At 47.5% G+C, this 57,671-nt stretch carries 27 protein-coding genes (2 of these 27 cut by a window edge); 3 read left to right on the forward strand and 24 right to left on the reverse strand.

Annotation, left to right across the window (positions count from 1 at the left end; translation table 11 throughout):
- From NSQ37_RS15995 to NSQ37_RS16060, 14 genes are all read right to left on the reverse strand, one after another.
- A protein-coding gene (locus NSQ37_RS15995) for a non-ribosomal peptide synthetase (RefSeq protein WP_122504040.1) crosses the window boundary here: on the reverse strand, nt 1-3,340 show its 5' portion. 4,517 nt of this gene lie to the left of the window's left edge; 3,340 of the gene's 7,857 nt are visible here — the first part of the coding sequence; its start codon is at nt 3,338-3,340; its stop codon lies beyond the left edge, outside the window.
- Between the two features lie 88 nt (nt 3,341-3,428).
- Nucleotides 3,429-19,517 (reverse strand): non-ribosomal peptide synthase/polyketide synthase, encoded by a 16,089-nt coding sequence (locus tag NSQ37_RS16000; protein ID WP_341124124.1) that lies wholly within the window; start codon nt 19,515-19,517, stop codon nt 3,429-3,431.
- 44 nt (nt 19,518-19,561) lie between these two features.
- A complete protein-coding gene (gene bamA / locus NSQ37_RS16005) occupies nt 19,562-31,510 on the reverse strand; it encodes a bacillomycin D hybrid PKS/NRPS BamA (protein WP_341124126.1) in 11,949 nt (3,982 codons plus the stop codon).
- Nucleotides 31,511-31,529: 19 nt separating this feature from the next.
- Nucleotides 31,530-32,732, reverse strand: a complete 1,203-nt coding sequence (gene bamD / locus NSQ37_RS16010; RefSeq protein ID WP_253612942.1) for a bacillomycin D biosynthesis malonyl-CoA transacylase BamD — start codon at nt 32,730-32,732, stop codon at nt 31,530-31,532.
- A 559-nt stretch (nt 32,733-33,291) separates the two neighbouring features.
- Nucleotides 33,292-34,077, reverse strand: coding sequence for a 3-hydroxybutyrate dehydrogenase (locus tag NSQ37_RS16015; protein WP_122504043.1), 786 nt, complete (start codon nt 34,075-34,077; stop codon nt 33,292-33,294).
- Between the two features lie 12 nt (nt 34,078-34,089).
- The gene (locus tag NSQ37_RS16020) at nt 34,090-34,752 is read right to left on the reverse strand and encodes a CoA transferase subunit B (RefSeq protein ID WP_012117682.1); all 663 of its coding nucleotides are present in this window, start codon (nt 34,750-34,752) and stop codon (nt 34,090-34,092) included.
- A gap of 17 nt (nt 34,753-34,769) precedes the next feature.
- Nucleotides 34,770-35,471, reverse strand: coding sequence for a CoA transferase subunit A (locus NSQ37_RS16025; protein WP_007410135.1), 702 nt, complete (start codon nt 35,469-35,471; stop codon nt 34,770-34,772).
- Between the two features lie 24 nt (nt 35,472-35,495).
- Nucleotides 35,496-36,932, reverse strand: a complete 1,437-nt coding sequence (locus NSQ37_RS16030; protein WP_020954028.1) for a GntP family permease — start codon at nt 36,930-36,932, stop codon at nt 35,496-35,498.
- Nucleotides 36,933-37,236: 304 nt separating this feature from the next.
- A complete protein-coding gene (locus tag NSQ37_RS16035) occupies nt 37,237-38,433 on the reverse strand; it encodes a cytochrome P450 (protein ID WP_253612940.1) in 1,197 nt (398 codons plus the stop codon).
- 1 nt (nt 38,434) lies between these two features.
- Complete coding sequence (bioB, locus tag NSQ37_RS16040) at nt 38,435-39,454, reverse strand: biotin synthase BioB (RefSeq protein WP_007410132.1); 1,020 nt, start codon at nt 39,452-39,454, stop codon at nt 38,435-38,437.
- 2 nt (nt 39,455-39,456) lie between these two features.
- Nucleotides 39,457-40,158 carry a dethiobiotin synthase gene (bioD, locus tag NSQ37_RS16045; RefSeq protein ID WP_059367361.1) on the reverse strand — a complete coding sequence of 234 codons (702 nt, stop codon included), beginning with the start codon at nt 40,156-40,158 and terminating at the stop codon, nt 39,457-39,459.
- Complete coding sequence (gene bioF, locus NSQ37_RS16050) at nt 40,155-41,315, reverse strand: 8-amino-7-oxononanoate synthase (RefSeq protein WP_085342050.1); 1,161 nt, start codon at nt 41,313-41,315, stop codon at nt 40,155-40,157. The genes bioD and bioF overlap by 4 nt, the downstream gene beginning before the upstream one ends.
- The gene (bioA, locus tag NSQ37_RS16055) at nt 41,305-42,651 is read right to left on the reverse strand and encodes an adenosylmethionine--8-amino-7-oxononanoate transaminase (RefSeq protein WP_085342051.1); all 1,347 of its coding nucleotides are present in this window, start codon (nt 42,649-42,651) and stop codon (nt 41,305-41,307) included. Before bioA ends, bioF begins: the two co-directional genes overlap by 11 nt.
- A complete protein-coding gene (locus NSQ37_RS16060; protein WP_132105922.1) occupies nt 42,651-43,418 on the reverse strand; it encodes a 6-carboxyhexanoate--CoA ligase in 768 nt (255 codons plus the stop codon). Before NSQ37_RS16060 ends, bioA begins: the two co-directional genes overlap by 1 nt.
- Before the next feature lie 276 nt (nt 43,419-43,694).
- On the opposite strand from NSQ37_RS16060, the gene NSQ37_RS16065 reads away from it, so the two are divergent.
- The 3 genes from NSQ37_RS16065 to NSQ37_RS16075 all read left to right on the forward strand — a co-directional run bounded on the left by NSQ37_RS16065 (nt 43,695) and on the right by NSQ37_RS16075 (nt 45,667).
- Entirely contained in the window at nt 43,695-44,102 is a 408-nt protein-coding gene (locus NSQ37_RS16065; protein ID WP_014418060.1) for a GtrA family protein, read from the forward strand.
- A 6-nt stretch (nt 44,103-44,108) separates the two neighbouring features.
- Nucleotides 44,109-45,002 (forward strand): UTP--glucose-1-phosphate uridylyltransferase GalU, encoded by an 894-nt coding sequence (gene galU / locus NSQ37_RS16070; protein WP_326365129.1) that lies wholly within the window; start codon nt 44,109-44,111, stop codon nt 45,000-45,002.
- Nucleotides 45,003-45,076: 74 nt separating this feature from the next.
- Complete coding sequence (locus NSQ37_RS16075) at nt 45,077-45,667, forward strand: DedA family protein (protein ID WP_007410125.1); 591 nt, start codon at nt 45,077-45,079, stop codon at nt 45,665-45,667.
- A 56-nt stretch (nt 45,668-45,723) separates the two neighbouring features.
- On the opposite strand, the gene NSQ37_RS16080 is transcribed toward NSQ37_RS16075, so the two are convergent.
- The 10 genes from NSQ37_RS16080 to NSQ37_RS16125 all read right to left on the reverse strand — a co-directional run.
- On the reverse strand, nt 45,724-47,253 hold the full coding sequence (locus NSQ37_RS16080) for an acyl-CoA carboxylase subunit beta (RefSeq protein ID WP_072589146.1): 1,530 nt from the start codon (nt 47,251-47,253) through the stop codon (nt 45,724-45,726).
- A gap of 17 nt (nt 47,254-47,270) precedes the next feature.
- A complete protein-coding gene (locus NSQ37_RS16085; protein ID WP_085342056.1) occupies nt 47,271-48,050 on the reverse strand; it encodes an enoyl-CoA hydratase in 780 nt (259 codons plus the stop codon).
- Between the two features lie 13 nt (nt 48,051-48,063).
- Nucleotides 48,064-48,963, reverse strand: coding sequence for a hydroxymethylglutaryl-CoA lyase (locus NSQ37_RS16090; protein WP_007410122.1), 900 nt, complete (start codon nt 48,961-48,963; stop codon nt 48,064-48,066).
- Nucleotides 48,964-48,978: 15 nt separating this feature from the next.
- A complete protein-coding gene (locus NSQ37_RS16095; protein ID WP_007410121.1) occupies nt 48,979-49,191 on the reverse strand; it encodes an acetyl-CoA carboxylase biotin carboxyl carrier protein subunit in 213 nt (70 codons plus the stop codon).
- Nucleotides 49,188-50,537 (reverse strand): acetyl-CoA carboxylase biotin carboxylase subunit, encoded by a 1,350-nt coding sequence (locus tag NSQ37_RS16100; RefSeq protein WP_085342057.1) that lies wholly within the window; start codon nt 50,535-50,537, stop codon nt 49,188-49,190. Before NSQ37_RS16100 ends, NSQ37_RS16095 begins: the two co-directional genes overlap by 4 nt.
- Before the next feature lie 21 nt (nt 50,538-50,558).
- Complete coding sequence (locus NSQ37_RS16105; RefSeq protein WP_059367350.1) at nt 50,559-52,199, reverse strand: AMP-binding protein; 1,641 nt, start codon at nt 52,197-52,199, stop codon at nt 50,559-50,561.
- A gap of 45 nt (nt 52,200-52,244) precedes the next feature.
- Nucleotides 52,245-53,387: an acyl-CoA dehydrogenase family protein gene (locus NSQ37_RS16110; protein WP_003153894.1), complete on the reverse strand. Its 1,143-nt coding sequence runs from the start codon at nt 53,385-53,387 to the stop codon at nt 52,245-52,247.
- A 140-nt stretch (nt 53,388-53,527) separates the two neighbouring features.
- Entirely contained in the window at nt 53,528-55,066 is a 1,539-nt protein-coding gene (locus tag NSQ37_RS16115; protein WP_326365260.1) for a glycoside hydrolase family 10 protein, read from the reverse strand.
- A gap of 121 nt (nt 55,067-55,187) precedes the next feature.
- Complete coding sequence (locus tag NSQ37_RS16120) at nt 55,188-55,568, reverse strand: DUF1360 domain-containing protein (RefSeq protein WP_007410116.1); 381 nt, start codon at nt 55,566-55,568, stop codon at nt 55,188-55,190.
- A 73-nt stretch (nt 55,569-55,641) separates the two neighbouring features.
- On the reverse strand, nt 55,642-57,671 hold the 3' portion of the coding sequence (locus NSQ37_RS16125; protein WP_085342060.1) for a non-ribosomal peptide synthetase. Its footprint extends 1,774 nt past the window's final position; only the last 2,030 of its 3,804 coding nucleotides appear in the window; the start codon falls outside the window, past its right edge; its stop codon occupies nt 55,642-55,644.

Below are 57,671 nucleotides of genomic sequence, written 5' to 3' on the forward strand. Positions count from 1 at the left end.
CATGAATTTCTTCATGCCCCGTCCAGCGATGAACAGCCATTCCGAGTCCGGTCAGCAATAAATCATTAATGTCAGTCGTATAGGCACGGTTCGATTTTTTTAATAAACGCTCGGTTTCTTCCTCTGTCCATTGGACGATGATCGTTTCCTGGTCTTCGGCCAGACCGGTCTCCTGCTCATTATCCTTTGGCAATTTGTGTTGCGAGATATGTTTCTGCTCAAGCCAATATTGATTTTTCGCTTCAAATTCCGGGCTTTCTGCATAACGTTTCAATCGTTCAGCCCATAACAGATAGGAATCCGTCTTCTTAGGGAGCGTGATCGCTTCTCCGTTTTGGAGCTGCTCATAAGTTGACGTTATATCCTCAAGTAAAATCCTCCACGATACGCCATCTACAACCAGATGATGAATCGCAATCAGCAAATGATCGCCATCCTGACATTGAAACAATCCCAGTTTCATGAGCGGACCATCGGCTAAATGGATGGATTGCTGAATGTCATTGGCTATCATTTCTATCGTTTCGGCAAGGTTGTTTTCTTCGAGTAAAGAGAATACGTCGAGGCTGAATAATTCTCCTTCACTGATCCCGCAGGTTCTGGCTTCGTATTCATGATCTCCCTGAACATAGACCATGCGCAAAGCATCGTGATGCTCGGCAATCTTCTTCATGACTTTCTGAAGCTTCGATTCGTCCAACCCCTCTTTAAAATAAAGCATGACAGATTGATTATAATGGTGCGGATCAGGGTATTGCCGGGCGAAAAACCAATGCTGAATCGGCGTCAATAAAGTACGGCCTTTGATTTCCCCTTGTTCTGCGATTCGGGTAACGGGCTTAATAAAAGGAGCAAGCCCGGAGATCGTCGGGTGTTTGAACAAGTGTTTGATGTCAAGCTTATACCCGGCTTGATATAAGCTTGAGGTTACCTGAATCGACTTAATCGAATCTCCTCCCAGCTCAAAGAAATGGTCATCGATTCCGACCTGTTCTGCGCCTAATACCGATTCCCACACCCCGGCCAGTATTTTTTCCAGTTCTGTCCGCGGAGCTGTATAAGGATTGCCGGTGAGATTTCCCGTTGGAGCAGGCAGCGCCTGACGATCTATTTTTCCGTTGGAAGTAAGCGGCATCGCTGCCAGCTGTACAAAATAAGCAGGGATCATATAGGACGGAAGCTGCCGGGACAGGTGCTCCCGAATTTCGCCTGCGGTTAAAGAATGCTGTGCGGTATAATAGGCGCACAAGGATGTTTCCCCGTTGGTTTCTTGTGCCGTAACGAGAGCTTCTTGAATCGGCGGTATTTGGAAAAATGCGGATTCGACTTCCCCGATTTCAATGCGGTAACCGCGGATTTTCACCTGGTGGTCGATCCGGCCTAAATATTCGATATTTCCGTCCGGCAGCCGCCTTGCTAAGTCTCCCGTCCGGTACATTTTCACCTCTGGTACAAAGGGGTGCTGCAAAAATCTTTCCGCCGTTAATTCCGCTCTGTTCAAGTATCCTCTGGCGATGCCGTCCCCGCTGATATATATTTCTCCCGGGACGCCGGCCGGCACCGGCTTCATGCTCTTATCCAGCACGAAAATGTTCATGTTGTCCGCGGCGGTTCCGATCGGCACTGATTCCCGTCTGTCGTTTTGCGGATCAAAGGAATAAATCATACAGCCGACGACTGTCTCTGTAGGCCCGTATTCGTTAAAAATTTCGATTTTTCCGCCGAATTTCCCGCTGATGCTACGGGCGAGCCGCGTGCTTAAATTGTCACCGCCGACAATGAATTTCCGAATGGTGCACTCAGCAGGGATATCTATCTCTTTCAATAACTGCAAGTGCGCCGGGGTCAGCTTGATAATATCCGCCCTTGAATCCTGAATAATGGAATCAAGCAAGGCAGTACTATTTTCTCCTCCGTAGACAATAATGGCATTTCCTGTAATGAGCGGAGTAAAAACAGATGTTATCGTCAGATCAAAAGCGATGGACGAATATAGGGGAAAGTTGGTTTTTTCCCCTTTGACATAGACTCGGCGGGCCCACCAAATATAATTGGTTAAGCCCTGATGCTCAATTGCCACTCCTTTAGGCTTGCCTGTGGAGCCTGACGTATAAATGACATAGGCCAAATCCTTCGTACTGCTGATCGGTTCCAGGTAAGAGCCGTCTTCGTGGTAAGAGCTTTCCTGATCGAGGAAAACCATTGTGCCCGCAAGTTCCAACTGTTTTTGAAGATGGCTCTGCGTCAGGACGATATCAGCTTGGGAGTCTTCTACTATATACTGTATGCGATGCTTCGGATAATCCGGATCAATTGGCACATAGGCCCCTCCCGCTTTTAAAACGGCCAGTATTCCCACGACCAGTTCGATCTCATGTTCGCAGATAATCGCAGTGAGCCGATCCGTCTTTACCCCCTTTTTCCTTAACGTTCGGGCTAATTGATTGGCACGTTCATTGAGCTGACGATATGTGAATTGCTTTTCTCCGTAAATAACGGCTGCTTGATCCGGTGTTCGTTTCATCTGTTCTTCGAATAACTGATAAACCGTCTTATCCCGCGGATATTCAGTTTTCGCAGTTTGATTGTCAACGAGAAGTGAATGTGTCTCCGATTCTGGCAAAATATTCACTTGACCGAGGGGGAGCTCAGGCTGAAATAATATGACAGAAAATAGCCGGTTTAAATGTCCGAGCACCTGCATCATATACTGACGATCATAGACTTGTTCATTAAAACATAACTTTATGTCAATCAAGTCTTCACCCATAGCAAACTGGAATAAAGCATCTGCAGCAGCCGTTTCTATGAAACCATCAGGATGAATTTGCTCTAGCGAAACGACTGTATCGATGATCGGCAAATGATTTGCATTGTAGTTCAGCCTCAGCTGTCCGGCCATTTTATCAAAGGGAACGTCCTGATATAAGATCGCTTCGTCCAGCGTATGTTTCAATTCATGGAAAATTGATTTAAACGTACTGCCGGAATTGATATGCTGTTTGATTAACATGAGCTGGTCTGAACGAAGATCTTCATCAGTTTCGTCTTCAAAGCTTGGAACCCCTGTAATCACGCCTTCTTCCCCCGTGTATTTGTATAAAAGGGATTCAATTCCGATCAGGAGAACCAGATAGACGGCCATTGGCGTTTGGTTCGTCATGGTCAGGATGCGCCGTGATACATCCGCACTCAATGAACTGTGAATACAGTCAGATCCACTTGTTATATCACGCTTTACTGTTGAGTCGGACATTTGAAACGAAGGGAATGCACTAGGACGGTCTTCCGTGTGAAACATTCGGCCCCAGAACAACTCCTGTTGTTTGAATTCTGACACTCATATCCCTCCAGTTGGTTTCATTCCTGTTTTCAGGCGACTGGCGGCAGCCGCGGCATTCATGCCGGGACAGCCACTGCCCCTGTGATTAGAAATCCAATTCGATTGTGCTTGCGAGATGTTTACTTTTGTTTACTTTTTCGCTTAATTGAATGTCTTTTAAAGGAATGGATGGGTTTCTCATAATCGCCGAAAGGATCATGACGTAATCCTTGGCCAATACAGCAATGGTTTTCTTTTTAAACAGTTTCGTACAGTAATCAAAACTGCCCTGAATCTCATCTTGGTCTATTAAGAAGTTCAGCTGTAAATCAAACTTGGCTGCCGTCTCTGTTTGTTCATAAGGCCTGACTGCGAGAGAGTCCACTTCAATATCTGTTTGTTCGGTATTTTGCAGGACAAACATCGTATCAAACAATGGATTGCGGCTTAAGTCCCGTTTCACACCTAGTTTTTCAACTAATTCTTCAAAAGGATACTCTTGATGTTCAAAAGCCTTCAGCATGGTTTCTTTCGTTTCCGTTATATAATCCAAAAATGTCTTTTCCGCCATCGGAGCGGTGCGGATGGCTAATGTATTGACAAACATTCCGATAATGGGTTCCAAATCCGCATGCGGTCTCCCTGCAATAGGTGTACCGACAACGATATCATCCTGACCGCTGTATTTTGCCAGCAGTATGGAATAGGCCGAGAATAGAATCATGTAAGCGGTCGTTCCGGTCAATTCTTCCAGCTGCTTTATCCCTTGGGTGACAGTCTTATCGAGCGTAAAATTGTGCCTTTTCCCATCAAAGCTTCTAACCGGCGGTCTCGCAAAATCTTTCGGCAGCTCGAATGACGGGAGCTCTTCATGAAATACACCAAGACAATACTCTTCCTGGCTCTTGATTCGTTCTCTTTGTTCTTTTTGATGTTTCCATTCCGTAAAGTCTTTGTACTGAATACGGAGCGGAGCTAACTCTTTGCCGTCATACAATTGAATCAGTTCTTCGACAAAAATATTCATGGAGGCGCCGTCCGTGATAATGTGGTGCATGTCAAACATGAAAATATGCAGGTCTTGTTCTAACTCGATGAGTCCGGCCCTGAGTAATGGAGCTTGGCTGAGATCGAACGGCCGCACGAAGGTCCGGAAACATTCCTCAACCTCGTCGGCTGTTGCTTTGTATCTTTCCATCGAAAACTCCACTTGCGATTTGATCACCTGCACCGGTTCTCCGCGGACCATTTCAAAACCGGTACGCAGCGATTCATGGCGCTGGATCAGTCTTTGGAAAGCGGTTTGCAAGCGATTCGTGTCGAGTTTTCCTTCTAATGTAAGAATTCCCGGCATATTGTAGCTCAGTTCTCCGCCTTCTATTTGTGTTGACAGGTAAACCATCTTCTGCACGGACGATACGGGATAGACATCTTTTGCTTTGGCTTTCGGAATATAGTCCGGTCCGTTGGTTTCAGCTTCTGCAATAGCTTGTGCCATTTCTTCAACTGTCGGACATTGAAAGACTTCTCTTAATGAAATGTTTTTGCTGAATTGCTTATGAATTTTGGCGATGAGCGTCATCCCCCGCAACGAGTGGCCGCCCAAATCGAAAAAGTTATCTTTTACACCTATTTCTTTTACCTTCAAAACGTCTTGCCAGATGCATATCAGCTGCTCTTCCATATTCGTCCGCGGAGCAACGTAGTCAGTCCCCGTTTGCAAACCTGCTTTAGGCATCGGTAATGATCTTCGATTTACTTTTCCATTGCCGGTTAGCGGCAGTTTCTCCAGCTGGATGAAGTATGAAGGGATCATATATCCCGGTATTTGGCCAGCAAGTTTTTCTTTAAGCTGACTGATCGAGAGTGATTGCTCTGCTGTAAAATAGGCATACAAATCGCTTTGGCCATCGGTATTTTCTTTTGCTAGGACAACTGCTTCCTGTACGTGCTTGAGAAGAGCGGCTTCCACCTCACCGAGTTCAACCCGATAACCGCGGATTTTGACTTGATGGTCCCTCCTTCCCGCATATTCAATGTTTCCCTCGGGAAGGTAACGAGCCAGATCGCCTGTTTTATACATCCGTTGATTCGAGTCATATGGGTGCGGAACAAAAGTTTCGAGCGTCAAAGACTCCCTGTTATGATAGCCTCTGGCCAGGCTCACTCCTGAAATACAAAGTTCACCGACGATTCCGACAGGCTGAAGCGTTCCGGCTTCATTCAAAATGAAAATCTCCGTATTTGAAATCGGTTTTCCGATCGGCTGAAGCTCCTGATCTGTATCAGGATCGACGGTATACATGGTCACAACATGCGTCTCCGACGGACCGTAATGATTATGCAATGTGACTTGGTGTCGTGCCAGCATGTCACGCAGCATCCTTGTTGCGATGAGCTGTTCTCCCGCAGCGATGATGTGATCCACGCACTCGGCAAACGGTTCGAAATAGTGTTTCTCTGAGGCAAGGAGCTTAAGGAACGCTGTCGGGAGAAATGCTGTTTGTATCCCGTGCGTTCTGACAAAATCATTGAGCTGCCGTATGTCACGTTTTGCCTCATTGCCGATGATAAAGAGTGTTCCTCCGCTTGAAAGCGCGGAGAACATTTCTTGATAGCAGACATCAAAGCTCATTGCGGCAAATTGCAGCACTCTGTCAAAGCGAAGCTGCGTATGATCCTGCTCATAAGCGAGCAGATTCGTCATCGTCTTGTGCTCCAGCTGAACGCCTTTCGGCTGCCCTGTTGTGCCTGACGTGTAAATAACATACATTAAATCATTTTCCGAGCAGGAAAGATTAAGATTGTCTGTTCTGCCTTGATATAGTAACGGATCATCAAGCAGAAGCACTTCTCCTTCAAAGAGCGGCGGAATAGCGTGACCTGCACAAGTCAAAAGCACATCGGCACCGCTGTCTTTTAGCATAAAAGCCCGCCGTTTTTCGGGAAGCTCCGGATCGATAGGGAGAAATGCTGCGCCGGCCTTTAATATGGCTAAAATGCCGATGATCATATGTGCTGAGCGATCCGTGAGAACGGCAACAACCTGATCAGTGCAGGCACCCTTATCTTGAAGAACGCGCGCCAGCTGATTGGAACGTTCATTCAGCTGACGATAAGTCAGCGTCTGATTTCCAAACATGACGGCTTCATGATCCGGGTTACGCTCAGCCTGCTGCTCAAAAAGCTGATGAATCGTTGTCGGAATTCGTTTTTCCGCAACTGCAGTATCGTTAAAGAGTTGCTGAATGTCTCTTTCCTCTTCCTTGGTCATCATATTTAAACGAGCCAGCTCGGCCTCAGGCTGTTTAATAATCGAATCAACCAGCTGTTCAAAATGCCCCATCATCCGTTCGATCGTTTCCGGTTTAAACAGAGCCGTCAAGTATTCCAGCGTGAACTGAATACCCGCCCCTTCTTCCACAGCAGTTAAAGTTAGATCAAATTTCGCCATCGTATGTCCGTTTGGATATGGTTTGAAAGTGACGTCATTTATCTCTAACTGTTCCTGCTCCGTGTTTTGAAGCACAAACATGGTGTCAAACAATGGATTGCGGCTCAAGTCTCTGGCGATATTCAGTTGATCGATCAGCGCTTCGAACGGATAATCCTGATGTTCATAAGCTTTTAATGCATTCTCCTTCACTTCGGACAGATACTGAGAGAACGTCTTCCCTTTTTCAGGGTAATTTCTCATCGCCAATGTATTGACAAACATTCCGATAATCGGTTCCAAATCGGCGTGCGGTCTTCCCGCTATAGGACTGCCGACAATAATGTCTTCCTGGCCGCTGTATTTTGAAAGCAATAATGTATAAGACGCAAGGAGCACCATATATAAAGTCGATTCAGTTTGGGATGCCAGCTGCTTTAATCCGTCGCTTTTTTGCTTATCAAGCGTAAAATGCATTGTGGCTCCCGCAAAATCCCGTGCCGACGGCCGGATATAATCGGCCGGCAGATGAAGGACAGGAACGTCGCCGCTGTACAGCTCTAACCAATAGGCTTCTTGTTTTTGAATCTGCTGTAATCTCGCTTCGCCGGTCTGCCATACCGCGTAGTCCTTGTACTGGATGCGCAGGGGCGGTAATGTCTCTCCTTCATAAATCCGGATAAATTCTTTGATCAATACGCTCATGGATGTTCCGTCAGAAATAATGTGGTGCATATCAAACATCAGAATTCCGCGGTCAGGTTGAAGTTCAAACATCCCTACGCGAAGCAGCGGCGGCTCATCCAGGTGAAAAGGACGAATAAATTGGCGGATATAAAGGTCCGCATCATCTTCTTCCCCTTGGTACCACTCTGCTTCAAACGCCGCGTGATCCAAGACATACTGAACAGGTTCTCCGTCAGCCATTTTAAAACCGGTGCGCAAAGATTCATGGCGCAAAATCAGCGTGCGGAAGGCTTGCTGCAGCTTGTCACGATCAAGCTTTCCTTCCACAGTCATCAGTCCCAGCATGTTGTAACTGAGTTCTCCGCCTTCCAAGTGATTCAGGATGTACAACCGTTTTTGTGCTGAGGATACCGGATAATAAGGTCTTTTTTCAATTGCAGGAATCGCGGCATACCCGGTCAGCTCCGTCTTCGTGATCGTCCGTGCGAGCTGTTCAATGGTTGGGAAACGGAAGACGTCCCGCAAAGGAATTTGGACATGCATTTGCTTTTGTATTTTTGCAATCAGCGCCGTTGCCCGCAGGGAGTGTCCGCCGATCTCAAAAAAGTGATCTCTGATCCCCACCTGCTCTAGTCCAAGGACATCCTCCCAAATTGCTGTCAGCTGGATTTCTGCCGAAGTTTGCGGCGGGACGTACTCTATGCCGCTGTCACGCTTTTTGACCGGAGCCGGCAATAACTGGCGATTCAACTTCCCGTTTGGCGTCAGCGGCATCTTATCCAGCTGCACAAAATGAGCGGGGATCATATATCCGGGTAAATGCCGGGCCATTCTTTCGCGAAGTTCACTGATCTGTATTGTCTTATCTGCTGCAAAGTATCCGCACAAGTAATATTCATCATCTGCATCTTTAAGGGCAGCTGCGGCGGCTTCTTGAATATCAGGAACGTTCAGCATCACCGATTCGATTTCACCGAGTTCAATCCGAAAACCTTGAATTTTCACCTGATGATCAATCCGGCCGATATATTCAATATTTCCATCCGGCAGAAGGCGGGCCAGATCACCGGTTCTGTACATTCGGTCCTCCGGTACAAACGGATCGGCAACAAATTTTTCGTCCGTCAGTTCCGGCAGGTTCAAGTAACCCCGCCCGACACCGTCCCCTGCAATATACAGCTCGCCTTGGACGCCCTTCGGCTGCAGCCGTTTTTTTGAATCAAGAATGTACATTCGGTTTCTGCCTAACGGCTTGCCTATAGGGACATAGTTTTGGCTGCGTGCCCAAGCATCGGAAGAACATTCAATGTTGAACAGAGACGCGTCTACGCAAGTCTCCGTAGGCCCATATACATTAGTAATCCCAGGCGCAGCGCCATGCTCGCCGAATAATTGCTTGAGCTTATTTACCGTCGTTTTAGAAAGAGCCTCTCCTCCGATTAAAAGATGCTGAAGCGTGACTCCCTGCAAATCACCTGCAGCTATCAAAAGCTTTAAGTGGGCAGGTGTTCCGTCAGTGATGTCAATCGAATGCTGCCGATAGTAACGGCATAAGGCAGCACCGTCTGACACTATCTCTTTCGGAACAATAAACAAGGTATGGCCTGACAGCAAGGAAGCATACATTTGCTGAACAGAAGCATCGAAATAATATGGAGCGAGCATGGCTATATTCAGCTCCGCATCATAGGCAGAGTATACTTGGCGGCTCAGCCCTTCTATCAGGTGGATGACCTGGCGATGTTCAATTAACGTGCCTTTAGGCTTGCCTGTCGTGCCGGAAGTATAAATGGCATAGGCCAGTTGACTGGACTGATAAGAGAGTGCAAGACTGCTGTCTTTTTCGTGATAGAAATGTTCCTCCATGAGATCGATACATGTTCCTAAGAAGCCGATGTCATCCTGCAGCTTCCCGCAGTAAAGCAATACGCTGATGCTTGAATCATTTAAAATATAACGGATGCGTTCAGACGGAGAATCAGGATCTATCGGCAAATATGCACCGCCCGCTTTTAAAACTCCCAAGATGCCTACAACCATCTCAAGCGAGCGTTCAGTCATAATGCCGACAAGCTGATCCGCCTGCACTCCTTTTGCCTGCAAGGTTCGAGCAAGCTGATTGGCACGCCGGTTCAGTTCTTCGTAGGTGAATTGTTTACCCTCGAATACAACCGCTGTATTGTCCGGAGTACGATGCGCCTGTTCCTCGAACAACTCATGAATCGTTTTTTCACGCGGGTAATGCATGTCATTAGACTGAAAGCGGCTGAGCAGATATTCTTTTTCTTGCTGAGAGAGAAGCTCCAAATCTTCTATTTTGACAGACGGCTGCCGCAATACTTGCTGCATGAGTTTTTCAAAATGACCTCGGAGCCGCTCCACTTCTGATTTTTCATATTCGTTTTCATTAAAACCGAAATGAACGGCCAGCTGTTTGCCAGGTATGACAACCACATTCAAATCATAGTGGGAGTGTTCCTGCATATGAAAATTCGTAATGTTCAGCTCCGTACCATGATGTCCCGTCTCTTCGACTTGCTGCCCTATCGGATAATTTTCAAAGATCATGATATGATCAATTAAGTTTTGCTTTTGTTCCGTTTGGGCCTGAATTTCGTATAAAGGATAGGTATCGTACGATTGGGAAGCCAGCGCGTTTTGTTGAACCATTTGCATCGTATCAGCAAAAGTGCTGTCCTCATCGCAGCGGATGCGAACCGGAATCGTATTGATGAACAGGCCGATCATCTGTTCCACATCAGGAATTTCCGCCGGCCTTCCCGACACGACACTGCCGAAGACAACGTCTGCGGACCCGCTGTATTTCTGTAACAAAATTCCCCATAACGTTTGGATCAACGTATTTAACGTAACCTGATGCTGATTTGCGATCTGCTGTAATTGTTTTGTCTGTTCGTGATCAAATCGGCAGATCACATTGGCATAAGCGTATTCTTTTTGTTCATGCTGCGCTATTTTATGAAGAAGCGTGGTTTCACCTTTATATCCTTCAAGATACCCGCTCCAGTACCGCTTTGCCGCTCCCTGATCTTGGCGGTCAAGCCACTCGATATAGTCGCTGTAAGGAGCTGCCGATGGCGGTTCTGGTTCCCTGCCTTCCTGTAAGGCGCTATAATGATCAAACACTTCCTTCGTGATAAGAGACAGGCACCAGCCATCCATCACAATATGATGGAAGCTCCAAATCAAATGATATTTGCGGTCTTCCATACGGAAAATCGCTATGCGCATCAACGGATCCCGAGCCAAGTCAAATCCTTTTGCCTTGTCTTCTCTTTGATAGGCTGCGATTGCATCCTCTCTCAGGTGCTCCTCTCTATCACGCAAATCTGCAAAATGAATTTGCGGTGTTTGCGTTTTATAGACAATTTGTAAAGGAGTATCGTTCCAGCCGCTGTAAAAACGGGTTCTGAGCACGGCGTATGTTTCAAATAATCGTTCAAGGCTTGCTTTAAACCAATCAATCTTTAACTCTCCCTGCAAATCGAACGATGCTTGTTCAAAATAAGAACTTGAGGCCTCGTCCAGCAGGCTGTGGAAGAGCATTCCTTTCTGCATCGGAGTGAGCGGATACACGTTTTCAACCTCACCTGCATGCGGCAGTTGAATGAGGAGCTGATCCAATTCGTCAATGGACATGCCTTTTAACAAAATATCGCTTGGCGTCAGTTCCGATTGTTCTTTATGAACGCAATGCGTAATGATGGTCCGCAGGCGGCTTTGAATCGTTTCCGATAACCGCATGATCGTTTCTTTTGCGTACTGTTTGCTGCTGTAGCTGATCGTAAGCTTCAGCCGGCCCTCGGTGATCATTCCGTTTATATTCAATACATACGGTCTTTCTTGATTTCCGCTTGAGTCTGAACCGCAAGAATAAGAAGATAACTGAACCCCATGCTGCTGTAAATCTTGGTCAAACTGTCCCAGGTAGTTAAAGCTGATCTCGGGATTTAGTTTCGATGGCATTCCGCCGCTTAAGTACCTCGCTATTCCATATCCGATCCCTTTATGCGGAATTTGACGCAATCCTTCTTTGGTCGTCTTGATATAATCAGAGATTTCTTTGCCCGGCTGCGCGTGCAGCACAACCGGATACAGACTTGTAAACCACCCGACCGTGCGGGAGATATCTATATCTTGTATAATCTGTTCTCGGCCGTGTCCCTCTAAATGAATCGGAATTTGTTCCAGTCCTGACCAATGCGATATGGAAAGACCCAGAGAAGTTAAAAGCAAATCGTTTATTTCCGTGTGATAAGCGCGATTCGCTTGTTTTAATAAGAGCTCCGTTTCCTCTTTCGTCCATTCCACAGCTGCTGTTTCGCTGTCTTTTGCAGTTGTATGGGTTTCATGAAAATCTTTAGGCAGCGGTTTGACTTCGGTTTGTTCGATTTTTGTCCAATATTCCTGTTCTTGTTTTATGGTTTCACTTTGCGCATATTCTGACAGTCTCTTAGCCCATAATTGGAAAGAGTCTGTTTTTTGCGGGAACTGGATCGTTTGTCCGCGTTCTGCCTGCTCATATCCGCTTGCAAAATCTTCGAGTAAAATACGCCAGGATACTCCGTCAATCAGCAAATGATGGATGGCAATGAGCAAATGATCTCCATTTGCGCATTGAAACAACCCGGCTTTCATTAACGGCCCATCACTTAAACGCATACTGCTTTGTATCTCATCAGCCTTGGCTTCAATTGTACGCCCCGGATCGGAATCTTCTTTCAGATTCAGGACTTCTAAGCGGTACAGTCCGCTTTGGGCGATTTCTTCATTCTGTGCCTCACAGCCATTTTCCGTAGTCCGGAACGTCATGCGGAGCGCATCGTGATGTTCAGCAAGCTTTTGCAGGGTTTGACGAAGCTGCGTTTCCTGAAAACCTTCCGGCGCATGCAGCATGACGGCTTGATTGTAATAATGCTGATCTGTTGTTGTTTGTTCGAAAAACCAATGCTGAATAGGAGTCAGGCTGACTTTTCCTTTGACCTCACCTTGATCGGCTATACGCAGATTCTGCTTGATATGCGGACTCAATTCTGCAATTGTTGCATATTGAAACAAGTCTTTGATTTCCATTTTGTATCCTTGCTGATTTAATCTGGAGGATACTTGAATGGATTTAATGGAATCTCCGCCAAGGTCAAAGAAATTATCAAGAATACTGACGTTTTCAGCGCCTAATACCGATTCCCAGGCAGAAACTAATATTTCTTCCGCTTTTGTTCGGGGAGCTTTATACTCTGCTCTGTCCTGCAGTTCGAAATCCGGAGCCGGCAGCCCTTTTCTGTTTATTTTTCCGTTAGAAGTTAAAGGCATTTCATCAAGCTCAATAAAAAAAGCCGGAACCATATAACTTGCAAGGGTTTGAGACAATTGTTTCCGGAGCCGGGCTGCCGTTGTTTGCCCGCCGCTTACGTAATATGCACACAATTGTTTAAACCCGTGGACGTCCTCTCTGGCTGTAACGACAGCTTCCTTGATCGCTTCTTCTTGAAGCAGTGCCGCCTCGATCTCGCCTAATTCGATACGATAGCCTCTGATTTTCACTTGTTCATCTATTCTGCCCGCATATTCAATGTTTCCGTCCGCCAGCCACTTCGCCAAATCTCCGGTCTTATACATCTTCGCTCCGGGTTCAAACGGGTCATCGACAAATTTCTCTGCCGTTAATTCGGGACGGTTCAAATATCCTCTTGCCACACCGGCGCCGCTGATATAGATCTCTCCCGGGACACCGATCGGCGCGGGTTTCATATTCTCATCAAGAACGTAAATGCTCGTGTTTGCCGCAGCGGTTCCGATCGGTACCGATTCCCGTCTGTCCTTTGCGGCATCGTAACGGTAAATCATGCAGCCGACAACAGTTTCCGTCGGTCCGTACTCATTGCATATTTCAATCCGGCCTTCGAACTGTTCATGAATGCTGCGGGCTAACCGGGTGCTTAAGTTTTCCCCGCCCACAATCATTCTTCTGACAGCCGTTTGATCGGCAATGTTCATTTCTTTCAAAACCTGCAAATGGGCCGGGGTCAATTTAATGATATCCACCCTCGGGTCCCGCACAATCGATTCAAGCAGAGCTGTTTTATCCTCTCCGTCATAGACGATGATTGCATTTCCTGTGACAAGCGGCGTGAAAATAGAAGTCACCGTCAGATCAAAAGAAATTGACGAATACAATGGGAAGTTGGCTTTCTCGCCTTTTACATAAACCTCTTTCGCCCACCAAATATAATTGGTCAAGCCTCGGTGCTCGATTAGTACGCCTTTTGGCCGGCCTGTGGAACCTGACGTATAAATGACATATGCCAAATGGCTCGCATCATTTATCGGAGCAAGGTCAGAGCCATCTTGGTGATAAGAACTTTCATCATCAAGTAAAACCGTGACGCCTTCATAGGCAAGCTGTTTCCTGACGTCCCGCTGCATTAAAACGATTCCGGCTTGGGAGTCATCCAGCATATACCGGATGCGGTCTTGCGGATATTCCGGATCTATAGGGACATAGGCTCCGCCTGATTTTAAAACGGCAAGGATTCCGACCACCGATTCGATGCTGTTTCTTGTGATGATGGCTACAGGCTGATCCGTCTGCACTCCTTTCGCTCTTAACGTTCGCGCCAGGCGGTTGGCCCGCTTATTGAGCTCTCCGTACGTGAGCTGCCTGTCCTTATCAATGACGGCTGCTTGATCGGGCGTACGCTGCGATTGCTCTTCAAATAATTGATGAACCGGCGTCTGCGGAAACGGCGCGGCCGTGTCGTTAAGCGTCTGCAGAAGGGTTCTTCTTTCGCCTTCCGTTAACAATTCCGCTTGATCCACCCGGATATCCGCATCTGTCACGACTTGATGCAGGATTTGCATGAAATGTTCCCGAACCCGCTCTATGCTTGCCCGATCATACACATTTGCATTGTATTCAAAAGAGATGTTCATCTCGTCGCCCGGTATAACGGTCAAATTAAAATCGTAGTTGGTCTGTTCTTCCATTTGTACGTTGGAAATCGTGATGGATGTTCCGTTTTGGCGGCCTATACTTTCCATATACTGATCAACCGGATAATTTTCGAATATCATTAAATGTGTAATTAAATCTTGCTTTTGCGTTGTACGCGCTTGAATATCGTACAGCGGGTGTGTCTCAAATTGTTGAGACGCTACAGCCCTTTCCTGCGCCTCTTTCATAAGCTCAGCAAACGTTGTCCCGGCTTCACATCGGAACCGGACGGGAATGGTGTTAATGAATAAGCCGATCATGGTTTCCACGTTTGGAATTCCAGCAGGTCTTCCGGATACAACACTTCCAAACACAACGTCCCGGCTGCGATTATATTTCTGCAGCAAAACCGCCCATGCCGTCTGCAGCAGCGTGTTCAGGGTGACATGATGCTTGCCTGCCGTCCGCTTCATTTTCGAAGTGAGATCGGAGCTTATGTCACACGTCACTTTTTCAGGAACGTATCGTCCGTCTTCCGCTGCATGGTGATCCTTAGGAAGGCCGGTTTGCTCCTCATATCCCTCCAAGTACTGATCCCAATAAGCCGTGGCCTCTTTCGCATCTTGCCGGCCGAGCCATTCAATATATTGACTGTACGGAGTAATTGACGATTGTTCAGGCTGCTTTTGCTGAAGCAAAGCAAAGTAATTCTCGAAAATTTCTTTTGTAATCAGCGGCAGACACCAGCCGTCCATCAAAATATGGTGGAAACTCCAGATAAAACGGTATGTTTTTTCATCCGTACGAAGGATGAATAACCGCATTAACGCGCCTTTTTCTAAGTCGAACCCCCGCATCTTATCTTCTCTGGCATACTGCTGAATCATCGCTTCTTTTTGTGATTCCTTCATCTCTCGTAAGTCATTGAATTGAAAACCGATTTTTTTCGTTTTGAATATGATTTGGAGCGGCTGATCTTTCCAGCCTCTGTAAAAATTCGTGCGGAAAATATCATATTTTTGCGATAAGCCGTCCAAGCTTTTTGAAAATGAATCAATTTCCAGATCTCCATGCAGATCAAACATCGTTTGCTGAAAATAAGCACCAGAATTCGGATCAAATAAGCTGTGAAACAGCATGCCCTTCTGCATCGGCGTTAATGGATAAATATTTTCCGCTTCGCCTAATTCACGCGTCTGCTCCAAAAGCTGTTCCAGTTCGTCGATTGAGATGTCTTTTAACAGGATGTCACTTGGTGTGAGAGAAGTCTGCTGCCGGCTTACGCAATGCGCAATGACTTCTTGCAGACTTTCTTTCAACCCCCGGGCAAATTGCGCCATAGTAGATCTTTCGTATTGTTTGCTGCTGTAGCTCAGTGTCAGTGATAATGTCCCTTCGGCAATCATGCCATTCAAATCAAGCACGGCCGTTCTCTCTTGGTTTTCGTTCATTGATAACCCTGTGGAAAAAGGCGAGATGCGCAAAGCCTGATGCTTCAGGTCTTGGTCAAATTGTCCCAAATAGTTAAACGATATCTCCGGATTCAGCTGCAGGCTGTCGGCTTCCGAGTGCCCGGATATATATTTGATGATGCTGTAATTCATTCCTTTGTCAGGGATACGGCGCAGCCCTTCTTTTACGATCTTGATCCGCTGCGACAGGTTTTTTCCGGCTTCCATCCTCAGGACAACAGGGTACTGGCTTGTGAACCATCCTATCGTGCGGGAAATGTCAGCATCCGGAATAATCGGTTCTCTCCCGTGGCCTTCCAAATTCACGACAATGTCTTCCGTGCCTGTCCACTTGTGAACAGCCAGCCCTAACGAAGTCAGCAGCAGATCGTTGATATCCGTGTTGTAGGCGCGGTTCGCTTGTTTTAATAATTGCTCCGTTTCCTCTTTTGTCCATTGAATCGTCACTTCTTCGCTGTCTCTTAATAACGATCCTTCGCTGATAGTGTCCTTAGGCAATGGCTGAGGCTTTATACTTGAAAGCTCAGTCCAATACGCAATCTCCTCTTCCATATCGGTTTCCGCCGCATATTTGGACAATTGATCGGCCCAGGATGGAAACGAGTCTGTTTTTTGCGGGAGCTGGATCGTTTGTCCGCGTTCTGCCTGCTCATAACCGCTTGCAAAATCTTCGAGCAAAATACGCCAGGATACACCGTCAATCAGCAAATGATGAATTGCAATCAGCAAATGATCTCCGTCCGGACATTGGAACAAACCGAGCTTCATCAATGGCCCTTTGTCTAATACCATGCTGCTTTGAATCTCATTCGCTTTATCGGCAATCGCTTGAGCCGGATCGGTTTCCCCTTTATAATTCATCACTTCCAGATGGAATAGTTCACTTTCATCTGTTCCTGTAATTCGCGGAGCGTATCCATCCGGCGTTTTTTCAAAAATCATCCTCAAGGCATCGTGATGCGACGCGATCCGTTCCATCGTCCGGCGAAGCGGGCCCTCTTTAAAGCCTTCCTTCGAATATAACATGACGGCCTGATTGTAATGGTGTGCATGCGGCATTTTTTGCTCAAAAAACCAATGCTGTATCGGGGTCAGCTTGGTTCCGCCATTCACTTCTCCTTGATCAGCCACCCTGCTGACCGGTGCTACAAACTGACTAAGTTCAGCAATCGAGGGGTGTTTAAACAAATGCTTCATATCAACCTTGTATCCGGCTTGATACAATCTGGATGACACCTGAATTGATTTAATCGAATCTCCGCCAAAATCAAAGAAATTATCCAAAATTCCTATACGTTCTGCCCCTAATACTTCTTGCCAGATAGACGCCAGCAGTTCTTCTATTGTGTTCCGCGGGGCTATGTATTCGTTTTCCGCCCGCGTATTTTCGTCAGCAGCAGGCAAAGCTTTCAGATCAATCTTCCCATTGGAAGTGAGCGGAATGCGTTCCAATGGGATAAAGCGGGAGGGAATCATATAATTCGGCAGTTCCCGGGATAATTCTTCTCTGAACTGCGCAGCGGTCAAAGAAGGCTCGCCGACATAATAGGCATACAATTGTTTGGCCCCGTCTGCGTCTTCCCGCGCGACGACTGCGGCTTCACGAACGTTTTCCAGATTGAACATGGCTGCCTCTACCTCGCCGATCTCAATCCGGTAGCCGCGAATTTTCACTTGATGATCAATCCGCCCTAAATATTCGATTCTTCCATCCGGCAGCCATCTGGCGAGATCCCCCGTTTTATACATCTTTTGACCAGGGACATGCAGATGCTCCACAAATTTTTCCTCCGTCAATTCAGGCCGATTGAGGTAGCCGCGGGCCACTCCCGCTCCTCCGACATACAGCTCTCCCGGTACGCCGATCGGCTGGATTTGATGGTGCGCTCCTAAAATATAAGCTTGATGGTTGGCCACCGGGCTGCCGATTGTGATCTGTTCATCAGCGGACTGAACAGGGTGAAATGTAGATACCACGCTGTTTTCTGTCGGTCCGTATTCATTATTGATCCGAATGCGAGGCTGCAGAGAATGCAGCTTCTCAACTGTATCTGTTTCCAGCTGCTCACCGCCTACAACAACATGCTGAACATGGATGAAATCCTCTCTGTTCATCTGTTCGATCATCGTTTTCAGAAGACGGGGGGAAGTTGAAAAATGGGTAATTCTTTCTTGTTTTATGGCATTTTGAATGGCGAAAGTTTCTTTATTCTCTTCATTAGGCAAAAGGTGCAAAGTTGCTCCTGAGATGAGCGGGCCGAAGAAATTTAAAATGAACGCATCAAAAACATACGGGTACAAGACAAGCACGCGATCCGCCGGAGAATGCTTGAAAAACGCCTTCTTCCACTGAAGCGAGTTCACAATGCCGCCGTGTTCAACCATGACCCCTTTCGGCTTTCCTGTTGTACCCGACGTATAAATGACATAGGCTAAATGGCTGTGTCCCGCTACGGGTGATAACAATGAGCAATCGGCATGGTATGATGTTTCATCATTCAAATCAATCACCGGGCCGTCAAAGGCGAGGCTGTTTTTTAAATGATGCTGAACAAGGAGAACGTCTGCATCCGCATCATGAAGCAAATATTGAAGCCGCTCTTTTGGATATTCAGGATCCAGGGGCACATAAGCGCCCCCTGCCTTCCAAACAGCTATAATGGATACGATCATCTCTAATGAACGATCAGCGAGAATGGCGACTAACGTATCGGGTTGAACCCCGCAATTACGCAATGTTCTTGCCAAACGATTCGCCTTCTCATTCAGTTCCCTGTACGTCAAATGGTCGTTTTTAAACTTGACGGCCGTATGCTCAGGCGTTCTTTCCGCCTGCTCTTCAAATAATTGATAGACTGTTCTGCTCCCGGAGAAATCTCTGACGGTGTCGTTAAAATCAAACAATAGCTTCTGTTTTTCCGCTTCCGGTAAGATCTCTGCCGTATGGATCGCGGCTTGAGGCTGAAACAGGATCACAGACAGCAGCTGATCCAAATGGGATACAATTTGATTGATATAGCGCTCATCGTACAGATTGCCGTTATAAAAAAGCTTCAAATGAATCCCGTTGTTCTCCAAATCAAAGTGAAACAGCGTATCGGTTGCAGTATCTTCTTTACATTGCAAGGAATGAATTTCGTTAAGCGAAACGACGGTATGAATCAAAGGCATATGCTCGTCATTGTATTGCACGCTCAGATGCCGGGCCATTTTTCTAAACGGCAGGTTTTGATTTTTCAGAGAATCATTAACGGCTTCTTTCAGCTGCCCGAATACGGTTTTAAATGTGCTCTCGTTTGAAAGCGTATTTTTTAAGAGGACAATGTTGTTAACGGCTGACTGGCCGGTTTTTTGCTTCGATACCGTTGGAATGCCAAGAATCAGGCTCGTTCGATCCGTATATTTATATAACAAACATTCAATACCCGCCAATAAAATCAGATAGGCCGCCATATCGGAATGATTCGCCATTGTCATGATTCTTTGAGATACTTCCGGAGATAAGGAACGGCAGATGCATTTTTCCTGGTAGCCGGTACGGGCCAACGACGCTTTATCCGCTGCTTTAAAGTAAGGGAATGCGCTTAGGCCGTCTTCTTCATCAAACAGGTTTTCCCAGTACGTTTCTTGAGTTTTAAATACCGACATTGGAGCACCTCATTTTATATATTTTAAAGAAATAATGCTTTTCCCTAAAAGTTCAATTGAATAGAATCAAGCGCGTTCTCTTCTTCCTCATTGCTGCCGCTCAATCCGATATGTTCGATTAGAATGCTTGGCTGTTCCAAAATCGCCGATAGGATGTGTAAGTAGTCGTTTGATAAAACCTCGATTCTGCTTTTCTTAAACAGTTTTTTCGAATATTCAAACAGTCCGTAATAGTTGTCGCGGTCCGCCTGAATCGACAAGGTCAAATCGAATTTGGCAACTGAATGATGAAATGGATACGGCTTGATTTGAAGGGAATCGAAAGTCAATTCAGCATGATCAAGATTTTGCAGCACAAACATCGTATCGAATAAAGGATTGCGGCTTGAATCTTTTGGAAGATGCAGATGCTGAATTAATTCTTCCAATGGATAGTCTTGATTTTTATAGGCGTTCAGCATGTTTTCTTTTACATCATTTAAGTAGGCATCAAATGTTTTACGGCCCGCCGGGTGATTGCGAATGACTAACGTATTGACGAACATTCCCACGACCGGCTCTACATCTAAATGAGTCCGCCCGGCAGACGGCGTTCCTACGATAATATCTTCTTGTCCGCTGTATTTGGATAAAAGAATCGTATAGGCTGCCAATAAAATCATATACAGTGTTGCTCCTGTGTCTTCTTCCATTTGGCTTAAACGCTGTTTCAAGTGTTCGGGTATAAGAAATTCAAATGATTCGCCTTCGTAATCGCGTATGGCAGGTCGCTCATAATCCGCAGGCATATCCAGTACAGGAATATCACCGTGAAACTGATCCAGCCAATACGCTTCCTGGTTCTTGATGTTCCGTTTCTGAATGTCCGATTGCTGCCAAACTGCAAAGTCTTTATATTGAATAGAGAGCGGGTCCGGTTCGTTCCCCTCGTAGATTCGGCTTAAATCTTTCATCAGAATATTGACGGACACGCCGTCAGAAATGATATGATGCATATCCACCACAAGCACGTGCCGCGCAGGTTCAATTTCAATCAGTCCGGCCCGCATCAGCGGCGGTTTGGCTAAGTCAAACGCTTTGATGAAATCAAGCACACGGTCTTCCGCTTCTTCTTCGCTAGCTTGAATTCGTTCTATCGTAAAGTCGACGTTCTGATGAATACGCTGTGCCGGCTCGCCTTCATATAAATCAAAGCTGGTACGCAACGCTTCATGACGCGCGATTAATTTTCGGAAAGCGGCGTTTAACCGTTCGGGATCGATCGTCCCTTCCACATTCATGGCACCCGTCATATTGTAAGTCAGCTCGCCGCCTTCTGTGTGACTTAACAAATACATCCGCCTCTGAGCTGAAGAAACCGGATAATATGGCATTTTCTTTGCAGCCGGAATCGGTACATATCGATTTTTGTCCATGTGTAACGCCTTGTCAGCCAATTGTTCAATGGTAGGAAACTTGAATATGTCTTTGAGAGACAGATTCACATCCAGCTCTTTGTGAATTCTGGCGGCTAAGGCAGCCGCTCGAATGGAGTTGCCTCCGAGATCAAAGAAATTATGTTTGATCCCCGCATGGCTTATTCCGAGCACTTCCTTCCATAAATCTGTCAGTTTGGACTCCGTCTCATTACCCGGCGGAACATATTCAGCTGTCTGCTGCAGACTCGATTCTGGTGCAGGCAGTGCCTTACGGTTTATTTTCCCGTTGGACGTTAACGGCATATGCTCCAGATGGACAAAATAGGACGGAACCATGTAGTCCGGAAGCCCCGATGACAATTGTTCCCTAAGCTGCGCAGCCGCTATAGGCTTGTCGCTTACGTAATACGCGCATAATTGTTTTAAGCCGTCTTGTTCTTCTTTCACTGTAACCGCGGCTTTTTGCACCGCTTCCGCGTTATGCATCGCTGCTTCAATTTCACCAAGCTCGATTCGGTGTCCCCTGATTTTGACTTGTTCATCAACGCGCCCAATATATACAAGATTTCCGTCCTTCAATCGCTTAGCCAAATCCCCTGATTTGTACATCTTCGCTCCCGGGACATACGGGTTTTCAACAAATTTCTCTGCCGTTAAATCCGGGCGGTTCCAATACCCTCTGGCAACACCCGGTCCGCTGATATATATTTCGCCGATTACCCCGATCGGAACCAGGTTTCTGCTTGCATCGGCCACATAAATATCCGTGTTGGCAGCCGGAGTGCCGATCGGTACAAATTCCCGCTTGTCCCGTTCTGCGTCGAACTGATAAATCATACATCCGACGACAGCTTCCGTCGGTCCGTATTCATTGAAAATGTCCAGCCGGCCTTTAAACTGCTCGCTGACACTTTTGGCCAGACGGGTGCTTAAATTTTCTCCGCCGACAATCATTTTCCGTATTGCGGTGCCGCCAGCGATATTCATCTCCTTGATGACGTGCAGATGTGCCGGGGTCAATTTAATCATGTCTATTCTTGAGTCCCGCATAATCTCAGAAAGCACAGCGCTTTTGTCTTCGCCGTCAAAGACAATGATGGTATTTCCCGTAACCAGCGGTGTAAATATCGAGGTCACAGTCAGATCGAAAGAGATGGAAGAGTATAATGGAAAGTTGGTTTTCTCACCTCTTACATAAACCTCTTTCGCCCACCAAATATAATCAGCCAGCCCCTGATGCTCAATGAGTACACCTTTTGGATTTCCCGTGGAACCTGACGTATAGATCATGTAGGCCAAATCATGCGCATCGCTGTCCGATTCAAGATTCGAGTGCTCCTCATGGTATGAGTTTTCCTCATCCAAAAGCACAACGTCACCATCATACGGTAATTGATCCAGCAGGCTGCGCTGTGTCAACACAACCTCCGCTCTTGAATCTCTCAGCATATATTGGATCCGATCTTCCGGATATTCAGGATCAATGGGCACGTATGCGCCGCCGGCTTTCAGAACAGCCAAAATTCCGACAATCAGCTCGATCCGATGCGGGCAGATGATGGCAACGAATTGATCCGCTTGTACGCCTTTTGTCCGTAACGTCCGCGCCAATCGGTTCGCCCGTTCATTGAGCTGTCTGTACGTATACCGCTCATTGCCAAAAATAACGGCTTCATGATCGGGACTCTGTTCAGCCTGCATTTCAAACCACCGATATACCGTTTCCTTATGCGGATACGGCGTCTTTGTGCCATTACACTCCGTCAGCAGTTGATGCCGTTCGGTTTCAGACAGCATAGGAACGGAAGACAATGTCATCTCCGGCTGCTCAACAAGGCTGTTTAAAATGGCGGTATAGTGTCTGGTAATCTGTTCAATGGTGTCTTTTGTGAATTGTCCCGGTTTATAATCAAAATGCATCTCTATCTGTTGACCGGCATCTTCGATCGTGAGCATCAAATCATACAAAGAGACTCCTGGATTTCGTTCTTTCACTTTAAATGTACATTCATTGTGCCGGATTTCATGAAATTCAATGTTTTGAAACACAAACATCGTGTTAAACAAAGACTTTCCGGTTGTTTCCCGCTGCACATTTAATTTCTCCACAAGCCGGTCGAATGGATAGTCTTGGTTTTCGAAAGCGTCAAGCGTCTGCCGCTTTACTTCTTCCAGATAATCCGTAAACGTTCCATTGGCGTGCGGCTTCGTCCGGATTCCGATGGTTTGTATGAAAATACCGATGATCTTTTCGATATCCGGATGATTTCTTCCTGATGCAGGCGTGCCAACGACAATGTCTTCTTGTCCCGTATATTTATGAAGCAGCACATTATAGGCGGCCAGAAGCACTGTATAGAGAGTCGTTTCCGCCTTTTGCGCCAAGTCTTGAAGCGAACGGATGACATCCGGCTGTAAGGAGCATGTCACACGCTGTCCCTCAGAAGACCGTTCTGCCGCTTTTGAACCGTCTGTCGGCAGGTCAAGGATGGGAATTTCGTCTTGAAATTGTTCCAGCCAATATGTCTCCTGCCGCTTCATGGCATCGTCATTCAGCCGTTGGTTTTGCCATTCTGCGAAATCTTTATATTCAAATTCAATGTCCGGTAATGGTTTCTGATGATATAAAGCCAGCAATTCATTTGTAAGGATGTTGACGGAATAACCGTCCGAAATGATATGATGCATATCGATGAGCAGTTCGGCCTGCTCGTTTTCAATCTTGATCAGCTCCGCACGAACTAACGGAGCTTGATCAAGGCGGAACGGTTTTACAAACCGGTCTGAATAGGCATCAAATTCGTCCCGGCTCATTGTCCGGACATGAACGTTAAAATCAACTTCGTTCTCAAGTTTCTGAACGATATCGCCATCTATAATGTCGAAATACGTGCGAAACGCTTCGTGCCGCTGCATCACTTGTTGAAGAGATGAGATCAGGGCTTGCTCATCGTACTTCCCTGTTATTGATATGTGGCCGAACATATTTTGCGCCAGCTGATCCGGTTCTAGTTGGTGCAGGAAATATACTCTTTGCTGTGCCGGCGATGTCGGGTAATACGCTTTTTTCTCGGCAGCCTTCATCGGGAGGTGCACGACTTTCGTTTCGTTCTGAATGAAACGTGCTAATTCCTTAACAGTCTGGTGATTGAAAAATTGTCCGATGGAAACCTTTTGATGAAATGTCTTCTGAACTTTGGAAAGCATAAGCGTTGCCTGGAGTGAGTTTCCCCCCAGAGCCAGGAAGCGATCTGATCTGCCAACCCGTTCAAGGCCGAAAAGTTCCTCCCAAATCCGCGCCAGCTGCCGTTCCGTTTCATTTACCGGCGCCTCATAGGCTTCAGTAAAATTTGCCGTATTGCTTCCTATCGAAGAGATCCGCTTCTGGTGTTCGGCGTAAAGTGCTTGTAAATCATGCTGTTCTTCATCGGAAAACATCATCATGGCGTCAAGAGGGATTGAATCTCCCTCAACCATTTTTTGCAGCAATGTTGTAAAACCCGCTCCCCACTTTTTCATGATTTCCGGACTGATGACGTTCGTATTAAAGTCGAAATCAAGAACATATTCTTGATGCGCGTCTGTTATGTTCAGAAATAAATCGTACAGGGTGCATTTTACCGGGTATGCAACGGGCTCCGCTTCAGCCTTTCCGAAATGCAGTTTTCGAAAAGGCCTGTCTAAATTAAAGATAATACGCATATCCGGCACTTGATCGTGCGGAAGCTCTCTGGCCACCAGTGTCATCGGGACGGCTTGGTGCCGCATTGCAAGATTCACGCTTTCTTTCATACTGCCAAGATAACCGGATAAAGTGCTTTCTGAAGAAGACGTGTTCTTCACCGGAATCATATTGACGCAATTTCCAATCAGATCATGCTGTTTCATATGCGATTGACCTGCTGCGGGGACCCCAATCACAAGGCCTGACAGTTTGGTAAGCCGGTGCAGAAAAAGATGAAATGCACCCAGCATCGTCACAAATACGCTATTTTTCATCTGAATGCTTAATGACCTTAAAGCCTCGCTCAATGGCCGTCCAAGCCTGACGGTACACCGGTCTCCCTCATACCCGTTCGGATAACGGACAGAAGCTGTGCTTGGCAGAATTGGCTGCTGTATCGGTTCAGAGAAATGACGCCGCCAATAACGGACCCCTTCTTCATAATGGCCGCTGTCAATCTGTGCCTGCTGCCAGTCTAAGTATTGGCGAAACGAAACATCTGCCTCTTTCGGTGAAATCGGTTTTCCTTGTACTATTGCCGCGTAGTTGCTCTCCAGTTCTTGAACAAAAACGGCGATTGACCATCCATCGGCAATGATATGATGGAACGTGAGCACAATCAGATGTTCATTGTGAGCCGATGTAAGCACATGGATTCTAAACAAAGGCTTTTGTTCATGGAAATGAAACGGCCGCTTGGCATCTTCTGTCAGCCATTTTTGGATTTCCGGCTCCCGATGTTCATGCGGGTGACCGGTAAAATCAATGACAGGTATATCTATATTCATCCGTTCCAGCACTTGCTGTACCTCGTCATCGGGATGAATCACCGTACGTAAAGCTTCATGACGGTCAACGATATGCCGGACGGCTTGTTTTAATGATGTATACTGCAGTTCGCCCTTCACTTTCAGCATAATGGACTGGTTTAAAGCGGCGGAAGCTTCATTCCCGTAATGGGATGCCATAACCAACTGCTTTTGTTCAGGTGAAAGCTCGCGCGTCCCGGACTTTTTACGGCCTCCGCCATCAGGGGAATCCGGGCCTTCCGGAATAAATCCGCCTCGGCGAAGATCCTCCACCGTGTCTTTCACCGCTTGAATAATATTTTCGATATCATCCGCGGTATGCGCCGCAGACAAGAAGCAGTTGCGTCCCTCCCACACATAGACCCCTTTATAGTTGAGATGGTAAAAGAACAAGTCATTATCAAGCGATGAGACAAACCGGAATAAAGAACCGAATCGAACCATGCGGATAGGCACTTGCGCTTGTTCGAAGCAGCGATTCAGCTCATCGACCAGGTAGGCTGTTTTTTGATTAAGCTGCTCATACAGATGCTCTCCTTCGGTTTGTAAATGGCGAAGGACGGCCAATGACATCCTCATGGTAAGCGGGTGAGTATTGAAGGTGCCGGCCACAAACGTGCGTTTCGCCTCGTCTTGCGGGTAGGAATCGTCCCCATACTGCCAGGTACCCCCGTCGATCGCATTCATGAACTCAGCTTTTCCGGCAACTACCCCTAACGGCTGTCCGCCGCCGATGATTTTTCCGTAGGTCACTAAATCAGCCTGAATGCCGAACCATTCCTGTGCGCCGCCAAGACCGATCCGAAATCCGGTAATAATTTCATCCATAATCAGAGCTGTTCCGGATTGCTGCGTGATCGCCCGCAATTCTTTCAAAAATGCCTGCGGCTGCAAATCCGGTCTGCGGCTTTGTACCGGTTCCACCAGTACGGCTGCCAATTCATCACCAAGACTGCGGATCACGTCCAGCGAATCGGGATTGTTGTAATGTAAAATAATCAAATCATCCATAAAGCTCTGCAGTATGCCCGGAGCCAGCGGATTCGCAGACGCAGCCCCGCCTTTTGTGCCGGCAACCCCTAATACGCCGTCAAACGTGCCGTGATAAGATCCCGAGAACGCCACAACTTTCTTTCTTCCTGTTGCCGCCCGCGCCAAACGCAGGGCAACCATAACGGCCTCTGTTCCGGAATTATAGAAAGCGACCCTTTTCACTCCGGTACATGTCCGGATCCGGTCGGCAACTTCACCGGCGACATCTGACATCGGGCCGAGCGGAGGCAATGATGAACGGGTTGAATCATCGATAACCTGTGTAATAAAGGAAGGATGATGCCCGAAAAGGTTAACCCCGAATCCCATGGTGATATCGATATATTCATTTCCGTCAATATCCCACATTTTAGAACCGTCAGAACGTTCGGCGATAATCGGGTATACGATTTCCTTCCAATACGAACGGAAGCTGGACAAATTGCGGTTGTTTGCATGAGCAAATCGGGTGTTGTCCGTATATTGTTTGGAACCTTTCGTTTTATCTGCGTATTTCTTGATGAAGTCTTCTAAGTATTGTTTTTGCCGTGCGGTATAGTGCCCCTGATCATTCAGGTTCTGAGGCTGAAAAGGAACATAGGGTTTCGCTTCTTGAGCCGCTTTCTTTTCTGCAGTGACGGTCGGAGGCCCCTGCTCGACAGAAGGAATTGATTTCTCTTGCGCTTTAGCGTATTCTTTCTCATCGGAATGATGTCCGCTGTTTCTCAACAAATTAAAACTATTTAATTGAGCTTGCAAGGTATCCTGAATTAATTGATTTTGAGATGCGATTATTTTTTCGAGCGTATGCTCTTGATGACCATCTCTGCGATCCGATTCAGGCTGCGCTTCTGAAATGACCTGTTTTTCCTGCGCCGGTACATTCTCTTGAGGCGGAGCGGATGCAAAGGACGATGGAACGGTCTCAGCCAAGTAATCTATGACACTTTGAAGGTTGTTCATCGTATCAAAAAAACGATCCATCGGGATATCTACCCCAAATTCGTCCGCGATGGCTTTTTTGACCTGTGACAGCATGATAGAATCCATTCCGAGCCCGATAAAATGAGCATTCAGATCGAGTTCCTCTCCCCTGATCCCCGAAGCATTGCTGATTACAGTTTTCAGGAAGGATTCAATGTGCGCCTTCGATTGATTGATATTCAATGCCGCTTCTCCTTTCTTTTCGCCCTCGTTTAAGCGCAATTGGTCAGCTTCAGCCCAGCATCGGCTCCGTTCAAACGGATACAGGGGCAATGGCGTCTTTTGTACAGTTTCACCGGAATAAAGCGCGCGCCAATCGATAACGGCTCCTTGCACAAATAATTCGGCTGCGCGATGCAGCCATGTGATCCGTTCATCTTGCGTACGTAAACGCTGCTTAATCAGAGCGGCTGCTTGTTGATTCAGCTCTTCTTTATGAGCAGGCAGCATTTCCTTCATATTCTTGTAACCGATGTATACACCGGGAAGGTTTCTGTCTCCCTGAATCAGGCGGGTCAGCTTATCCGATAGTTCTTGTTTATCGGATACAATCATGGCAATGCCATGATCCAGATGAGCCCTGCCCGTACTGGCTGTATAGCAAATGGACTTTAAGGAAGCTTGGCTGTCATCCGATACATATTGCCGGTACTGCTGTGCGAGTTCATAGAGTGATTTTTCAGTATGAGCGGATAAAACAAATAGGTGCGGCCCATGTTCATCCTCGGGTGCATACTCACTTTGAGAAATATATTCTTCCAGTACCACATGAGCGTTCGTTCCGCTAAAGCCAAATGAGCTGACTCCGCCTCGCAGCGGCTCATCACCGGATGTGAACGCTGCAGCTTCCTGGTTTACGTAAAATGGTGAAGAGTGAAAATGAATGAGCGGATTAGGTTCATTAAAGTGCGCTAACGGCGGATTTTTCTTGTGATTCAGCATGAGGACAGATTTGATCAGCCCGACGATGCCTGCCGCTTCAAACAAATGACCGATGTTCGATTTAACAGAACCAATCGCACAAAATTGTTTTTTTGCCGTATACTTTTCAAACGCTTTACAAAGCCCGTTAAATTCAACCGGATCACCGAGCTTCGTTCCGGTGCCATGCGCTTCGATGAAAGACAGTGTTTCAGGGGCAATGCCCGCGTCTTTCCAGGCCGTCTCAATGACCTCAGTCTGAGCTGCCGGATTCGGTGCTGTAATCCCGGCGGTTGTTCCGTCTTGATTCATCGCGCTTCCCTTGATTACGCCGTAAATATGGTCTCCGTCGCGAACAGCATCCTGCAAAGGTTTTAGCAGGACTGCGGCCGCGCCTTCACCTGTGCCCGTGCCGTCTGAATCTTTGCTGAACGTTTTCGTGTACCCGTCCGAAGATTCCATATCAAGCCCGATACAGATCGGCAAGAGCGATGTTCGGATACCTCCGGCAAGAGCCATTTCACAATCGCCGGACATTAAAGATTTACATGCCATATGAACGGCGGCAAGCGATGAGGAGCATGCCGTATCCACTGTGACCGCCGGCCCTTTTAAATTTAAGAAATAAGCGATTCGGCTGGCTAGCACGGAAGGGAGATTGCCCACGATATATTGATGAAGTTCCTCCGGATAATTCGCAGAAAGGAGACGTTCATAATCGTAGCCCACCTTCGAGTACCCCGCATATACCCCGACACGGCTCCCGTTCATGCTGCCGCCGGCATAGCCCGCATCTTCAATCGCATGCCATGCAGACTGCAAAAACAGTCTTTGGTTAGGGTCCATAAACTGAGCCGCTTTAGGAGCTAAACCGAAGAACGAATAATCAAAGCGGTCGATTTCATCTAAATAGCCGCCCTTCACAAACTGACTCTCATTGAACTCGCTTTGGATGGACTTTAAATAATCCGCCGCATCTTTCAGCCGGGATTCGGGGTATTCTCGAATGCTGTGCTCACCTTTTTCAAGCAGATTCCAAAAATCACTTTTCGTTGACGCTCCCGGGACATTGAGCGACATCCCGATAATGGCGATATCTTTCGGTGTCACATGGCTTGGTTTCGCTGCCGCGTCCTGCTTGATTTCAGCCCGGCTTTCAGACAGATATACCGCTAAATCAGTGATAGAAGGATACGTAAAGAGATCTGAAACGGCAAGCTCGCGTCCGAATTTCTGTTCTATGCGCTCGGCAATCTGCGATAATTGTAATGAATTTGCTCCCATATCAAAATAACTGTCAGCGAGGTGAACCTTTTTTCCATCGAGCACTTCGGAAAAGATAGACATTAATTCCGTTTCAATTTCATGAATGGGAGTCTGTCCGGATGTTTTCGAGCTGCTCTCCAAACATTCATTGATAGCGGCAGACTCTGTTGAAAAATTCCCTGCCTCATACTGTCTGGCAAGTTCGTAGCGTTTAACCTTTCCGCTGGTTGTTTTAGGGAGTTTTCGGATCGGAAGGACTTCTTTTATGCTCCAGCCGCCCCGCTTGTACAAATGTTTTTTTATCTCTTTGACAAGCGGTGCGAATTTTTCAGGTGATTTTTTGTAAACAACAAAGAGCACGATTTCTCCGCTTTGTGTCTTTTGATCATATACACCGCAGGCGGCAACCCTACCTAAGTCAACCTCTTGCATTTCAATCGCGACCCGTTCAATATCGTGCGGATAGATATTTTTTCCGTTCACGAAAATAATGTCCTTTTCTCTTCCGGTTACGACTAAGTTACCACTTTCACTAATGAATCCGAGGTCTCCCGTTTTTACCCAGCCGTCAGAAGTCAGCGCTTTTTCCGTACTCTCTGGGTTGTTATAATACCCTTGCGTCACATTGTCTCCTTTGATGTGGATATGGCCGATGATTCCGTCTTCTACTCTTTCATTTGTTTCATCGGAGATCCGAAGCTGACAATAGTCAATAGGTTGTCCCACCTCGACGAATGAAGCGCAATTTTGATCCTCTTTGCTGACTTTTACAGCTCTTTCACCAAGATTTAAATAGTCACGATGCAAATAAACGGGAACGAATTCTTTACCTATTTTAGAGAACGCTGCGCCAACCGAAGCTTCCGCTAAACCGTAAACATTCAAAATGGCGGATCTTTTCAGATTGAATGCTGCGCATCTTTTCAAAAATTCGTCACACAGCTCCGGCAATATCGGTTCTGCACCGTTTGCGATGACCTTGATGTGGGATAAATCCCAGTCTGGTTCGTTTTTGAGAAATTTAAGGAAGTAGTTGTACCCGAAATTAGGAGATGATAGAATACTGGCTTTGTGTTCATGAGCTTTTTTCATCCAAAGAATAGGTCTGCGAATAAATAACTCTGTAGGCATTAGATTTTGATTGATTCCGGTTATGAAGGGAACAAGGTGGCAGGCGATGAGCCCCATATCATGCGTTAAAGGCATCCATGATAAGAAAGAGTCTTTCGAATGAACGTGTAGGGCATTCCCAATGGCGCACGTGTTATGTATTAAGTTGTGATGCGTTAACATGACTCCTTTTGGATCTCCTGTCGATCCGGAAGAAAATTGGATAAAGGCGAGTTCATCCGCATCAGGTTCATAAAACGAAGCGGGGTAATCGTAGATTTGATCTTGAATGACGTCAGATTTTTCGTTTAATTGATGATGGAAATCCTGTAAATCGTGTTCTGCAGCGTATTTCTTTATTTTGTCCAATACTTTTTCAGAGGCAATCAGAAACGGATGATTTAATATATTCCAAATGCGCCAGACCTTCAGTTTATGGTCATCATCTTCTCCGATACTGACCGGAACCGGGATCATTCCTCCTAATATACAAGCCCAAAAAGCAACGACAAATGATTTGTTTTCTTGGATTTGAAATACAATTTCCTGCTTCGGCTTAATGCCGAGATGCTGTAAATAGCCAAGATACCCTTGCGCCTCTTCAAACAATTGGCGATAAGAGACAACCGTCTCGTTTTTATCGGATTCGATAAAACGGATCCCGCGATCAGAGATATTGCTTCTTTCCCGAATGACGTCTACTAAGGTTTGGAATTGACTGGTATACATAGGTCCCCTCCTGGGCGCTTTATTTTAAAATCCGCAATTCTTCCCAAGCCGGAAGCTGTTTAGCTTCACAAATTAATTTGCATAAATGGATCGAATGTTCGAGTTCTTGTTCTGAAAGCACGTCTTCATGCCTTTTCATTCTCTCTTTCAGCTCTTGGATTTGCGTAAATAATGGCGTCGTCATATTGGAATAAGCCGCTGAATCCTTGTTGTAATTTCGCGCTATGACGGATTGAATCATCAATTTATTCAGTTGTTTTTTGCGTAAATGGACAATATGTTTCTTTCTTTCCGCTGAATTGGAAAGCGGGGGAACATCAGATGTCTGTCCTAAGGGATAAGGTACAATGTGATTCGTTGTTTTTCTCAGCAGACCGGCTAAGACATTGTTCGGACCCATTTCGATGACTTCTGTGACTCCATGTAAAAGCAAGTAATGCATCGATTCTGTCCATCTAACCGGCATCGTCATGTGCTGCTTGAGATGTTCGCTGATCGAATTTCCGCTGCTGTAAGGGCGCGCGGTGACATTTGAAATGATCGGCCATGCGGCATCCCGGAAGGAATACCGGTGTAATACAGTCTGGAATTGTTCGGAGGCTGATCGTATCATCGAACTGTGAAAAGGCGCACTAACATTCAAATAAGTGTATGCCGCACCCTTTTCCTCCGCCATCTTGATGACACGTTCCACAGCTTGCCGGTGTCCGGAAATCACATGCTGCTGTTCTGAATTCATGCAGGCTACACCTGCCGGAAAGTCTTCCGTCGACACTTTCGAACATATTTCCTGCAACGTTTGAAGAGAGAGGTGAGTCACGGCGGCCATCGCCCCCTGCTGCTGGGGATCTGCATTTTGCATAAGAATTCCCCGCTCCCTTACAAGTGTAACGGCATCCCGAAAAGAAAGGGCGCCGGCACAGACAAGCGCTGAATATTCGCCTAAGCTATGGCCTGCCAGGAAGCGGGGCTTCACCCCTATTTCCTGCATATACACTTGAAAAGCAATCACACTGACCGTTAAAATAGCGGGCTGCGCGTTCATTGTCTTTGTCAATTCATTCATATCTCCGTTAAAACACAGTTTTTTTACATCCAAGGAGATCGCATCGCTCGCTTCTTCAAACAATCTCTTTGCGAGCACAAAATCATTCCAAAATTGTTTGCCCATTCCTACAAATTGAGACCCTTGTCCAGGAAATAAAAAGGCAAGATTGTTCATGAGATTCCTCCGATCATATTGAACAGGGGATACAATATCCTACAAAATATCCCTTTATCTAACATCCTAGCATGATTATAACAAATGTGTATAGAATACTTTCGGAGGAGTTATTGTTCGTTTTCACAAACGAATTAGATATATTTATTCATAAAATAAAACATGGGGGTTTCACCGAAAATCAGTCTTAAAGAGAGATGATGAAAGCCGGGGTGGAGCCTGTTACCGGCTCTTCTTCACTTCGGACACGCTCTTCATGTTTCATATGTTTTAGGGCTATTGGCATTATTGTGTCAGAAATTACATATTTTCTGTTTATTGTAAAAAATCATTTGTATATCTGTGAAGGATTGTAAACTGATTGCGCTTGTTTATAAATGTGGCGCAAGAGATGGATCTGGATGGGGAAAATCCGCAAGGACGAAATACGCCGCAGAACATGCGAATGACCCTGCCCGGATACCGATTGACGCAGTAAATCGGCCTATTGAGTGAGCAAGGTTTTCAGGCATAAAAAAACAGCCGTTCAGAGCGGCTGTTTTTTTAAAAAGTATAAGAACTATTGAGCGGTATACCCGCCATCCATGACTACGGCCTGACCTGTGACCCCTTTTGCTTTGTCGCTGGCCAAAAATACGGCGTAATCAGCGATTTCCTTCACTGACAGCAGCCGTTTTTGGGGAACGAGCGGAAAGATGACGTCCTCAAGCACCCGTTCGTACGGTACATTCCTTGTTGCGGAAATGTCCTTTAACTGATTGCGGACAAGCTGAGTGTCCACATATCCCGGACAAAGTGCATTGACGGTGATGCCGTCAGCCGCGCCTTCAAGTGCGCCGACTTTCGTTAAACCGATGACGCCGTGCTTGGCGCTGTTATATGCCGCTTTCCCGTGAAAACCGATCAGTCCGTTGACAGACGCCATATTAATGATTCGACCGAATTGCTGTTTTTTCATAATGGGAAATGCATGCTTCATTGCGATAAATGGCGCAGTCAGCATGAGACGAATGAGCCGTTCAAACTGTTCGGTGGGAAATTCCTCGATGGGCGCGACATGCTGAATGCCCGCATTATTCACAAGGACATCGAGACGTCCGAATTGTTTCTCGACCGTCTGGAGCATGTCGGCCACTTGCTTTTCATTTGTTACATCGCATGTGATGCTGACTGCTTCACAGCCTTCATCTGTCAGTCTTGCCGCCGCTTCTTTCCCCGCTTGTTCGTTTACATCAGAGATGATGACGGCTGCTCCTTCACGGGCGAATTCTTTTGCGATTTCGAGCCCGATTCCTCCTGCTGCACCTGTTACAACGGCTGTTTTTTCAATAAGCAATGAATGCATGACGGCACCTCCTCATTTTGGTCTGATCCCGTTTTTTAACGACTGGCTGACAGTAAAATGACCTTCTGTTTTCTCAAAGACCTCCTCCATTGTTACACCTTCCTGCAGTTCGGTGAGCGTCATACGGCCATCATGAAAATCGAATACAGCCAAATCTGTGATCAGCCGATCGACCACCTGCCTGCCGGTTAAAGGCAGCGTACATTCCGTTCTCACTTTAGATTCCCCATATTTATTAACGTGCTCCATAATGACAATAATCCGTTTTGCTCCGTGAACTAGGTCCATTGCGCCGCCCATTCCTTTGATCATTTTTCCGGGGATCATCCAGTTCGCCAAATCTCCCCGTTCGGACACTTCCATCCCGCCGAGGATCGCTACATCAATGTGGCCGCCGCGAATCATGGCAAAGGATTCGGCACTGTCAAAATACGAGGCTCCCTTTACTTCGGTGATGGTTTCTTTTCCCGCGTTGATCAGATCGGGGTCCTCCGTTCCTTCCGCCGGATAAGGCCCGATCCCGAGCAAGCCGTTTTCAGACTGAAGCAGGACGTTATAATCATTCGGTATCTCATTGGCTACAAGCGTCGGCATCCCTATCCCCAAGTTCACATTCATTCCGTCCTTAATTTCCTTTACAGCCCGTTTGATCATTCGTTTTCTGCTATCTCTCATTCTGTCAGCCTCCTTTATCATGCTTGACGGACGGTGCGGCGTTCAATCCGTTTTTCATGAATCCCGCCGAGCAGCACGTGCTGCACAAAAATACCCGGCGTATGAATTTGATCCGGATCAAGCTCTCCGGCATCGACGATTTCTTCAGCCTCTGCAATCGTCACTTTGCCTGCCATTGCAGCGAGCGGATTGAAATTTCTCGCCGTCTTTCTGAACATCAGGTTGCCCAGAGGATCGGCTTTCCAGGCCTTTACGATGGCGGCGTTCCCTGTAATCCCTTTCTCCAGAAGATAGGTGCGTCCGTCAAATGTCTTATGTTCTTTTCCCTCGGCTACTGATGTTCCGACGCCCGCAGGTGTGTAAAACGCCGGAATGCCCGCCCCTCCCGCGCGAATTCTTTCTGCGAGCGTTCCTTGGGGCACCAATTCGACTTCCAGCTCCCCGCTTAAAAACTGCCGTTCAAAGGTTTTGTTTTCTCCCACATAGGATGCGACCATTTTTTTGATCTGCCGGTTTGCAAGCAAGAGGCCTAACCCCCAATCATCAACACCGCAGTTATTACTGACAACGGTCAAGTTTTTTACGCCGCTGTCCCTGATCGCGAGAATTAATTGTTCCGGAATGCCGCACAGGCCGAAGCCTCCTGCGATGAGGGTGTCTCCGTCCTTGATCAGTGCAGCAGCATCTTGATAAGAGTCCATCACTTTTCCTTTTCCCATATTCGTTTCCCCTTTCTGTTTTGGCTACACAAGGCCCGTCAGACTGTAAATGGCGATGATGACAAACACAGCGGCTGTTTTAATGACGGTAATGGCAAAGATATCCCTGTAGGATTGGCGGTGGGTCAACCCAGTGACCGCGAGCAGCGTAATGACGGCGCCATTATGCGGAAGAGTGTCCATCCCGCCGGAGGCCATCGAGATCACCCGGTGCATGACCTCCGGCGGGATGTGGAATGTATTGATTGCTTCTGTATACGCTGCTGACATCGTGCTTAAAGCGATGCCCATTCCTCCTGATGCCGATCCTGTAATCCCGGCAAGCGCAGTGGTCGTCACCGCTCCGTTGACGAGCGGATCAGTAAACGTCTGCGATATGCCGCTGCTGACCATTTTAAAGCCGGGAAGCGCCGCAATGATCCCGCCAAATCCGTATTCGGCTCCTGTATTCATCGACGCCAGCAAGGCGCCCCCGATACCCTCATTCAGTCCCTCTTTCAAATTGAAGAGGACTTTTTTCCAATCGAACAAAATCGTTGTCATGATTCCGATGAACAGTGCGAGTTCTACTGACCAGATCGCAGTGACGGAGGAAAGGTCAATCTTCCCGAACGCTTCTAGCCCGAGCGGCGCAAAATCAAATCCGTCAGGGTACCAATGCGGGAGCCACATCGTGAAGCATTTGTTCATGACTCCCACAAGGATAAGCGGAACAAAGGCGAGCACTTGCCGCGCGGGGCTGGGTTGCGGTAAAACAGGCGTATGTGTTTCATTAGCCAGACTAGAGGATTCCTCTGCAGCGGAAACTTCAGATTGAAATCCAGCATAGCCTTCTCCGGCATTGGCCGCTTTTTTGCGCCGGGATTCTAAATAAATCATTCCGGCCGTAAGCACAAATGCTGCACCAATCAGTCCGAGCCAGGGAGCGGCATAAATGTTTGTTTTAAAAAAAGCGGTCGGAATGACATTTTGAATTTGCGGTGTGCCGGGAAGCGCATCCATTGTAAATGTAAAGGCGCCCAATGCAATCGTACCGGGTATCAGACGCTTGGGAATATCAGCTTTAATAAATAGGTTTTTAGCAAACGGATAAATGGCAAACACCGCTACGAAGAGACTGACGCCGCTGTACGTTAAAATCGCACCCATTAAGACGATGGCGAGAATGGCTCTTTTTGCTCCCACAAGTCTGACGATTGTTTTTGCAATCGACTCAGCGAGCCCGGATATTTCAACAACCTTGCCAAAAACGGCCCCTAAAAGAAATACGGGAAAATACAGCTTAATAAATCCTACCATCTTCTCCATAAATATATTCGAGAAGAAAGGAAGTACGAAGCTTGGATCTGTCAGGAGCACGGCAAACAGCGCGCAAATCGGGGCGAATAAAATGACTGAAAAGCCCCGGTAAGCCGCAAACATCAGCATGCCTAATGCCAATAAAATAATAACAATGTCCACAAATCCCCCTCTTTTCTGCTTAATATTAGTAAGCGCTTACAAAAAATCGAGAAAATAAAGCAAAAAACATGCCGGTTTTGCACAGTTTCTGAGGCTGAAAAAATGTGCATCATGATGAATGTTCCGTTTTGGCGAAAGAAAGGGAGACTCTTGCTGTATTAGATTGATTGGCTGAGCAGTGAGTTTTTTTAGGGATAGTGAGATGGATCAGAGAGGATTTTTGCTTTATAAATATGTATTCTTTTTTCTTTCATTTATTTCCTGCAAGAGGAACCGATAAAATCCGGCCCTCCTGCATGGTCATTCAGCCAATGACAACCGGAAGCTCTTTGAGCGACCTAAAACCAATGAGCTTGCGGTATTCAAGGCGGTGTGCAGCCAGCCGAAGCTTAGGTATCCGCTCAAACAGTGTGAGAATTGCAATTTGTGCTTCGATGCGCGCTAATGAGGAGCCTATGCAAAAATGGGCGTTCTTTCCGAATGCAAGATGCGGATTCGGTTTTCTTTGGATATCCATTTTGTGAGGTTGATCGAATATGCTTGGATCGCGATTGGCTGCCCCTAAAAGGATATATACCTGCTCTCCTTTTTTTATGGTCTTCCCATTTATTTCACAGTCTTCTGAAGCGGTGCGTGCCGTCAGCTGCGCGGGGCTGTCGTAGCGCAGACATTCCTCAACTGCAGTTTCAATAAGCGAGGGGTTTTCTCTCAGTGCGCTAAGCTGTTCAGGGTGTTTCAATAAAGTAAACACACCGTTGCTTATGAGGTTTACCGTCGTCTCGTGTCCGGCTATGACAAGTAAGATACATGTCGCGAGCACTTCCTCTTTTGAAAGCTGTTCCTCCATAATAAACCTGCTGATCAAGTCTTGTTGAGGGTGCGCTTCCCGCTTGTGAATCAAATCTCTGAAATATGACGTCAGCCTGCCTGCGGTGTCGCTTGCTCTGACTAACGTCTTTCTTGATCGGGTAAGATCAATGGCCTGAATGACGTCTGCCGTCCATTGTCTGAATTGATATCTCTCCTCTTTCGGCACTCCGAGTATCTCCGCAATGATAAGGCTTGCCAATGGAAAGGCAAACTCTGAAACAAGGTCCGCGGTTTTTTTGATTTGGACTTGATCCAACAAGTCATGAACCGTTTCTTTTATACAAGGGCGAAGTGATTCCGCCGTCTTTGCGGTAAATTCTTTACCGATAAGCATCCGCATCCGCTTATGGTCTGATTGATTTTTAAATAACAGCATATCGTGCTGGATATGCGATAGATTTTGATATTTCGTTGAAGCTTCCGGAAGAGGAATGCGGTTTTTAAACCGAATGTCTTTCAGAATCGCTGCCGCTTCTTTGTACCCGGTGACATACCAGCCCGGATATTTTAATACGGTTCCTTTATAAACAGGATCAATGGATCGCAGTTTGTCATAAAACGGGTAAGGGTCATTCCAAAAACCCGAATCCGCATGGAGAGACGGATGTGCAATCGATAGGTCCGCCGTCATCTTATACCTCCGTATTGCAGGCGGATTGCAGGCCGGCTTTCATTTCTTCAACGGATTCGACTTCAAAACCTAAATCATGGAGCATTTGATGATCCTCTGTTTCTTGCTGCCCTGCTGTCGTTAAGTAATCTCCGACGAAAATCGAATTTGCGGCGTAAAGTCCCAGCGGCTGCAGCGAACGAAGGTTGACTTCCCGGCCTCCTGAGATACGGATTTCTTTTGACGGATTGATAAAACGGAACAAGGCGAGCACTTTCAGGCAATACACCGGATGTAATTCGCTTACCCCTTCTAACGGAGTTCCGTCAATCGCATGCAGAAAATTAACCGGGATGCTGTCGGCGTCAAGCGCTTTTAAGCTGTTCGCCATATCAATGACGTCCTGTTTCGTCTCTTTCATGCCGACGATGACACCAGAACAAGGTGACATCCCCGATTGTTTCGCCGTTTCCACTGTATTGACCCTGTCGTCATACGTGTGGGAGGTCGTAATGTTTGAGTGATTTCTTTGTGATGTATTGATGTTATGATTGTACCGGTCTACTCCTGCCTGTTTCAGCCGCTCTGCCTGTTCCGGCTTCAGCAGACCGAGGCATGCGCAGATTTTTAAACCGTACGTTTCTTTAATTTCTTTGACAGCATCAACAACTTGATCCACTTCTCTGTTTGACGGTCCCCGGCCGCTGGCGACGATACAGTATGTCCCTATATTCAGGTCGTGGGCGCGTTTTGCCCCTTTAAGCAATATATGCTTATCCACCATCCGGTAAGACTCAATCGGCGCTTTTGATATTGAAGATTGTGAACAGTACCCGCAATTTTCCGGACACAGGCCTGATTTTGCATTCATAATCATATTCAGCTTTACTTTTTTTCCGTAAAATCGTTTTCTGATATGAAAAGCGGCATGCATCAGCAATAAAAGATCCTCATCAGGACAATTTAAAATGGCCAGCGCTTCTTGATTCGTTACTTCCGCCCCGTCCAGCACTCTCTCTGCAAGATCCATCCATTGATTCATGTTTATCTCCCCATTTGTGTCAGATTCATGAAAGAGGAAACATCTATATGTTTCTCAATCATGTGTTGAATGTTTTCCGATGAAACGTGATCCAGCTTCGGTGTGATTCCCAAAATCGGAACTTTGCATAATGTTTCAATCATGCTCGGGTTTGTCTTTTCGTCCAGCCCCGGCCTGCTCCTTACGCCGTTGATAATAATGCCGAGAACCTCTATCCCCATGTTTTTCGCATATTCAACGGTTAAATATGTGTGGTTGATGGTTCCGAGATCAGGCCTGGCCACAATCACCGCCGGCAATTCCATGGCTTTTATCAGATCACTGACTAAATAATTTTCACCAAGCGGGACGGAAATGCCGCCTGCCCCCTCAACGATGAAACACTCATGACGATTTTTGATCTTACTCCAGTGGGCCATGACATCCGCCATGCTCACGGATTTCCCCTCAAGCATGGCGGCCGTGTACGGGGCAAGCGGCTCTTTCCATTCAAATGGCGTGATTTCTTCATGAGACAGTGCGGTTTGTGACATGTCTTTCAACAGCGAGGTGTCACTTTCCGGATGAGTCCGAGGCACGCCGCTTAAAAACGGCTTAAACACTCCGATATCCGCCTGTTTCTGCCGGAATGCCGCGGCAAGTCCGCAAGAAACGATGGTTTTTCCGACGCCGGTATCTGTTCCTGTGACAAAAAAACTTCTCATTTGTTTATATTCAGCTCTTTTCTAATGGAAGCAAATGCTTCTGTCAGCTCGTCTATATCCTGTAAGCTGCGATCCGCCGTAACGGTCAGCCTGATTCTGCTTTCGCCTTCCGGAACGGCGGGCGGGCGGATGGCCGGGGCGCAGATTCCCTTTTTCTCCAGCAGTGCAGAGGCTGAAACCGCTGTTTTTGCATCACCGATGATAACGGGGATAATCGGTGTATCTCCGCCTCTTACGGTAAAGCCCATATCGGCCAGACGCGTTTTTATCATTTTGACAGACGACTGCAGCTCACGGCGCGTATCGTGCATATCTGATATGATGTCAAATGCCGTATGCGAAGCCGCACAAATTGACGGCGGGAGGGCCGTCTGAAAAATAAACGTCCGCGCCTGATTCAGCAAAAAATCAATGAAAATGTTTGATCCCGCGGCAAAACCGCCTTCCGTTCCTACAGCTTTGCTTAATGTGCCGATGATAACATCAGGACAAACACCGAAATAGTCACTGGTTCCCCCGCCGTTTTCCCCGAGTACACCGGTTGCATGCGCGTCATCTGCTATCACAAATGCCTGGTACTGCTTTGCAAGCGCCATTATGCGGTCAAGAGGCGCGATGGTGCCGTCCATGCTGAAGACGCCGTCTGTGACGATGAAGCGGCGGTTCCGAGCCTGGACGGAGGCAAGTTTTTTCTCAAGATCAGCCATATCAATATGGCGGTACACGATGGTTTCCGCTTTTGATAAACGGCAGCCGTCAACAATGCTCGCATGGTTCAGTTGATCGCTTAAAATGACATCGCCTTGTTGAGGCAGTGAGGCAAGCACGCCGATATTTGCCAAGTAACCGCTTGAAAACAATAAAGCCGCTTCCGTCTGTTTAAAATCCGCGATTGTGTGTTCAAGTTTTTCGTGCCACACAGTATTTCCTGTCGTTAACCGTGAGCCGCCGCTTCCCGCTCCGAACCGGCTCAGCGCCGTTTGCGCGGCTGTGATCAGCCGCTCATCTTTTGACAGGCCTAAATAGTCATTGGACGCCCAGGTCTGCCGCTTTTGCCCTTTGGTTTTGAGAGCGGTTTCCTGTGTTCGCAGCGTCCGATACAGCCCGTCTCTTTTCACCGCATCGAGCCTTCCGAGGAGCCATCCGTCAAAATCCACGGCCGGTCACCTCGGCTATCGCTTCTTTCATAATGGAGATCATGGCTTGTAACTGATCGGTTGTGCTGGCAAGCGGCGGCAGAAAGGCGATGACGTCTCCGAGCGGCCGTGTCAGCATACCAAGCTCTCTCATTTTCAAGGACACCTTGTATCCCATCCGCTTTTCAGGCGGATAAGGCTGTTTTGTCCCCTTATCCTGCACAAGCTCTATGCCGCACATGAAACCGAGCTGGCGGACATCGCCGACATGAGGAAGCTGCTTCAGATCATGAAGAAATTTCGCTGCCGTTTTTGATTTTTCGGCGACTTGTTCAACGATGCGCTCTGATTCGAATAAACGCAGATTTTCAATTGCCGCAGCACAGCCAAGCTGATTTCCTGTATAGGAATGGCCGTGGAAAAATGTTTTCATTTTGTCGTAGTCATCGTAGAAGGCTTCATAAATGGCTTCTGTGGCAAACGTCACAGCGATCGGCAAATAGCCTCCCGTAATGCCTTTCCCTGCCGCCATCAAGTCCGGCTGGACATTTTCATGCTCACAGGCAAACATTTTTCCGGTGCGGCCGAACCCCGTCGCCACTTCGTCAACGATCATTAACACATCATATGCCGTACACAGCTTTCGTACGCCTGCCAGAAAGCCTTCAGGCATGACGATCATCCCGGATGCGCCTTGCACCATCGATTCGATCGTAAGTGCGGCAATCTCTTCGTGATGCTTAGCAAGCAGCTGTTCGAGCGCGTGAAGGCATTCATCCCGGCACTGTACGGGGTCGCCGCTTTCAGATCTGTATACATACGGAATCGGGGCTTTGTAGCTTTCAAACATCAGCGGGCCGTACACATGGTGGAAGAGTTCAATGGAGCCGACGCTGACGGCTCCGATCGTATCGCCGTGATAGCCGTTCTGCATAGAAATAAACGTCTGTTTCTCGGGTCTCCCTATGTTTTTCCAGTATTGAAAGGCCATTTTCAGAGCGATTTCCATTGCTTCCGCTCCGCTGTCGGAGTAAAAAACGCGTGTCAGCTTTTCCGGTGCGATGCCTGTCAGCATCTCGGAAAGTTCTGTTGCGGGAACGTTCGTCATACCCAGCAAGGTTGAATGAGCGATTTTTTCAAGCTGTTTTTGAATCGCTTCATCCATTTCTTTTTTTCGGTGGCCGTGTACATTGAGCCATACTGAAGAAAAGCCGTCATAATATTCTTTGCCGCTGATGTCTTTCAGCATGATCCCGTTTCCGCTTTCAATGATTAACGGATCTTCATCGTAATCTTTCATTTGTGTGAAAGGCAGCCAAAGATGCTTTTTGCTTTTTTCAATCATTGATTGTTTCATCATTTCTCCTCCTGCTGAATGAATACAGGCTGCTTCTCTAAAAAATGGATACAGCTCTCCGTATCTATGGAGCCATCTGTAAAGAAAATCCGGCAGCCGCTTTCATCTCCGGCATTCTTCATCTTGGCAATCCGCTGATATCCCAGCTTCTTTGCGGCAACGTAGCCTGTTATGTAATCAGGGTCATCCGACCAGCACAATTCAGCAATAATCCCCGGATGTGCGCAAACTTTTGCCGCGATGGCATGTGCTTCTTTTATTCGTGAATGTTCCGGCATGTTGTGAGTAAAAGCCCATTTTTGAAAATCATGTGACGGCCAATCCATTCGGGATACCCGCACACCTCTATTTCCTCTGCCGTCAATGCGTTCTCCTGCCCGGATATCAAACAGGACCGCTCCTCTTGCTTCTGCATATTCCGCAATGTTTTCGTACGCTTTCTCTATCATGTGCGGGGGAATCCCCGCCTTTTGCAGAAGCTTGCGGGCGATTGCTTGTCCTTTTTCCGGCGTGTCTGATTGATGGAAAGCAACCGGCAAAGGGCGGATCGTTTCGATCGGTTCATTAATGCTTTCAAGCTGAATCTGCATAAAATCAGGTATCCCTCTTGAGTGCGAGAAGCCTTTATGTAATAAGCCATCTACCGCTTCCTGTAAACCGCTGTAAGTGATGAGCCGTTCTCCGCCGGAAATGTGTTTTCCGCCCTGCTCATGGGGGGCGTTTCGGGAAGCTCTCATTCTGACGCTGTAATAGGTTTCTTCCCGCATATATTCCCCTCCTTTCTTTTACTTTGAAAATTTATGTTAACCAAAATAAATTTTAGGTTAACACTTATACAGAATATTAGTGCCCTTCGCGGAATATGTCAACCTAAACTATCAAAATGTTAACTTAATGAGTTTTGCAAAGCCTCATTACGTTTTCATGTTTTGTTCATATTTTAGTAATTGTTTATTCAACACTGTCCGCTAAAGTAATCCATATCAACAAATATGACAGCCATCTGATTTTTTTATGAAGGGAGGTCAAAACCGGATGCCGTTATGCTGAAAGAAAAAGTAAAGACAGCAGGCCGTTTTTGCACTGTAGGCGTCGGCAATACGCTGATCGATTTTGGTGTCTTCTTTCTTCTCGCCGCTTGTCATGTCCCCTATCTTCCGGCGCAGATCTGCTCCTATTCGGCAGGGATCATCAACAGCTATGTATGGAACCGGAAGTGGACGTTTCGTGTAAAACGCAAGGCTGACGGGAAAGAGATCATGCGATTTCTCATGATTAATCTTGCCGCGTCGGGAATCACCTTTTTGCTGCTTTACGCGTTTCAAAAAGGCGGCTGTTCGCTATTGGTGAGTAAGTTCGCCGCCACTATCGGCGGGATGATGATGAATTTTATCGGAAACCGAATCTGGGTATTTGGAGATTCGCTGAAAAACATACAGGATCAGGAGTGAAGATGAATGAGAAAAAAAGTGAGAAAAGCGGTCATTCCCGCAGCAGGTTTAGGAACGAGATTTCTGCCGGCGACAAAGGCGCAGCCGAAAGAAATGATGCCGATTGTCGACAAACCGGCCATCCAATATATTGTCGAAGAGGCCGCAGCGTCAGGAATTGAAGATATATTGATTATTACAGGGAGAAACAAACGCTCGATTGAAGATCATTTTGACCGGTCGGCGGAATTGGAATTCAATCTGCAGGAAAAAGGCAAGACGGAGACGCTGAAGGAAATGCAGCGGATTGCCGATTTGGCCAATATTCATTACATCCGTCAGAAAGAACCGCTCGGATTAGGACATGCGGTGCTGTGTGCGGAGCATTTTATCGGAGATGAGCCTTTTGCCGTTCTCTTAGGTGATGATATTATGGTATCTGACACTCCCGCTCTTTCACAGCTCATAGACGTCTATAACCAACACGGCACAGAAACGGTCGGCGTACAGCCCGTCGATCCTGCTGATGTCAGAAAATATGGTATTATACAGACGGGGCGGCAGAGCGGTCATGTGTACGAGGTTGAGGATCTGATTGAGAAGCCGGCTGTTGAAAAGGCGCCTTCTCATATTGCCGTGATGGGCCGCTACATATTAACCCCTGCTATTTTTAAAACGCTGAAGACGGTCGGAAGAGGCGCGGGCAACGAAATCCAATTGACAGACGCGCTGCGCGAAGTGTGCCGCACCCGAAGCATTTACGCGCGGGAGCTTGAAGGAAGCCGGTTTGATATAGGAGATAAGTTCGGCTGTTTTAAGGCCGGCACGGAGATCGGGCTTCTGCGGGAAGAAATGAGACCGAAACTTTTAGCTTATTTAGAAGAGGTGTTAAAAAGAGAATCTGAAGAAATCGTGCGTTAAAAAATAATTTGTAACCATTTTGCTTGTCAATCAGTCATATAATTGGGTAAAAAGATAAAGAGGTTGTGAACAGTGTGGGCAATTTTATTAGTGAAATATTATCCTGGCTGACAAGTATGGGCTATTTAGGGATTGCGCTCGGATTAATGATCGAAATCATTCCGAGTGAAATCGTTCTGGCTTACGGAGGCTATATGGTGTCAGAAGGCACGATCAGCTTTATCGGCGCCATTGTCGCCGGTGTGATCGGGGGGACGATCGCGCAGTGCTTTATTTACTGGATCGCCCGTTATGGGGGACGGCCGTTTTTGGACAAGTACGGCAAGTACTTACTTCTGAAAAAGCATCATGTTGATGTTGCGGAAAACTGGTTTCGCCGTTACGGCGCCGGCGTTGTGTTCTCGGCGCGGTTTATCCCGGTCGTCAGACATGCGATCTCCATCCCGGCCGGCCTTGCGAAAATGCCTCTTTCCAAGTTTGTCATATTGACGACACTCGCCATTATTCCGTGGTCTGTCATTTTCGTTTATCTCGGGTATCAGCTCGGGGGACAGTGGAAAGACGTAGACAGCTATGCCGGAATGTATACAACTCCGATCATTATATTGGCTCTCGTATTTATTGTTGTTTATTTCGTTGTGAAGAAAATGAGATCAAGACTGTGAAAAAAGACTGCATAAGAACGGCTGCGAGCCGGATCTATGCAGTCTTTTTTTTTTATTTATACCGGGTATACGGGGTGTTTCCGGTGTGTGAATGTCAGTTGTTTGGACATGTAAGCAGTGAGGCGTTTATTGAGTTCTTCCCGCAAGGAATCAGCAGGAACAATGCCGTCAATCACCATTTCAGAGGCAAGCCGGTAAAGGTTAATGTCTTCCTTATATTCATCACGCTTTTCTTGAATAAAAGCCGGTCTTTCTTCAGGGGTTAGCTCGCTGATTTTGTTTGCGTAGACCGCATTCACCGCCGCTTCAGGACCCATTACGGCAATTTGCGCAGTCGGAAGCGCTAAACAGCAGTCCGGTTCAAAAGCAGGCCCCGCCATCGCGTATAATCCGGCACCGTAGGCTTTTCTGACGATAACGGAAAGCTTCGGGACAGTCGCTTCCGCCATTGCGGAGATCATTTTTGCGCCATGCCTGATGATGCCCGCCTGCTCAACCTTCGTTCCGATCATGAATCCGGGAATGTCTGCTAAAAACAGAAGCGGAATATGGAATGCGTCGCACAAAGCAATAAATTTTGCGGCTTTATCCGCCGAATCGAGAAATAAAACCCCGCCTTTGACACGCGGCTGATTGGCGATAATGCCGACCGGCTGTCCGTGAATCCGCGCAAGCCCCGTTATTAATTCCTGCGCAAATAACGGTTTAATCTCAAAAAATGAGTCTTCATCAATGACACGTTCAATTAAATCCATCATGTTGAACGGTGCGTTTTGATGTGCCGGGATGACATCTGAGAGCGGTTTTTCAAAAGCTTTCGGGTTCTTAGATTTGTTGACGGGCGCTTTTTCAGTATAATTTGACGGGAAATAGCTGAGGTATGTCTGCGCCATCATGATTGCTTCCTGTTCCGTCCGGGCGAGGAGATCACCGCAGCCTGATACGGAACAATGCATACGGGCGCCGCCCATTTCTTCAAGCGATACTTTCTCGCCAATTACCATTTCTGCCATACGCGGGGAACCTAAGTACATGGATGCATTGCCCTCGACCATAATGACAATGTCGCAAAAGGCCGGAATGTAAGCGCCGCCCGCAGCGGAAGGGCCGAACAATAAACAGATTTGCGGAATGCGGCCCGACAGCTTTACTTGATTATAAAAGATGCGGCCGGCTCCCCTTCTGCCCGGGAACATGTCGACCTGATCCGTAATTCTCGCACCTGCGGAATCGACTAAGTACAAGAGCGGACACTGAAGCTTTTCCGCCGTCTCCTGAATGCGGATGATTTTTTCCACCGTTTTCGCGCCCCACGAGCCCGCCTTTACGGTTGAGTCGTTTGCCATCACACAAACGGTTCTGCCGCCGATGGTTCCGATCCCGGTAACGACCCCGTCAGCCGGAAGTCCGTCTGACATGCACTCGGCGAAAAAAGCGTCTTCAACGGATATGCCGTCATCGAATAAAAGCTTCAGCCTGTCTCTTACAAAAAGTTTTCCCTTCTTTTCGTTGCTTGCGTGATATTTCGCGGCTCCTCCCTTTTCAATCGTTTTGCTGCGTGTCTGCCGTTCTTTTTCGTAATCCATCCGAGTCCCTCCATGTTTTATTTTCCTTTGTATTCAGGGGGTCTTTTTTCTTTAAAAGCGCGCAGGCCCTCTTCTCTGTCAAGTGTGGGAATGACTTGTTCATATGCTTTTCGTTCGATTTCGAGCCCTGTATTGAGATCTGTCTCCAGACCCTTGTTTATCGCGGATTTTGCTTGTCTGACGGCGATCGGCCCATTAGCGGCGATGCGGCCGGCCAGTGCTTTTGCTTTTTCCATAAGTTCATCGGCTTCACAAACATGCTCGATCAGCTTCATGTCTTTCCCCTCTTCTGCAGAAAGTCTTCGGCCGGTATAGATCAATTCTTTTGCCGCGCCGGGGCCGATAAGCCGGGGCAGTCTCTGCGTTCCGCCCGCTCCGGGAATGATCGCAAGCCCTGTTTCAGGAAGGCCGAGGCCCGCCCGGCTGACGGCTGTTCTGATATCGCAGGCGAGAGCGAGTTCAAGGCCTCCTCCGACAGCGGTTCCGTTCAGCGCTGCAATGACCGGCTGCGGGAGAGCTTCAATGGATTCGGCCGTTTCACCGATACGCCTGACGCTTTGCTTAACTTGTTCATGATTCATCCCCGCTCTTTCTTTTAAATCAGCACCGGCGCAAAATGTGTTCCCGGTGCCGGTGAGAATGACACAACGAATGGATGGCGAGTTTTTGATGTCTTCAATCACACGCTGTAAATGATCAATCATTTCTGAAGACAGCGAGTTGGCCGCATGCGGGCGGTTCAGCGTGATCAGACCGATTGTTTCTTGACAGACGGAATACAAAACGCAATCTCCCATGGCTTCTCCTTTCTCATTTCGTTCTGAATGCCTGCAGGTTTCTGCTTGGCAGGTCTTTGCCTATTTTATCCGCGATCCAGCCGGCGGCATAAAGAAGTTTATTCATGTCCGTCCCGGTATCAATCCCCATTTGTTCGAGCATATAAATGACGTCTTCTGTGGCAGCGTTGCCTGCTGATCCAGGGGCGTACGGGCAGCCGCCAAGCCCGCCTGAGGAAGTATCAAAGGATGTGATGCCCATATCAAGAGCGGGAATGATATTCGCTAGAGCCGTTCCTCTTGTATCATGGAAATGGAGTGCGATTTTTGAGGCGGGAATTCTCGGCAAAAGGGCTTCAAGCACGGCTATGACCTGCAAGGGGTTTGCCGCGCCGATCGTGTCGCCGAGCGATATTTCATCAACACCCATTTCGAGCAGGGTGTCTGACAGGCGGATGACTTGTTCGACCGGCACGTTCTGTTCGTACGGACAGCCGAACACAGTGGACAGATAAGCTCTCGTCGCCATTTTTTCAGCTTTTGCTTCAGTAATAACCCGCCTGAGCTCTTGAACGGTCCGGTCAATCGGTTTGTTTACGTTTTTTTGGTTATGGGTTTCGCTTGCAGATAAAAATACACATGCCTGATCGATTCCGCCTTCTGCCGCATGCTCCAGTCCGATGAGGTTCGGAACGAGAGCCGCGTAGACCGTATGTTCAGATCTGGCAATGCCTTTTGCGACGTCCAGGCTGTCACGAAGAGCCGGAATCCATCTCGGATGCACGAAAGATGTCACTTCGATATAGGGAAGGCCTGTTTTTGACAGCATATTGATCCACTCAATCTTATCTTCTGTATCCACCCACGCCGATTCATTCTGCAAGCCGTCACGCGGTCCTACTTCATTGATGCGGACATGTTTCGGACAGTTCATGCTGCACCTCCCGTTTTATTGAAGTTCAATCAGGACCTCTCCTTCATCAGTGAAATCACCTTCTGATTTTTTCACTTCTTTCACCGTACCCGCTGCATCAGCGATAATCGGAATTTCCATTTTCATAGATTCCAAGATGGCCACTTCCTGTCCTTCTTCAATGACATCACCCGGCTTCACATGAATTTTCCACAGGTTTCCCGCCATTTGAATTTTTATGACGCTCATTTGGATGCCCCCTCGTTCATTGTTTGTAAAAAACCGGTTGTTGCCTCGCCCTTTTCAAACACTTCTGATTGAGCAATTTTTGTCAGCAGCGGAATGTTGGTTTTAATCCCTTCTACATGATATTCGCCAAGGGCGGTTTTCAGTTGTTCAATGGCTTGTTTTCTCGTATTCGCCGTGACGACCATTTTGGCAATCATCGGATCGTAAAACGGAGAAATGACGCTTCCCTTTTCGACGGCGCATTCGTGTCGCACTGACGGGTGTCTTAAAACGGAAAAAGACGAGATGGTACCGGGAGACGGGTAAAAGGTGACCGGATCTTCCGCATAGATCCGCACTTCAATCGCATGACCGCGGTGGTTGATATCTTTCTGCGAGAAAGGCAGCGCCTGCCCAGCGGCAATTTTCAGCTGTTCTTCCACAAGATCCAGTCCTGTAATTTCTTCTGTCACCGGATGCTCCACCTGCAGTCTGGTGTTCATCTCTAAAAAATAGATTTGTTTCTTTTCGTCGACGAGAAATTCTATTGTGCCTGCATTTTGGTAGCCGATCGATTTTGCGGCTTTAACGGCGGTTTCACCGAGTCTTTGTCTTAATGCATCGTCAACAAACGGCGACGGCGCTTCTTCTATCACTTTTTGGTGGCGCCTTTGGACTGAACAGTCACGTTCAAACAGATGAACGGTGTTGCCGAAAGAATCTGCGAGTATCTGAATTTCAATATGACGGGCATTTTCAATGACCTTTTCCATGTACATTGCGCCGTCTCCAAAAAAGGAGGCGGCCCGCTTTTGATTGCCTTCAAACGCTTTGGCCAGCTCTTCTTCTGAATGTACGATCTGCATGCCGATTCCGCCTCCTCCTGCGGACGCTTTCAGCATGACCGGAAAACCGATGGCACGGGCTTCGGCTAAGGCGGAGTGAACATCGGGCAATGGCTCTGAAACACCGGGAACGATCGGGACCTTTGCTTTTTGCATCGTTTTTCGGGCTTCTATCTTGCTGCCCATCTTGGCGATGATATCACCGGACGGACCGATAAATGTGATTTGTTCTTTTCGGCAGCGTTCGGCGAACAGGCTGTTTTCTGACAGAAGCCCGTAGCCCGGATGAATGGCGTCCGCTCCGGCGGATTTGGCGGCTTCTATGATTCTGTCGATATGTAAATAGCTTTCATTTACTCTCGATTTACCGATCGGATAGGCCTCATCAGCCGCTTTTACATGCAGCGCGTCCCGATCGGCTTCTGAATACACAGCTGCCGAGGGGATGCCGAGACGTTTGCAGGTGCGGATAATTCTTAAGGCGATTTCTCCTCTGTTGGCAATCAGGACTTTTTTAAACAAATGTGAAGCACTCCTTTTTCATTAAGTTAACTTGAGCTCTTCAATCGTTTTTTCCCGCAGCTTGAATTTCTGAATTTTTCCTGAGGCTGTCATTGGATATTCATCTGTAAACAAAACATACCTGGGGACTTTATAGCGGGCGATATGTTCTTTGCAAAAGGTTCTGATGTCTTCTGCGGAAGCGGTTTGTCCGTCTTTGAGCCTGACCCACGCCGCGGCCTCTTCTCCGTATTTCGGATCAGGAACGCCGACGACCTGAACGTCCGCCACTGCGGGATGCCGATATAACATTTCCTCAATCTCGCGCGGATAGATATTTTCGCCGCCCCTGATCAGCATGTCTTTCAGACGGCCCGTGATTTTGCAGTACCCGTCCTCGTCCATGACCGCCAAATCACCGGTATGCAGCCAGCCGTCTTTGTCTATCGCTTCTTCGGTCGCTTCTTGATTTTTATAATAGCCTTTCATGACATGATATCCGCGGGTGCAGAGCTCTCCTTGTTCGCCCCGGGCGGCTTCTCCGGATGTTCCGGGCCGAACGATTCTGACTTCGATATGAGGAAGCGCGCGCCCCGCTGTTTCCACTCTTCTTTCAAATGAATCATCCGTTCTTGTCTGCGTAATAACAGGTGATGCTTCGGTCTGTCCGTAGGCAATGGTAATGTCGGTCATCCCCATTTTGCCGATCACTTCTCTCATGACTTCCGCCGGGCATGGCGAGCCTGCCATAATCCCGGTTCGGACGTGGGAAAGATCATATTCAGAAAAACGGCTGTCATTTAGGAGGGCGATAAACATCGTCGGTACACCGTGCAGAGCCGTGCAGGCTTCTTGCTCCACCGTTTTCAGAACGGCCGGCGGAGAAAACTGTTCGATCGGAATCATCGCCGCACCCGCGGATACGCATGCCAGCACGCCGAGCACACACCCGAAGCAGTGGAAAAACGGCACGGGAATACATAAACGGTCACATGAAGTAAGCTTCATGCATTCTGCGATATTGGCCGCGTTATTTACGATATTAAAATGTGAGAGCATGACGCCTTTCGGAAATCCGGTCGTACCTGATGTATATTGCATATGAATGCAATCATCCTTTTTCAGGCTGTCCATCCTTCCGTCAAGCGCTGCATCCGTTACAGCTTCGGCATTATCCAGCAATGAATCCCAACGGTGCATCCCGGGCGGGCTTTTATCACCGATATATAACACCGTCCGTAAAAATGGATAACGTTTCGAACGCAGCCTGCCGCGCTCACACGTTTTCAGCTCCGGAATCAGCTTATTCACCATCTCAACATAAGATGTCTGCCGGTAGGAATCCATGATTATCAAGGCCGAGACGTCTGAATGTGCCAGCAGGTAATCGAGCTCTGCGATTTGAAAATTGGTATTAATGGTGACCAGAACGGCGCCGATTTTCGCTGTTGCAAATTGCGCCGCGAGCCATTCCGGAATGTTGGATGCCCATATGGCCACATGATCTCCTTTTTCAACTCCCAGCTTCATCAGCCCTTTTGCGGTTTGCCGGCATAACCGGTCAAACTCGGCATACGTATAACGAAGGCCGCGCTCAGGGTAAACAACCGCTTCACGATCCGGAAAAAGCTCCGCGGTCCGCTCAAGCAGCTTTCCGGCTGTTAAATGGATAAGTTCAGCCATATGACCTGCCCCCCTTCCATCCCTGTCTTAGTAAACGTTTTCATTTCACTTCAAAAGCTGTCTTGCGATGACCATTCTTTGAATTTCTGACGTTCCTTCGCCAATCTCCATCAGCTTTGCGTCACGAAGCATACGTTCGACACCGCATTCCTTCATATAACCGGAACCGCCATGAATTTGGATGGCTTGAAGGCACGTTCTGACGGCCATTTCAGAAGCATAGAGCTTGGCGAATGCAGCTTCTTTCGTAAATGGCAGGTTTTGATCCTTCAGCCATGCCGCTTTAAGCACCATCTGTCTGGCAAGGTCAATTTCCATCGCCATATCGGCCAGCTTAAATTGAATGGCTTGAAATGACGATATCGGACTGCCGAACTGCTTGCGTTCCTTCGCATATGACAGCGACGCCTCCAGTGCGCCTTGAGCGATACCGACAGCCAGTGCCGCAATCGAGATCCGCCCGCCGTCTAATGTATATAAAAATTGTTTAAAACCTTTTTCAGGATCACCGAGCAGGTTATCGGCAGGCACCCTGACATCCTCCAGCACAAGCTCGGCCGTATCCGACCCTCTCACACCCATCTTGTCGTACGGATTTGTGATCGTAAATCCCGGTGTGTCTGTCGGGACGATGAGAGCTGAAATGATCGGTTTTCCGGCGGAGTTCTTTCCCGTAACGGCGGTGACAATGACCGTGCGGGCGTAATTTGCGTTTGTGATCCAGCATTTCTCTCCGTTTATCACATAGTCATCGCCCTTTTTCTCGGCTTTTGTCTGGGTTCCGCCGGCATCGGAACCTGCATTCGGCTCTGTCAGCCCGAATGATCCGAGCGCTTTTCCCGAAGCAAGCGGAATAAGATGTTCTTGCTTTTGCTGTTCAGTACCGAAATAGTATAATGGGCTTGCACCGAGTGACACGGCCGCCGCGTAGCTCAGCCCCGTGCTGCCGCAGGCTTTTCCGATTTCTTCGACCGCTGCTGCATATGAAATGGTGTCACCGCCCGCCCCGCCGTATTCTTCCGGAAACGGAATTCCGAGCAGCCCGAGTTCGCCTATTTTTTTAAATGTGTCTATCGGGAAGACGGCTGATTGATCAACCTCATGGGCTTTCGGGGCAATTTCATTTTTGGCGAAATCTCTGACCATTTCGCGCACCATCTGCTGTTCTTTTGTCAGTTGAAAATTCATTAACCTTCCTCCTTCTGCTGCTTTCTACATTTTATTAATGGGGGTCTTTATTCATTCCATCCAAATAAAGTCTGAACATTCGGACTCATCCGCTACAAAAAAACTGACAGCGCCGCAACTGTCAGTTTTATTAATAATGGCTATTTAATTGTCCGTTTTGCGGAGGGACGGCTCTCATGGTGAAGCCTGTCAACGGAAGTAACGAAATAGGTGCAGGCTTCTTTCGCCCGAATATCAGTATCTGAAAATGTCTGCGTCCGTGACGATGTTTTTCTGACTGTATCCACTAAATAAGGCTGCTTTCCCTTTTCTGCGCGGTAAATGGCGTAATAAGCCGTTTTTTTACCGTTGGATTTCGCATCTTCGATATAGAGTGTATGGCCTGAAGCGTTCTTCTCCGCCCGTTTGACAGCCGGTTTTTTTAAAGCGGAATGTCCGAGCCAAGGCATCTCGGGAATTAATGCGGGCCGGCTGTACATTTCTTTGATCAAACGGTTTTTCACATCGAGCGGATTACGGTTTAAATCCTTTAAACTGAAATGTATGCTGCCTTTTATCCATGCTGATCCCCTGTTAAGAGCAATCTGTCTTCCGTATTCCCCCGGGTCGGCCCAGGCCGGATCAGCGTTGTTGTTGATTTTATAAGCTGCCTGCCCGATATATAAATGCACCGGCCGATTGTTCACTTCTTTTCCCCACCAATCCGCTAAGACGTCATATGCCGCCGCTTTAAATCCGATGCTCCAGTAAATTTGCGGAGCGATGTAATCAATGTATCCTTTTTGGATCCATTCTCTCGTATCAGCATATAAATCATCATAGTTCCGCACCCCTGCGGCCGTTTCGGAGCCTGTCGGGTCATCTGCGGCATTTCTCCATACGCCGAACGGGCTGATTCCGAATTTGACATAAGGTTTTTCTCGTTTGATGGTTTGGTTGATTTCTTTTACAAGCCGGTTGACGTTATCCCGGCGCCAGTCATCAATTGATGCAAAGTGAGCTTTTCCGTACCGTTCGTATTCCGCCTGATCGGGGAATTCCTGTCCGGCAATTTTATAAGGATAAAAATAATCATCCATATGAACCGCATCAATGTCATAACGGCTGACCACCTCTTTGATTCCATCCGTTATAAATTGTCTTACTTCCGGAATGCCCGGATTATAGTACAGCTGTTTTCCGTATGCAGCGACCCAGTCCGGATGCGAACGCGCGGGATGATCATCTGAAAGCGCATTCAAATTTGTGTGATTCATCGTGATCCGGTAAGGATTGAACCAAGCGTGAAATTCAAGATTCCTTTTATGTGTCTCTTCAACTAAAAAAGCAAGCGGATCGTAGCCGGGATTTTTGCCTTGTGTTCCTGTCAGATACTCTGACCAAGGCCCGTAATCTGATGGATAAAAAGCATCAGCCGCAGGCTTAATTTGGACGATAACGGCGTTCATTCCCATCTCCTGAACGTCATCCAGCAGCTTGCTGTATTCTCTTTTTTGCTCTTCCGGTGACAGCCCTTTTTTAGAGGGCCAGTCGATATTGGTGACAGACGCGATCCATACGGCTCTCATTTCTCTCTCCGGCTGAGTGCCGCTTGCTTGTGCGGATACTGAGAATGTAAAGATGCCGGCTGTCAGTACAACGGCCAAAAACCATATCATGCTAAAACGGCAGCTTTTCATGTTTTTCCCCCTCTCTGCTTTACGGTATTCCGAAGCATTCCGGGCGGTGAATCAGAAAGCCTGCTTTGCTCCTCTCAGCCTAAAAGGGAAAGAAAAAAGTCCTAAAGCGAATCAAAACGCTTCAGGACTTTTTATGTTTCATAGCGGCGAGCACGTCAATGACCTTCGTTCCGACGCCGACACACGTTTCAAGAATGGCCTGCGCTCCGGCGATGGACAAAATGAAAATAACCGGATGTGCATAGCGGGGCCAGACCAAGTAGCAGATACCGATCAATATGGCGCACCAGACGCCCGCACACCAATAACATTGCAGCATATAACCGAATGCGGAGGAAGGGACTTTTTTTTGGACGGCGCGCCCGTTTTGATCGACGGTTTTTTCTTGCTTTATAAAGGGTTTTCTTATGAATTCCGTAATCTTATCAAATACGATCAAATGGGTCAGCCGGTAACTGGCAAGAATGATCATTACATACGTAAGCCAAGATAGGTTTGTCATCTCAAAGCCTCCAAAAAACTGAGTTTGGTTCCCCTATCTTGCCCTTTGTCTTCTTCAGCCATTCTGCCGGATGTTACAGATTCCGCGCCAAGCGTCTTCCGCTGTTTGCAATGATGTCCAGTATGACCTCAGCATTTTGCTGTGCAAAGGCGGGTTCAAACATATCTTTATGGGCGCCCTCGCCTTGATATTCCTGATAGAGTCCCGTTGTGGCGCCTTCCCATTTCATCGGCTCGGTCTTATCACTGTGCTCTTCCTTTATGCCGGCCTCGATAAAATGGACGTTTGCCGCGATTTGGCCGTCATTTATCAGTTCCGCCCAGTACGTTTGATAGCGCTCTGTTTTTCGGATGACCGCTTCCCTGACGGCTTCCGGGACATTTTCGGCTGTTGCGTTTGTTGGCTGCGGCGGCAATGTGTCAAGCTTTCTGTACGCGTCTGCGATAATGACGTCGCTGATTTCTAAGCCGCGCTTTTCCATCGCTTTTGCCGCCTCGAATGCCGTATTGCCGCCTGCCGAATATCCGAAGAGGATATAAGGGCCTTCCGGCTGGATTTCCAGCATTTTATCAATGTATTGTTCCATTCTGCTGTCTTCTTCAATAAAGTTAAAACCGTACACAGCAGCCCGTCCGTTTAATGCCGCCGCAAGATCTTTAAAGAAAATGCCGAAACCTGAGATAGGCGGAAAACAGAATAGATTGCGGCCTTTCGGCTGGTTCAGTCTGCTGATATGCTGCTCTGCAGCTTCTGTCAGTGTGTTTGAATACAGCTTTTCAGCCAATTGTTCAATTGTCGGATATTCAAATATCATTTCAATCGGCACATCCATCTGCTGCCTGGTCTTCAGCTGATGAATCACTTGCAATGCTTTCAAAGAATGGCCGCCCAGCTCAAAGAAGTCATCCTGTATGCCCAGCTCCCTGCAGCCGAGGATCGGCGTCCAAATGTCGATCAGCTCACGCTCTACCCAGTTTCGTGGCGGAACGGCTTTTGATGACGTTTTTTTCCGTTCTGGCGCAGGCAGCCCGCGGCGGTCCACTTTGCCGTTTGCGGTAAGCGGCATACGGTCAAGCTTCATCACATACTTTGGAATCATATAGTCGGGAAGCGACCTGGCCAACAGGGATCGAATGGCTCTTTCTTCAACATGTGCGCCTGTATAATACGCACAAAGGATTGCTTCTTGTCCTTCTTTTGCTACGATGACTGCCGATTCCCTGATTCCATCAATTTCAGTCAAGCGCGCTTCGATTTCGGCCGGCTCAATCCGCTTCCCGCGAATCTTGAATTGGCGGTCGATACGGCTGATGTATCCGATGCTTCCATCAGGCAGCCAGTGTGCCAAGTCGCCTGTTTTGTAGATCTTTTCTTCAGGATGAACCGGGTGGCTGACAAACGCTTCACTTGTTAAGTCAGGCCTGTTTAAATAGCCTTTGGCAACCCCGTCACCGCCGACACAAAGCTCACCGGGCACGCCGATCGGCGCAAGTCCGCCATTTTTATCAATGATATACGCGGTTGAATTGCTGATCGGTTTTCCGATTGGGATCGGCTGAGAAAAATCGTGCCTGATTTCGTAAAAGGTAGAAAATGTCGTATTTTCTGTCGGTCCGTATATGTTATAAAGGCTGAGATTCGGACAGCGGTGTCTGACCTTATTGATGAGCGCCGGGGACAATGCTTCTCCGCCGACATATAAGGTGTGCAACCCAGAAAACATCTCCGGATCTGCCTGGGCGAACTGGTTAAAGAGCGCCGTCGTCAAAAACAGAATCGTAATCCGGTTGGAAGAAAGATAATTGCCGAACCTCTCAGGGGCAAGCATTGTCGAGCGGTCAACCACATGAAGACATGCTCCGTTCAAAAGTGCTCCGAAGATTTCAAACGTCACTGCGTCAAAACCGATGGACCCTGTCAGAATGAGACGGTCCGACATGCCAGCCGACGTGTAATTGCTGTTTGACACGAGCGATACGACGTTTCGGTTGGAAATCATCACGCCCTTCGGTTTTCCTGTTGAACCGGATGTATACATAATATAGGCAAGGTCATCAGGTGCTGTATCGGTATTCAGTTTTCCCGCATCAGGTGTTTGTTTTT

This window comes from Bacillus sp. FSL P4-0334, from assembly GCF_038004825.1.
In the GTDB taxonomy this organism is placed as follows: Bacteria; Bacillota; Bacilli; order Bacillales; family Bacillaceae; genus Bacillus; species Bacillus velezensis.

Excerpts from the sequence above, each read along its gene's own strand:
- bamA (WP_341124126.1), bottom strand. The coding sequence starts at position 31,510 with ATGTATACCAGTCAATTCCAAACCTTAGTAGACGTCATTCGGGAAAGA.
- bamD (WP_253612942.1), bottom strand. The coding sequence starts at position 32,732 with ATGAACAATCTTGCCTTTTTATTTCCTGGACAAGGGTCTCAATTTGTA.
- NSQ37_RS16015 (WP_122504043.1), bottom strand. The coding sequence starts at position 34,077 with ATGCATTCATTGCTTATTGAAAAAACAGCCGTTGTAACAGGTGCAGCA.
- galU (WP_326365129.1), top strand. The coding sequence starts at position 44,109 with ATGAGAAAAAAAGTGAGAAAAGCGGTCATTCCCGCAGCAGGTTTAGGA.
- NSQ37_RS16110 (WP_003153894.1), bottom strand. The coding sequence starts at position 53,387 with ATGAATTTTCAACTGACAAAAGAACAGCAGATGGTGCGCGAAATGGTC.
- NSQ37_RS16080 (WP_072589146.1), bottom strand. The coding sequence starts at position 47,253 with ATGGATTACGAAAAAGAACGGCAGACACGCAGCAAAACGATTGAAAAG.
- NSQ37_RS16020 (WP_012117682.1), bottom strand. The coding sequence starts at position 34,752 with ATGAGAGATAGCAGAAAACGAATGATCAAACGGGCTGTAAAGGAAATT.
- bioA (WP_085342051.1), bottom strand. The coding sequence starts at position 42,651 with ATGAAACAATCAATGATTGAAAAAAGCAAAAAGCATCTTTGGCTGCCT.
- NSQ37_RS16120 (WP_007410116.1), bottom strand. The coding sequence starts at position 55,568 with ATGACAAACCTATCTTGGCTTACGTATGTAATGATCATTCTTGCCAGT.
- bioD (WP_059367361.1), bottom strand. The coding sequence starts at position 40,158 with ATGAGAAGTTTTTTTGTCACAGGAACAGATACCGGCGTCGGAAAAACC.
- NSQ37_RS16095 (WP_007410121.1), bottom strand. The coding sequence starts at position 49,191 with ATGAGCGTCATAAAAATTCAAATGGCGGGAAACCTGTGGAAAATTCAT.
- NSQ37_RS16065 (WP_014418060.1), top strand. The coding sequence starts at position 43,695 with ATGCTGAAAGAAAAAGTAAAGACAGCAGGCCGTTTTTGCACTGTAGGC.
- NSQ37_RS16115 (WP_326365260.1), bottom strand. The coding sequence starts at position 55,066 with ATGAAAAGCTGCCGTTTTAGCATGATATGGTTTTTGGCCGTTGTACTG.
- NSQ37_RS16025 (WP_007410135.1), bottom strand. The coding sequence starts at position 35,471 with ATGGGAAAAGGAAAAGTGATGGACTCTTATCAAGATGCTGCTGCACTG.
- NSQ37_RS16035 (WP_253612940.1), bottom strand. The coding sequence starts at position 38,433 with ATGACGGCGGACCTATCGATTGCACATCCGTCTCTCCATGCGGATTCG.
- NSQ37_RS16000 (WP_341124124.1), bottom strand. The coding sequence starts at position 19,517 with ATGTCGGTATTTAAAACTCAAGAAACGTACTGGGAAAACCTGTTTGAT.
- NSQ37_RS16090 (WP_007410122.1), bottom strand. The coding sequence starts at position 48,963 with ATGAACTGTCCGAAACATGTCCGCATCAATGAAGTAGGACCGCGTGAC.
- NSQ37_RS16085 (WP_085342056.1), bottom strand. The coding sequence starts at position 48,050 with ATGGGAGATTGCGTTTTGTATTCCGTCTGTCAAGAAACAATCGGTCTG.
- bioB (WP_007410132.1), bottom strand. The coding sequence starts at position 39,454 with ATGAATCAATGGATGGATCTTGCAGAGAGAGTGCTGGACGGGGCGGAA.
- NSQ37_RS16060 (WP_132105922.1), bottom strand. The coding sequence starts at position 43,418 with ATGCGGGAAGAAACCTATTACAGCGTCAGAATGAGAGCTTCCCGAAAC.
- NSQ37_RS16105 (WP_059367350.1), bottom strand. The coding sequence starts at position 52,199 with ATGGCTGAACTTATCCATTTAACAGCCGGAAAGCTGCTTGAGCGGACC.